The following is a 53,398-nucleotide window of genomic DNA, read 5'->3' as shown; positions in this document are numbered from 1 at the left end:
CATTTAGACGCTTTACCCATTCCACATTTATCCTTCCGCACATATACTGCCTTATCACGTGATAAGGGGGGTGTCGTCATGGGAGGTCCAGTTGCTGGTTACGGATGCGGATGCGGCGGTGGATATGGTGCAGGTGGTGGTTTCGCACTGCTTATTGTCCTGTTCATTCTGCTGATCATCATCGGTGCCGTTATCTGGTAGTCATTTCCCATTCCACCAGGTCCCCCAACTCATTCAGCACCCCATGTCAAGGACACCTCATTTAGGTGTCCCTTTTATTACTCAAACTTTTTCTTCCTCACTTCTTTCCATCCTTCCCGCAGCCGCTCATTCAGGTCGTGTTCCTGAAGCGGTTCATACAGGTGAACTTTCTGCAGGTCTTCCATTCGAAAGAGCAGAATCCATTTTCTATGGCTCATGTCTCTCCCTCCCCCAAAAAGAAATGGGACAGATTATGAAATTGAAGCATTGAAAAAATGGAAAACAATTCAGAAAGAACGCCTGCTCGCTTATGGAATCGCTCAGGAGCGCATTCAATATGTTGTTTCGCGGGTAGATCTTCGACCGCTTCGGCTGGCCGAACCAAACGAAACTCTGGATAAATTTATCAAAGACAATCCGGATTTCACAAAAATAACTGTACATGGATTCCGTCATACTTTTGCGACGGCTCTCTATGAAGCTGGTGTGAGTGTCAAAACAGCACAGAAATTTCTCGACCACCGACGCATGGAAACGACGATGAATATTTACACACATGTCGCAAAACGGGTCAAAATGAATGAGGCAGATAAATACGAAGAACACATGAAAATGTTGAAACAGAACCGCTGATCGTCGAAAAATCGTCAAAATGCAATTTTTAAGCACAAAGAAAGCCCCCAACCGATGTGGTTGAGAGCCTTGAAACGCTGACAGATCAGCGTTTTGAGAACTGCGGAGCGCGGCGTGCGCCCTTGAGTCCGTATTTCTTCCGTTCTTTCATACGCGGATCGCGGGTCAGAAAACCGGCCTTTTTCAGCGCCGGGCGATAGTCAGGATCGGCTTTCAGCAATGCGCGGGCGACGCCGTGGCGAATTGCGCCGGCCTGGCCGGTAAATCCGCCGCCGGCAACGTTGACGAGAACATCATATCTTCCTTCCGTTTCCGTCGTAACGAGCGGCTGCTTCAGAATCGTGCGAAGCGTTTCGAGATTGAAATATTCATCGGCGCTGCGGCCGTTAATCACAATATTTCCATCACCGGGAACGAGCCTGACGCGGGCAATGGAACTCTTGCGTCGGCCGGTGCCGTAATATTGTACTTGTGCCATTTTTACTTGTCCCTCCTCAATTATCCGCGGAGCGTGTAGGCTTCCGGTTTTTGTGCGATGTGCGGATGTTCCGCACCCTCATAGACATGCAGTTTCGTAAACATGCGGCGCCCGAGGCTGTTATGCGGCAGCATGCCCTTGATCGTCAGTTCAAGCATTTCTTTCGCGCGGGTTTCCCGCATCTCCAACGCTGAACGGGATTTAATACCGCCCGGATAGCCGGAATGATGGATATATTTTTTATTCAGAAGCTTCTTCCCTGTCAGTTCGATCTTCTTCGCATTAATAATGATCACATTGTCACCGACATCGACATGCGGTGTAAAAGTCGGTTTGTTCTTGCCGCGGAGAATTGCAGCCACTTCGCTTGCGAGGCGGCCCAGCACCTGACCGTCGGCATCAATAACAAGCCATTTACGTTCAACCGTTTCCGGTTTGGCCATAAAGGTAGTACGCACGATGTTTCCTCCTAGATTTCGATGATTTCTATTTATCTCCGCGGCCCACAGCCGCTTCGATTGCTTTTCGGAAAACGCAGACGACTCCGCCTTCCGCTTTGTCCGTTCATTTATTTGAACCAGTATTGTTTGGGGCTAATAGTGGTCAAATCAAGAATACCGAACTACATCTTATAACATTGGAGACCCTTTGTCAAGCAGGCCGGCAACACCCGGAAGGGGCACCGGTCATCCGATTCAAAACATACAGCCAAGACATCCGCTCTGGAAAAATGACAGGCGCAAGCGATTTCCAGCGGACCGTTTCATAAAGCTTCAACTTAATTAATTCTATAGCAATATGCCCTGAACATCTTCCTGCATCCATTATTTTTGAATCATTCTGCTAGTAAGTGACCCGCCACAGCGTCAGACCGCGGGCGGGGGCCGTTTTGGGCGCAGCCCCGCGGTCTCTGCCCGCAATAATATCGGGGAGCGCCTCCGGCTGAAGCTCATGCATACCGACAGCGATCAAAGTTCCGGTAATAATTCGGACCATCTGATAAAGAAACCCGCTGCCGACGATACGGATGACCGTCTCATCCTCTCCTTCCCGATGAACGTCCAGATGATACACCGTTCTGACCTTATCTTTGACATCTGTATTCGCCGCACAGAAACATGAAAAATCGTGGGTTCCGATTATAAATCCGGCGGCCTCATTCATTTTTTGCAAATCAAGAGAGGATTTTACGTGAAGCGTGTAGAATCGGCGGAACAGATCCGGTTGCGGGCGGGTCAGCAGCCTGTAGCGGTACTCCTTCATTTTTACATCAAAGCGGGCATGGAAATCCGGAGGTACATTTTCCGTCCGGTCTATATAGATGTCATCAGGAAGAAGGCTGTTGAGCGCCTTTGTCCAGTTCACGGACGGAATATTAAGCGGGCTTTCAAAATGAAAAACCTGGCCGACGGCATGAACTCCGCGATCGGTCCGGCCGGAAGCTGTAATTTTTATTGTCCGGCCGTGATGAATTCTTGACAGAGCCGTTTCGATCTCTCTTTGCACGGTACGTTTTCCGGGCTGTACCTGATACCCGAAAAAACGGGAACCGTCATAGGCCGCCGTACATTTCAGTTTTGCCATGCTTTCACCTGCAATCTAGCTTCGTATCATGATCAATAAGGCCGTAAGGAAAGCAAACACGATCAGCAGCAGCGTATCCCGCCAGGTCCAGACCAGCCTGCGAAGCTTTGTACGTCCGATATCGCCGCGATACCCTCTCGCTTCCATCGCCATTGCCAGATCTTCAGCACGTTTGAAAGCACCGACGAACAGCGGGACAAGGAGCGGGACAATAGCTTTCACGCGATTTTTCAGCGAACCGCTTGTAAAATCCGATCCTCTCGCCGCCTGCGCCTTCATGATCTTTTCAGTCTCCTCAAGCAGAGTCGGAATGAATCTCAGTGAGATCGACATCATCAGTGCAAATTCATGAACCGGCAATTTAATTTTTTTCAGAGGTGCGAGCAGCGTTTCCATTCCGTCTGTGATTTCGATCGGGGATGTCGTCAGCGTCAGCAGAGTGGCGACAACAATAATGACCAGAAGACGGATCGAAATAAAAATAGATTGAATGAGTCCATTAAGATAAATGTGCAGCCAGCCCATGCTAAAAAGGAGCGGGCCGCCCGCCGTGAAGAACAGGTTCAGTATAAAGGTCACCAGAACAATGAACAGAATGGATTGCAGCCCCCGGCAAATAAAGCGAAGCGGAACTTTTGAAAAATAAATACCGGCCAGGCAGAAAAGGGTCACCAATCCGTAGGTCTGCCAATTGTCAGCCAGGAAAACAACGACGACAAAGAGTAAGACGCTGACTAGTTTTGAACGCGGATCAAGTTTGTGAACAAAGGATTCCATCGGTACGTACTGACCGATAATCAAGTTAAACATTTTCAGAACCTCCATTCAAAAGCCGCATCACTCTGTCGGCCGTTTCCTGGATGGTAAAAACAGGCGGTATCCGGCCGGCGCCGAATTTCGCAGCTAACTTGTCCAAAAACATCATAGTCTCCGGCACATCGAGCCCTATCTTGCGCAGCTCTTCTTCTCTGGCAAAAACTTTTTCCGGTTTGCCGACCATGACCGGACGGCCGTCAGCCATAACGACGACCTGATCGGAGTAAAGAGCCGCGTCCCCCATGTTGTGGGTGACCATAATCAGCGTCAGGTTGAATTCCTTGTGCAATTTATCAAACAGATGAAGGATTTCCCTTCTCCCCTGCGGATCCAGACCCGCCGTCGGTTCATCCAGAATGATCACCTCAGGATGGATGGCGAGCACGCCGGCGATCGCCACACGCCGCATCTGACCGCCGCTCAAGTCAAACGGGGAACGGTGCCAATACGAAGACGGCAAGCCGACAAGGTTCAGGCTCTCCTCCGCCCGGGTCGTCGCCTCCGCAGCGGATACCCCGAAATTCATCGGTCCGAAGCAAACGTCTTTAATGATCGTTTCTTCGAATAATTGATGCTCCGGATACTGAAAAACAAACCCTACCTTTTCTCTGAGCGCTTTTAAATCCGATTTTTTCCCATCGGCTTCAATCGTCATTTTACCTGCGCTGATCCGGCCTTTGGACGGTTTCAGAAGCCCGTTAATATGCTGGACCAGTGTTGATTTTCCCGAACCCGTCTGTCCGATGATCGAAGTGAAAGATCCTGAAGGGATAAACAGATTCACGTCGTCGATGGCAAGCCGCTCAAAGGGTGTTCTTGGATTATAAACATGTGTCACATGTTCGAGCGTAATGTCCATAGCTCATTCACCAACTCTTCCTGAGATAAAGCGGCATCGGTCAGAGGAATTCCTTTTTCATGCAAAATGTGACCGAGTTTGACGGTAAACGGCAAATCAAGCCCTATTTTTTCCAGAAATTCCGGTGCCTGAAATATGTCGCGCGGGGAGCCTTCACGGACAATTTCTCCCTGATTCATCACGATCATCCGATCGGCATAGACGGCCTCGCTCAGATCATGTGTAATCGACAAAACGGTCAGCCGGCGCTCCCTGTTCAGATAGCGCATCGTCCTGATCATGTCTTTCCGTCCTTCCGGATCAAGCATCGAAGTCGCCTCATCCAGAATGATAATCAGCGGCTGAAGTGCAATAATACCCGCGATGGCAACACGCTGCTTCTGACCGCCGGACAGCCGGTGCGGTTCGCTGTCGGCGAACCGCTCCATTTTAACAAACCGGAGCGCCTCCGAGAGCCGCCTGATCATCTCCTCACGGGGAATGCCGTTATTTTCCATGCCGAAAGCTACATCGTCGCGGACCGTAGCTCCGACAAACTGGTTATCCGGATTTTGGAAGACCATGCCGACCATCCGCCGGATATCCCAGATCGTCTCTTCATTGCTTGTATCAAATCCGCCGATGCGGACTGTACCTTTTTGGGGAACAATCAGGCCGTTCAGACATTTTGCAAGTGTCGATTTACCGGAACCGTTGTGCCCGATGATCGCCAGCCATTCACCCTTATTCACCGAAAAATTAAGATCATGGAGCACCCATGGCTGATCTTCATTGTAGCGATAATACAGTCCGCCGACTTCAATAATTTTCACCATGATTTTCCACCGCTCCTCTCGGCCCGCCTGTCAGCGTTCTCTATGTATCCCGGAAACACCGCTGTTTCAGTGCTCCCGGCGCCGTTTTCTCTGCAATTTCCCGACCACAGAGATTTGTTTTGCGGGCGGCCTTCATCCGCCCCTTTTCCGCGGATAATCAGGATTCAAAAGACTTTTCCCGGCCGGCGAATCCACCGCCCGGTCATGCATGTGCACATGCATGATGATCAATGCCTGCCTGTGTGAAAAAAGGCAGAAAACCGGCTCGCCAGAACCGTGCTTCTGCCCTTCATCAGAGATACTTATTTGACCAGTTCAATGATCGCCATCTCAGAACCGTCGCCGCGGCGCGGGCCGACTTTCAGTACCCGTGTATATCCGCCCTGACGATCTTCATAGCGTTTCGCTATATCGTCGAACAATTTTTGCAGCGCCTTCTGACCGGATTCCTGATCGGCCACTTCATCGCGAATAAATGCAGCGGCCTGACGACGTGCGTGAAGGTCGCCGCGTTTACCCAGGGTGATCATCTTTTCAACGACGGACCGAAGCGCTTTGGCTTTGGAATGCGTCGTCTGAATCCGTTCATTTATAATTAAATCGGTTGCCAGATCGCGGAACAGGGCTTTCCTCGCAGCCGAATCCCGCCCCAGTTTAACATATGCCATCTACCTGTACCTCCTTTGTACTGTCCTGACTCTTTCTTTTTTGCGCAAAAAAGAAAAATGTTCCATGTCCATTGGCTATTCTTCGACTCTCAGCCCAAGGCCGAGATCATTCAGCTTTTCTTCCACTTCCTCAAGCGACTTGCGACCCAGATTTCTGACCTTCATCATGTCTTCTTCACTTTTCTGAGTGAGTTCCTGAACCGTGTTGATTCCGGCACGCTTCAGACAGTTATAGGAGCGAACCGACAGATCCAGCTCCTCAATCGTCATTTCAAGCACTTTTTCTTTCTGGTCTTCTTCTTTTTCGATCATGATCTCCGCTTTTTGCGCCTGATCGGTTAAACCGACAAAAATATTCAGGTGCTCAGTCAAAATCTTGGCACCGAGCGATACAGCTTCTTCCGGACGAATGCTGCCGTCGGTCCAGACATCAAGCGTCAGTTTGTCATAATTGGCAACCTGGCCGACCCGCGTCTTTTCAACCTGATAGTTTACACGGGAGATCGGTGTATAAATTGAGTCAATCGGAATGACACCGATCGGCAGGTCATCGGACTTGTTTCCCTCAGCAGGGACATACCCGCGTCCTTTTTTGGCCAGCATCCGTACATGAAAATGAGCACCCTTGGCCAGGGTAGCAATTTCCAGATCCGGATTCAGAATTTCTACATCGCTATCATGATTTATGTCGGCGGCTGTCACTTTGCCTTCTCTTTGAACATCGATTTCCAGTGTCTTTTCCTCATCTGAATACAATTTCAATGCCAGTTTCTTGATATTCAGAATAATCGCCGTTACATCTTCTACAACGCCTTCGATGGTGGAAAATTCATGAAGCACAGTATCAAACTGAACTGTTGTAACAGCCGCGCCTGGGAGGGAAGAAAGTAAAATTCGACGCAAAGAATTACCCAGAGTCGTGCCGTACCCACGTTCGAGCGGTTCAACAACAAACTTTCCGTAACTTCCGTCGTCTGCCAATTCAACCGTATCGATCCTTGGCTTTTCGATCTCAATCATCAAACAAGAACCCTCCTTCAAAACGTCAAAACTCCGGTCGACGCCGGCCAAAGTTTCCCGATTAATGCTCCTTAGGGCTTACGGCGTGCTTCTTGCATCGGTATCATCACGTTTATTTTAATAGCATTATAAACAGATTGATTGCGAGCTATACACCCGCAGATCAGACACGACGGCGTTTCGGCGGACGGCAGCCATTGTGGGGAACGGGAGTCACGTCACGGATCGTTGTCACTTCAAGCCCGACTGCCTGCAGAGCACGAATAGCGGCTTCCCGGCCGGCACCCGGTCCCTTGACAGAGACCTCGATCGTCTTCATACCGTTATCCAGCGCGCTTTTCCCGGCTGCTTCAGCTGCGGTCTGCGCGGCGAACGGCGTCGATTTTCTCGAGCCCTTGAATCCGAGACCGCCTGCACTCGCCCAGGAAATCGCGTTGCCATGCGGGTCGGTAATCGTCACAATTGTATTATTAAATGTCGAACGAATATGAGCCACTCCGCTTTCGACATTTCTCTTGATACGGCGCTTGCGCGTACGTTGTTGTTTTGCCATAAATGCTTAACCCTCCTTGCTTATTTCTTTTTATTTGCCATCGTGCGCTTTGGACCTTTGCGTGTGCGCGAATTATTTTTCGTATTCTGTCCGCGGACAGGCAACCCGCGGCGATGCCGGATACCTCTATATGAACCGATTTCGATCAGCCTTTTGATATTCAGAGAAACTTCCCGGCGAAGATCCCCTTCCACGCGATAGTGATCGACGACTTCGCGAATACGTGTCTGTTCTTCTTCAGTCAAATCGCGGACACGTGTATCTTCAGAGACTTTTGCTTCCGCCAGGATCTTCTTGGCCGTCGTCAGTCCGATACCGTATATATAGGTCAGCGAAATAACGACTCGTTTCTCTCTTGGAATGTCAATACCTGCAATACGGGCCATCTGTTAAAACACCTCCTTCTTTCATCCTTGTCTTTGTTTGTGTTTCGGATTTTCACAAATAACCATCACAACACCTTTTCGGCGGACGATCTTGCATTTTTCACACATCTTTTTCACGGATGGTCTTACCTTCATTGTTGAACCCTCCTTATATACACTGCAGAGCATCTCCTGCTCATTTATGCCTGAAAGTTATGCGGCCCCGCGATACATCATACGGCGACAGTTCAACCGTTACTTTGTCTCCGGGCAGAATGCGGATGAAATGCATTCGTATTTTTCCGGATACATGAGCTAAAATTTTATGACCATTTTCCAGCTCGACACGAAACATTGCATTCGGCAGTGGTTCGATAACGGTGCCTTCAACTTCAATGACATCTTCCTTAGCCATCGGCTGACTCACCCTTCCTCTTGTTACTGACTTCTTCATCTAAATAATGCGCGATGGCAAAACGCAGTTTTCCATTTGTCACGCGTCCGGTTTCGCGCAGGCTTTTCTGAACTTCGGCGGACACATATGATTGAAGATCAAGATGGCTGATGTTCTTCTTCTTTGCATTGTCGAATCTGCGTCTGTCTCCATCCGCAATTTCAACGAAACGGCGATCGAGAAGTCGCACAACCACAAAATAAGAGCCGGTTTCTTTCCCTTTCAAAACACGAGCAAGCTGACCGGGAACAGGCAGTGGTGCCTGATCACTTCCCATCAATCATCACCTTCACCTATTGCTTTGTCAAGATCTCATTTCCATTTTCAGTAATCACTAAAGTATGTTCGAAATGAGCACACCTTTTTCCATCCTGTGTCAAAATGGTCCAGCCATCATCCTCGACAATATAGATATTGCGGCTTCCCTCATTAATGAGCGGCTCAATGGCAATAACCATTCCGGGCCTAAGCGTCGGCCCGCGCCCCGGCCTGCCGTAGTTAGGTACATCAGGATCTTCGTGAAGCGCTTGGCCGATGCCGTGGCCGGTCAGCTCACGTACAACGGAAAATCCGCCCGATTCGGCGCAGCCTTGAACCGCATGCGAAATGTTCGTCAGGCGGGCGCCCGGTTTTGCTTCGGCGATTCCCTGATATAATGCCTCTTCTGTCACCTGAAGAAGCCTGCTGTCGGATCCGGATACCCGGCCTACAGGATAAGTCCAGGCGGAGTCTGCGTGAAAGCCGTCATAGCGAGCGCCGAGATCAATACTGATAATGTCTCCGTCCTTCAGAACATAGGAACCGGGAATGCCGTGAGCCAGCTGATTGTTAACAGATGTACAAATACTATTTGAAAACCCGTCATAGCCTTTAAAAGACGGCTCCGCTCCCGCATTTCTTATCGAGCGCTCTGCCAGTGCATCAAGTTCAATCGTCGATACGCCCGGCTCAATCATCCGGCGCAAATCTTCAAGCGCCTGAGCAACGATTCTGCCTGCACATCGAATTTTGGCGATCTCACTCTCGGTTTTCAGCCTGATCATTCGGCGAAAGCTCCCAGTATTGCAGAAACATCCCGAAAAACCGTTTCAATCGGCTGATCGCCGTTCACCGTTTTCAGCAAACCTTTTTCCTGATAAAAAGCAACCAGCGGCTGCTGCTGCTTTATATTGACCTGGAGCCGTTCATGCACTGTTTCTTCACTGTCGTCCGCCCGCTGTTTCAGCGGACCGCCGCATCTGTCGCAGATGCCTGCCTGTTTCGGAGGATTGAATGTCAGATGATAGGTAGCGCCGCAATTGGCACATATTCGACGTCCGGTCAGGCGCGTCAGCAATTTTTTCGGATCGACATGAATATAAAGAACAGCGTCGATTTTATTGTTCATTTCCGTCATCATCGCTTCAAGCGCTTCCGCCTGCTGGACGGTTCTCGGAAAACCGTCCAGCAGAAATCCGTTTTTGCAGTCCGCTTTGGCAAGACGCTCACGGACAATGCCGATCGTCACTTCATCCGGTACAAGAGCGCCCTTATCCATGAAAGCTTTCGCTTGTTTCCCGAGCGCCGTGCCATCCTTAATCGCCTGACGGAACATGTCTCCCGTTGAGATATGCGGAAACCCATAATGGTCGACAATGCGCTCCGCCTGTGTCCCCTTTCCGGCTCCCGGAAGTCCCATCAAAATTAAATTCATGCTACCCCCTCCAGATTCTCTTGCCGTAATCAAATTATCTTTTTATAAAACCCTGATAATTTTTTCTCACCAATTGACCTTCAATACGTTTCATCGTATCCAAAGCAACACCGACAACGATCAGAAGACTGGTACCGCCGATTTGAGCACTCGTCGGCAAGTTGCCGAGCTGACCGAAAACAATCGGAAGCAATGAGATCGCCGCCAAAAAAATCGCGCCCAGAAAGGTCAGACGGTACAAAATCTTGGTGATATACTTCTCCGTATTCTTGCCTGGGCGGATTCCCGGAATGTACCCGCCCTGTTCCCCAAGATTTTTCGCCATTTTCTCCGGATTGACCTGCACAAACGTATAAAAATAGGTGAAAGCGATAATCAGAGCCGCATAGATAACCATTCCATAGACCGTTGAGTAATCAAAGATGCGTTCTACCCAAGTTGTGACAGCATTACTATGGAAGAAACGGGCAATAGTCGGCGGTGTAATCATCAGCGAGATGGCAAAGATGACCGGAATGACTCCGGCTGCATTCACCTTGATCGGCAGATGCGTCGGCTCGACGCTGTACGTTTTCGTTCCGATCGTTCTTTTCGCATACTGAATCGGAATTTTCCGTACCCCTTGCTGTACAAAAATCGTTCCAACGACAATAACCAGCACGACCGCAATCATGGCAAGCAAACTAAGAATTTCCATAAATGTATTGGTCGCGGAAGCGAAACGCTGGGCATAAATCTGATTGATTGCCGTCGGGATCCGTGCCACAATTCCTGCAAAAATAATGATCGAAATTCCGTTTCCGACGCCATAAGCCGTAATTTGATCGCCGAGCCACATAAGGAACGCCGTGCCGGCGGTCAGCACCGATGCAATAATGAGGTAGGTCCAGATGTCCGGATTTACGACCAGCCCGGGAAAATTCTGATCAAATCCATAGGAAAGACCTAACGCTTCGATAAATCCAAGTACTATCGTTCCATACCGAGTCAGCTGATTCAGTTTTCTTCTTCCCATTTCTCCCTGTTTCGACCACTCAGTCAATTTAGGGACAACATCCATCTGCAAAAGCTGAACGATAATGGATGCAGTGATATAGGGCATGACACCCATCGAAATGATCGAGAAATTCTGCAACGCCCCGCCGCCAAAGGTGTTGAACAAACCAAAGGCGCTGGAATCGCTAATGTTAATCAGACTGCTGTTGATGCCGGGAACGGGAATGAATGTCCCGATTCGAAACACAATAAGCATCAGCAGCGTAAATATGATCTTTCGACGTATTTCAGCCTCTCGCCACATACTTGAAAGTACTTGAAACATCAAATCACCTCAACGTTTCCGCCGGCAGCTTCAATTGCCTCTTTGGCAGAAGCAGAAAATTTTTGCGCTTTGACGGTCAGTTTCGTTTCCAGTTTGCCCGTACCCAGAATCTTGATGCCGTCATTCAGTTTTCTGACGACGCGCGTTTCAAGCAAGAGTTCCGGTGTGATTTCCGTTCCGTTTTCAAAACGATTCAATTTATCAAGATTGACAATTGAATAAACCTTGCGGGTCGGATTCTTGAATCCCCTTTTCGGCAACGTCTGCAGCAAAGGCAGTTGTCCGCCTTCAAAACCAGGACGGACATTACCGCCTGAACGGGCCTTCTGTCCCTTTTGTCCTCGGCCGGACGTTTTGCCAAGTCCGGAACCATATCCGCGGCCGACTCTTTTTCTGCTGAAACGGGAACCTTCGGCCGGTTTTAATTCATGGAGTTTCATCTTGGCACCTCCTTGTTCTCAATATTTTTCCATTAATCGTCCAGTTCATGAACCGTCAGCAGATGGGAGACTTTCCGGATCATACCGCGAATAGCGGGATTGTCTTCCTGAATGACTGTCTGATAGGTTTTTCTAAGACCAAGCGTTCTTACCGTCACCCGTTGTGATTCAGGACGGCCGATTACACTGTGCTTGAGGGTGATTTCCAATTTTTTCGCCATTTTGCTCCCCCCTTATCCCAACAGTTCTTCAACAGATTTTCCGCGAAGTTTGGCAACATGTTCGGCACGTTTCAGGCTTTTCAGGCCTTCGACGGTTGCACGGACCATATTGATCGGGTTGTTCGACCCGAGCGATTTCGAAAGAATGTCTCCCAGTCCCGAAAGCTCAAGTACGGCACGGACAGGCCCGCCCGCAATGATTCCGGTACCTTCTGAAGCAGGCTTCAAGAGTACGCTTCCGGCCCCGGAATGTCCGACGACCTGATGCGGAATCGTTGTATTGACAATCGGTACGTTAAATACATTCTTCTTCGCGTCTTCAATCGCTTTACGGATCGCTTCCGGCACTTCATGGGCCTTTCCCTGTCCGAAACCGACATTGCCCTTCTTATCGCCGACAACAACCAATGCGGCGAAACGGAAGCGGCGTCCGCCTTTTACTACTTTTGCGACACGGTTGATCGTCACGACGCGTTCTTCAAATTCTGATTTGTTGCGTTCATTGTTAGCCATGGATTCCCCTCCTTGTAATTAGAATTTAAGTCCGGCTTCTCGTGCGCCGTCAGCAAGAGCTTTGACGCGCCCATGATAGAGATAGCCGCTCCGATCAAAAACGACGGTTTCAATGCCCTTCTCCAGAGCACGCTGGCCGATCAGTTCACCGATTTTTTTCGCAGCTTCAACATCGCTGCCTTTTTCGAGATCAAATGCTTTGTCGACCGTTGAAGAAGAAGCAAGCGTCACGCCCTTGCTGTCATCGATTAACTGAGCATATATATTCTTGGATGATCGAAAAACATTTAAACGTGGGCGTTCTGCCGTCCCCACAACACGGCGGCGAACATGCAGATGCCTCTTTTTGCGAATAGCATTTTTATCCTTTTTGGTAATCATGCACTATCGCTCCTTTCTTCTTATCATTTGTGAACCGCAAAACCGGCGGCGCGGCAAGCGAAATCATGCAGCCTCCGCAAAACGGCTGAACTTACTTACCTGTTTTGCCCTCTTTACGGCGAACATGTTCGCCTTCATAGCGGATACCCTTGCCCTTATAAGGTTCAGGTGAGCGAACCGAGCGGATGTTTGCTGCAACTTCGCCGACACGCTGTTTGTCAATGCCGCTTACGATTACTTTGTTGTTGCCTTCCACATTGATTTCGATACCCTGTTCCGGAACAATTTCCACAGGATGGGAATAACCGACATTCAGGATCAGATTTTTACCCTGTTTGTTTGCTCGATAACCGACACCGACAAGCTCAAGGTTCTTTGTATATCCCTTGGTTACCCCTTCAACCATATTGCTGATCAGGCTGCTGGTTGTTCCGTGCAGAGCGCGATGCTGATTAGAATCATCAGGTCTGGCGACTCTGATTTCATTATTTTCATGCTTAATGATCATGTCCGGGTGAAAGCTGTGCGATAATTCACCCTTAGGTCCTTTGACCGTCACTTTCTGACCGTCAATCGTGACCGTCACGCCATCAGGAATGACTGTCGGCCGTAAACCAATACGAGACATGGGAACACCTCCATTCTTGTTTCCAGATTACCAAACGTAGGCAAGTACTTCTCCGCCAACCCGCTGCTGACGGGCTTCCTTATCCGTAATGATTCCCTTTGATGTCGAGACAATAGCAATGCCCAGACCGCCCAGGACCTTCGGAACTTCATCCGCTTTTGCATAAACGCGCAGTCCCGGTTTGCTGATTCTCTTCAGCCCTGAAATCACGCGCTCTTTATTGCCGCCGTATTTCAGGAACAAACGGAGCACGCCCTGCTTGTTGTCTTCCACATATTCAACATCTTTTATAAACCCTTCACGTTTCAGAATTTCGGCGATTTCTCTCTTGACTCTGGAACCGGGCAGCTCAATTTGTTCGTGCCGAACAACGTTTGCGTTACGAATACGGGTCAGCATATCTGCAATAGGATCTGTCATGACCATGCAAATCGACCTCCTTCCCTATTACCTATTATTTTACCAGCTGGATTTCTTGACGCCGGGAATCTGTCCCTTATACGCGAGCTCACGGAAGCAAATTCTGCATAATTTAAATTTCCTGAGAACCGAATGAGGACGTCCGCAGCGTTCGCAGCGTGTGTATTCCTGCACTTTGAATTTTTTCGGTCGATGTGCGGATACAAGCATTGATTTTTTTGCCAAGGTTCATACCTCCTTTTCGATTATTATTTTGCAAACGGCATGCCAAGCAATGTCAGCAAAGCCGATGCCTCTTCGTCGCTTTTTGCCGATGTGACAATGACAATATCCATGCCGCGCACTTTGTCGATTTTATCGTAATCAATTTCCGGGAAAATCAACTGTTCACGAATGCCCAGTGTATAATTCCCGCGGCCGTCGAATGCCTTCTTTGAAATGCCGCGGAAATCGCGAACCCGAGGCAGGGCTACGGCGATCAGTTTATCCAGGAAATCATACATACGATCTTTTCGGAGTGTTACTTTTGCACCGATCGGCACACCTTCGCGCAGCTTAAAAGCGGCGATGGACTTCTTTGCACGAGTGATGACAGGCTTCTGCCCCGACAATGCAGTCAGATCTTCGACCGCGCTGTCCAGAACCTTGGAATTGTGAACAGCTTCGCCCACGCCCATGTTAATAACGACCTTCTTGATTTCTGGGACCTGCATGACTGATGTATAGTTAAATTTATCAGTTAAAGCAGGGACAACTTCTTTTTCGTATTTTTCTTTGAAACGGCCCATGCTTTTACCTCCTTTCAGAGACGTCTTATTTATCTATTTTATCTATAACTTCGCCTGTTTTTTTAGAAACACGTACTTTCTTTCCGTCTACTATTTTGTGGCCTACCCGTGTCGGCTTATTTGTTGTTGGATCAAGCAGCATAACATTTGATACGTGAATCGGTGCCTCGCGTTCCAGAATCCCGCCCTGAGGGCTCGCCTGATTCGGTTTTGAGTGTTTCTTCACGATGTTGACGCCTTCGACAACCACGCGTTCCTTTGCCGGATAAGCCGCGAGAATCACACCCTGCTTGCCCTTGTCTTTGCCGGAAATCACCTGAACCTTATCGCCTTTCTTCACATGCAGTTTCGCCATGTTAAGTGCCACCTCCTTTTCCCTGACCATTCATATTTACAGTACTTCCGGTGCCAGCGATACAATTTTCATAAACTGGTTGTCACGCAGTTCACGGGCAACGGGCCCGAAAATTCGTGTTCCGCGCGGGCTCTTGTCATCGCGGATTAGAACGACTGCATTCTCGTCAAAACGAATGTAGGAACCGTCCGAACGCCTGACACCCTGCTTTGTGCGGACAACGACCGCTCTAACCACTTCGCCCTTCTTAACAACGCCACCTGGTGTGGCTTGTTTGACCGAAGCAACAATCACGTCGCCGATATTCGCTGTCTTGCGACCGGATCCTCCCAGAACCTTAATGGTCAGGACTTCGCGGGCGCCTGAATTATCGGCGACTTTCAAACGGCTTTCCTGTTGAATCATTAAAATGCGACCTCCCTTCGATCTCCGGTATGAAGCCGAAAGATCAGATGATGACGGATTCTTCTACGATTTTCACAAGACGAAAACGTTTATCCTTCGAAAGCGGGCGAGTCTCTATGATTTCAACGATATCGCCGACTTTTGCCTGATTTTTTTCATCATGTGTCTTGAATTTTTTCGAATATTTTACATGCTTGCCGTAGAGCCGGTGATTCTTGGATGTCTCAACAAGAACGGTAATGGTTTTGTCCATTTTATCCGAGACGACGCGTCCGACCAGGACTTTGCGGCCATTTTTGCGTGTTTCTTCTGCCATTCAGATAACCTCCTTCTCAGCCGTTTTGAACATTCAGTTCACGTTCACGCAAAATCGTTTTCGCACGGGCAATGGATTTCCGGACCTCACGGATGCGGGCGGGGTTCTCTAATTGTCCGGTAGCGAGCTGAAAACGCAGATTAAATAATTCTTCTTTCAGAGACTTAACGTTCTCTTCAACCTCAGCAGTGGTCAACTTGCGAATTTCTTCAGCCTTCATTTGCGTCACCACCCACTTCTTCGCGTTTCACGATCTTCGTTTTTATCGGCAGTTTATGGCCCGCAAGTCTCAGTGCCTCATGCGCCACTTCTTCGGGAATGCCGGCGACTTCAAACAGCACACGGCCCGGTTTTACAACAGCCACCCAGCCTTCAGGAGCGCCTTTCCCGGAACCCATGCGGACATCAAGCGGTTTCTTTGTATATGATTTCTGAGGAAAAATCTTGATCCAGACTTTCCCGCCTCGTTTCATAAAACGTGTCATGGCAATACGTGCCGCTTCGATCTGACGGCTGGTAATCCAGGCGGATTCCAGAGCCTGAAGTCCGTATTCGCCAAAAGTCACTGTCGCGCCGGCCTTTGTCTTGCCGCGCATTCTGCCGCGATGCTGTCTGCGATATTTTACACGTTTTGGCATTAACATAATTATCTGCCTCCTTCCTTATTGTTCGTTCCTTTCGTCGGGAGGACCTCTCCGCGGTAAATCCATACTTTAACGCCGATCTTGCCGTAAGTCGTATCTGCTTCCGCAGTTCCGTAATCAATGTCAGCCCGCAAAGTATGCAGCGGAACGGTGCCTTCACTGTAGTCTTCCGTCCGTGCCATATCGGCCCCGCCCAGACGGCCGGCCACCTGCGTCTTGATACCCTTTGCGCCGGCTCTCATCGCTCTTTGCAGCGTCTGCTTTTGAGCGCGTCTCCAGGAAATCCGGCTTTCCAGCTGGCGTGCGATGTTTTCCGCCACCAGTTTGGCATCAAGATCGGCCTGTTTGATCTCGAAAATATTGACATGAACGCGTTTCCCCGTCAGGTTATTGAGGGCTTTTCTCAATTCCTCTACTTCGGATCCGCCCTTTCCGATGACCATACCGGGTTTTGCCGTTTTTATCGTGATGTTGATCCGATTGGCCGCCCGTTCCAGTTCAATGGATGAAACCGCCGCATCTTTCAGTCTGTTCTCGACATATTTTCGGATTCTGATGTCTTCATGAAGATATTCCGCATAGTTTTTATCGGCATACCATTTGGATTCCCAATCGCGAATGATTCCGATTCTGAATCCTATTGGATTGATTTTCTGACCCACGCATTATCCCTCCTTTTTTTCAGATACGATGATCGTTATATGGCTTGTGCGTTTGTTGATCTTGCTCGCCCGTCCCTGAGCGCGCGGACGAAAACGCTTGAGCGTTGCCCCTTCGTCCACAAACGCTTTTTCGACATACAAGTCTTCTCTGTCCATATCATAGTTATGTTCCGCATTGGCAATCGCGGATTTCAACACTTTTTCAATAATCGGCGATGCGGCTCTTTGCGTGTTTTTAAGTACAGCGATCGCGTAACCGACATCTTTGCCCCTGATAAGATCGATAACAAGACGCGCCTTACGAGGAGCAATCCGAATTTGTCTGGCAATAGCTTTGACTTGCATCACAGTTCCTCCTTTCGTTAGCGGGCGCTTGTTTTCTTATCGGAAGACGCATGTCCGCGATACGTTCTGGTCGGGGCGAATTCGCCAAGTTTGTGCCCCACCATGTCTTCCGTAATGTAAACCGGTACATGCTTGCGGCCGTCATAGACAGCAATGGTATGGCCGATAAATTCAGGGAAAATGGTTGAACGGCGCGACCAGGTCTTAATGACTCGTTTTTCGTCTTTTTCATTTAAAGCAACAACTTTTGTCATCAGATGATCATCGACAAAAGGTCCTTTTTTCAGGCTGCGGCTCAATGGTAGGCCTCCTTCCAAAATAATGTATCTATTCACAATTATTTTTTGCGATGTCTGATAATAAACTGTTCAGAAGCGTTCTTCTTCTTGCGTGTTTTGTAACCCATTGTCGGCTTGCCCCATGGCGACATCGGCGACTTACGTCCGACAGGCGCCTTGCCTTCGCCACCGCCGTGCGGGTGATCGTTCGGGTTCATGACGGAACCGCGGACCGTCGGACGGATACCTTGCCAGCGCGTGCGGCCTGCCTTGCCTATGGATACAAGCTCGTGCTCCAGATTTCCGACCTGACCGATCGTAGCCCGGCACGTTTCCAAAATCATCCGCACTTCGCCGGATACCAGACGGACAAGAACGTACTTGCCTTCTTTGCCCAGAATCTGGGCCGAGGTGCCTGCCGAGCGTACAAGCTGGCCGCCTTTGCCCGGTTTCAGCTCAATGTTGTGAACCGTCGTCCCGACCGGAATATTTTTCAGCGGAAGTGCATTGCCGGCCTTGATGTCGGCACCGGCGCCGGACATGATTTCCGTTCCGACCTGAATGCCTTTCGGAGCGATAATGTATCGCTTTTCTCCGTCTGCATAGTGCACGAGTGCAATATTTGCCGTACGGTTAGGGTCATATTCGACCGTTGCGATCCGGCCCGGGATGCCGTCCTTATCGCGTTTGAAATCAATGATGCGGTACTGGCGCTTATGACCGCCGCCCTGATGGCGCACCGTCAGTTTGCCCTGATTGTTGCGGCCGGCTTGCTTGGGCAACGCTTTAAGCAACGACTTTTCCGGCTTGTTTGTTGTAATTTCAGCGAAATCCAGCGAGCTCATGTTTCTGCGGCCGTTGGACGTCGGTTTGTACTTTTTAAGTGGCACGGTTATTGACCTCCTTCTTTAATGATGCTCATTCGCCGTCGAAGAAATTAAGTTCCTTGCTTTCAGGCGTCAAAGTGACGATCGCTTTCTTTCTTCTGGCGGTATAGCCTGAATAGCGGCCGTACCGTTTCGGCTTGCCTTTTACGTTCATCGTATTGACTTTAACGACTTTCACATCGAAAATGGCCTCGACGGCCCGTCTGATTTCAGACTTATTAGCCCGAAGATCAACGTCAAACGTATATTTCTTGTCAGCCATCAGATCGGTTGTCCGCTCAGTCAGTACGGGGCGCTTAATGATATCGCGCGGATCCTTCATTATCCAAGCACCTCCCCAAGCTTTTCGGCAGCTTCCTTTGTGACAATCAGTTTGTTGTAGCCGACAACGTCCAGGACATTGACCTCAGGAACCGTCAGAACCTTTACATCCGGAATATTGCGTGAAGACAGGGCTACCGTTTCATCATAATCACCTGTAACAAACAATGCCTTCTCTGATACTGAAAGATTCTTTAATACGGAAACAAATTCTTTTGTTTTCGGTGCTTCCAAAGAGAGACTGTCCAGCACGATTACATCATTGTCGCCGACTTTGCCGGACAATGCCGAACGGATCGCCAGGCGGCGCACTTTCTTTGGAAGCTTATAGCCGTAGCTGCGCGGCGTCGGGCCGAACACGGTACCGCCGCCGACCCACTGAGGAGAACGTATCGAACCCTGGCGGGCACGGCCGGTTCCCTTCTGCCGCCATGGTTTGCGGCCGCCGCCGCGTACAGCCGAACGATTTTTCACAGCATGTGTCCCTTGACGCTGTGAAGCCTGCTGCATAACAATTGCCTGATACAAAACATGTTCATTAGGTTCAATGCCGAAAACGGCATCGGCCAATTCCACGTCTCCCACTTCGGCACCTTTTTGATTAAATACGGTTAATTTTGGCATGGAAGCGTCCTCCTTTCTTATTTAGCTTCTTCTGCTTTTACAGCAGTTTTTATGGTGATATAGCTTTTCTTTGCACCCGGTACATTGCCCTGGATAAGAATCAGTTTGCGTTCCGTATCCACTTTGGCAACCACAAGGTTCTGGACCGTGACCGTTTCTCCGCCCATGCGGCCGGCCAGGATCTTGCCTTTAAAAGTACGGGCAGGATCGATAACGCCCATTGAACCGGGACGGCGATGATAACGGGAGCCGTGGCTCATCGGACCGCGCGACTGATTGTTGCGCTTAATCGGGCCCTGAAATCCCTTCCCTTTGGATGTCCCGGTAACATCGATGACATCTCCTGCCTTAAATGTGTCAGCTGTGATTTCCTGGCCGGGTTCATACTCGCCAAGATTTACACCACGGATTTCCTTCATGAAGCGCTTAGGTTCCGCCTTTGCTTTGTCCGCGTGGCCTTTAGCCGGCTTCGTTATCAGCGATGCTTTCAAGTTGTCAAAGCCAAGCTGCACGGCTTCGTATCCGTCCGTTTCAACGGTCTTCTTCTGAAGAACGACATTGCCGGACACGTCGACAACCGTTACAGGGATCACATCGCCGTTTTCAGCGAAAATCTGCGTCATGCCGATTTTTTTGCCTAAGATTCCTTTGGTCATCCGTAACACCTCCTAATAATCGTGAATTTTATTTATAGCTTGATCTCAATGTCTACACCCGAAGGAAGATCCAGCCTCATCAGCGAATCAACCGTTTGCGGTGTCGGCTCAACAATATCAACTAAACGTTTGTGTGTGCGCATTTCGAATTGTTCACGTGAATCCTTGTATTTGTGTACCGCACGCAAAATCGTATAGACCGACTTTTCGGTAGGAAGCGGAATCGGCCCCGATACCTTGGCCCCCGAGCGTCTTGCCGTTTCCACGATTTTTTCGGCAGACTGATCCAGAATACGATGATCATATGCTTTCAGACGAATGCGAATCTTTTGCTTTGCCATGTTACATTCCCTCCTTTTTTCGTCCATTTTTTAAAAACAGACTTGCTCCACGGAAATATCCGTCTAACCCGCCTTGGCAAAGGAGCCGGGTGTATCCGCAACCTTCCGCATCATTGCTGCAAACCAACCCCACTATTATACATGATTGAAAGGCACAAGGCAAGGCGCACATCTCTTTTTTTATCTATGACTGTTTCAGTATCGGACGTTTCCGTGCACTAAAAAGAGACCGTTCCGGGAAGAGCCATGAATCGGTGAATCTTTATGCAACAAAAAAAGGCCTCTCATCAGTCGATCCCTCGACCTTGAGACGCCCCTTTAGTGCTCTGTCATTCAACGATTTCTGAAACAGATCCGGCGCCGACGGTACGGCCGCCTTCACGGATTGAGAACTTCGTGCCCTGTTCGATAGCGATCGGGGCAAGCAGTTCAACATCCATTGTAACATTGTCGCCCGGCATAACCATTTCGGTACCTTCCGGCAGTGTAATCGTTCCGGTAACGTCGGTTGTTCTGAAATAGAACTGTGGACGGTAGTTGGAGAAGAACGGAGTATGACGGCCGCCTTCTTCTTTCTTCAGGACATAAACCTGTGCCTTGAATTTCTTATGCGCGGTAACCGTACCCGGTTTGATCAGTACCTGACCGCGTTCAACGCCGTCACGATCGATGCCGCGCAGCAGAGCGCCGATGTTGTCGCCGGCTTCGGCATAGTCCAGAGTCTTGCGGAACATTTCAACGCCCGTAACCGTGCTCTTCTTAGGTGCATCCGTCAAACCCAGGATTTCAACTTCATCGCCGATTTTCACCGTGCCGCGTTCAACGCGTCCGGTTGCAACCGTACCGCGGCCGGTGATTGAGAAGACGTCTTCGACCGGCATCATGAATGGCTTGTCATTTTCACGAACAGGAGTCGGAATGTAATTGTCGACTGCATCCATTAATTCAAGGATGTGTTTTTCCTCTTCAGGATCGCCCTGCAAGGCTTTTAATGCCGAGCCCTTAATAACCGGTACTTCGTCGCCCGGATAGTCATATTCAGTGAGCAGATCGCGCACTTCCATTTCAACCAGTTCAAGGAGCTCCGGATCGTCAACCTGGTCTGTCTTGTTCAGGAAAACGATGATTGCAGGAACGCCGACCTGATGAGCAAGAAGAATGTGTTCGCGTGTCTGAGGCATCGGGCCGTCGACCGCCGATACAACGAGAATCGCACCGTCCATCTGGGCAGCGCCGGTGATCATGTTCTTGACATAGTCGGCGTGACCTGGGCAGTCAACGTGTGCATAGTGGCGGCTGTCCGTTTCATATTCAACGTGGGCCGTCGAAATCGTGATTCCGCGTTCGCGCTCTTCCGGAGCGCCGTCAATGGTATCGTACGCACGGGCCTCCGCTTTGCCCTGCTTTGCCAGAACAGTTGTAATCGCAGCAGTCAAAGTCGTTTTCCCGTGGTCGACGTGACCGATTGTGCCAATGTTAACATGCGGTTTTGTGCGTTCATAATGTGCTTTAGCCATGGAATGTATATCCTCCTTTAATTCAAAGCAAATTTTTTAATTTATATGCAGTAAGGAATCCGGCATGGAATACGCCTTCGTCCTTAGCTTACAATAAAACAAAAGTTGTGACAATCATGTATGCCGATCAATGAATTCCGTTCGTTATTCACCGGTAGCCTTTTTAATAATCGCTTCGCTGACGCTCTTCGGAACTTGTTCGTAATGATCGAATTGCATTGTGAACGTTCCGCGTCCCTGCGTACCCGAACGAAGAGTCGTGGCATAGCCGAACATTTCTGCCAGCGGCACGTGGGCACTGACAACCTGGGCACCGGCACGCGCCTCCATGCCGTCGACACGTCCGCGGCGGCTCGTTATGTCACCCATAATATCGCCTAAGTATTCCTCAGGCATACTGACCTCTACCTTCATAATCGGTTCAAGGATCACCGGAGCACACATATTTTTTGCCGCTTTAAGCGACATGGACGCTGCGATTTTGAAGGCCATTTCACTGGAATCGACATCGTGATAGGAGCCGTCGACAAGGCTCGCTTTAATATCGATCAGCGGATAGCCGGCAAGCAGGCCGTTCGGCAACGCTTCTTTCAGTCCTGTCTCAACCGCCGGGATGTATTCGCGGGGAACGACACCGCCGACGATCTTGTTTTCAAACACAAAACCGCTGCCTTCCTGAAGCGGTTCAAATTCGATCCAGACGTGGCCGTACTGGCCGCGGCCGCCTGACTGGCGGATAAACTTGCCTTCCGCTCTGCCTGCTTTCGTGAGCGTCTCACGATAAGCGACTTGCGGAGCGCCGACATTGGCATCCACTTTGAACTCGCGGCGCAGACGATCGACAATGATATCCAGATGAAGTTCTCCCATGCCGCCGATAATCGTCTGGCCCGTTTCTTCATCCGTTCTTGTCTTAAAGGTAGGATCCTCTTCCGCAAGTTTTGCCAAAGCGATGCCCATCTTATCCTGATCGGCTTTCGATTTCGGTTCAATGGCAACGTGAATAACCGGATCGGGGAATTCCATCGATTCAAGAACAATCAGATGATCCTCATCGCAAAGCGTATCTCCGGTCGTCGTATTTTTCAAACCGACTGCCGCCGCAATGTCGCCGGAGTAAACTTTCTTGATTTCACTGCGGTGATTGGCGTGCATCAGCAAAATACGGCCAAGACGTTCACGCGTATCCTTCGTCGAGTTCTGAACATAAGATCCGGCTTCAGCCGTCCCTGAGTATACACGGAAGAAAGTCAGTTTGCCGACAAAGGGGTCGGTCATGACTTTGAATGCCAGTGCCGCAAACGGAGCGCTGTCATCCGCCGCACGTTCGACCTCTTCTCCGGAATCCGGCAGCGTGCCCTTGATCGGCGGCACGTCAAGCGGAGACGGCAGATAATCGATCACTGCGTCCAGCACGTGCTGCACGCCCTTATTTTTGAACGCCGTTCCGCACAGTACAGGATAGAACTTGACGGCACAGGTTGCTTCGCGGATCGCCGCCTTCAGTTCCTCCACGGTTATTTCATCGCCGTTCAGGTACTTTTCCATGATGTCGTCATCAACATCGGCAACCGCTTCAATTAATTTGTCATGGTACTCTTCCGCCTGCTCCTTGTACTCATCCGGAATCTCTTCGGCATCGACAATCGATCCGAGATCGTCCTCATAAATGAATGCCTGCATGCCGACCAGATCGATCTCGCCTTTGTAATTGTCTTCCGATCCCATCGGAAGCTGGATCGGGTGAGCATTTGCCTGCAGACGTTCATGCAACGTTTTACATGAATACAGGAAATCGGCACCGATTTTGTCCATCTTGTTGACAAACACGATTCTCGGGACACCATAAGTCGTTGCCTGACGCCAGACCGTTTCTGTCTGCGGTTCGACACCGGACTGTGCATCGAGCACCGTTACGGCTCCGTCAAGCACACGGAGCGAGCGTTCGACTTCAACGGTGAAATCCACATGCCCCGGGGTGTCGATGATGTTGATCCGATGATTTTTCCATTGAGCGGTTGTCGCGGCCGATGTGATCGTAATGCCGCGTTCCTTTTCCTGCTCCATCCAGTCCATCTGTGAAGCCCCCTCATGGGTTTCACCGATTTTATGGATACGGCCGGAGTAAAAAAGGATGCGTTCGGTCGTTGTTGTTTTGCCGGCATCAATGTGTGCCATAATTCCGATATTGCGCGTTTTCTCCAAGGAGAAATCCCTCGCCATGGTTTTCGCTCCTTCCTGTTTTTTGCCGATATTACCAGCGATAATGAGCAAAAGCCTTGTTGGCTTCCGCCATTTTATGCATATCTTCGCGCTTCTTTACCGATGCGCCGGTGTTATTGGAAGCATCGATGATTTCATTGGCTAATTTCTCAATCATCGTTTTCTCACCGCGCAATCTCGCATAATTTACAAGATAGCGCAGGCCTAAAGTCGTCCGGCGTTCCGGACGGACTTCAACCGGGACCTGATAGTTGGAACCTCCGACACGGCGTGCCTTGACTTCGAGAACAGGCATGACGTTCTTGAGCGCCTGTTCAAACACTTCCATAGGTTCCTGGTTTGTACGTTCCTTGATTAAATCAAAAGATTGATAAAGGATGGTCTGGGCCTTTCCCCTCTTTCCGTCCTTCATGATACGATTGATCAGACGGGTGACCAGCTTTGAATTATACAGCGGATCAGGCAGAACATCCCGTCTTTCAACTGGGCCTTTTCTAGGCATGAAAATTCCTCCTTCCCGTTTCGGTTTAATGGATTATTCTTTAGGTTTCTTGGCGCCGTACTTTGAACGGCCCTGTTTCCGATCAACAACGCTGGCCGTATCTAGCGCGCCGCGGATGATATGATAACGCACACCAGGAAGATCCTTGACACGTCCGCCGCGAATCAGAACAACACTGTGTTCCTGAAGATTGTGCCCGATTCCGGGGATGTACGCATTCACTTCGATGTTGTTCGACAGACGGACACGCGCGTATTTACGCAGGGCAGAGTTAGGTTTCTTAGGGGTCAGTGTGCCGACACGTGTGCACACGCCTCTTTTCTGCGGAGCAAAATCATTTGTCAGCGATTTTTTGAAACTGTTGTATCCCCTGTTCAGCGCAGGCGATGTTGACTTTTTAATTTTGGACTTTCGTCCCTGACGAATTAATTGATTGATTGTAGGCATTTACCTGTTCCTCCTTTCAAATTTCTAAACCCACTGATCCAGGCGGTTCCTTTTTCGCGCAAAAAAGTGTTTTTGCAAAAGATCTCCCTTTGCAAAAACATTATCTTTTTATTGCAACGGCCGATGCCCCGACCTCAATGCCGCAGGCCTGGCCAAGCTTCTTCATAGAGTCCACCGTAGAAACCGGAACATCTAATTCTTCCGCAAGTGTCAGCACTTTATTGGTTATCCGAAGATCGGCATCTTTAGCAATGACAACCTCTTTGACCCGGTTTTCCTTCATTGCCTTTAACGCCTGCTTCGTACCAATAATGATTCCGTTTTCTGCTTGTGCCACTTTATCATAAGACATCGCAGCATCCTCCCAAGCAACCAGTGTTCACGAACACTCAGCTATAATAGCACCAGGCGTTCACGATTGTCAACACTTTGTTTAGCCTTAACCTTCCTGATTGATCAGTTCTTCGTCCCGCGTGCCGCTTTCGGTATTTGATCCCTCTTTGTCCTCAGTCTCGACAACGATATTCCGGTACTTCGGCATTCCTGTCCCGGCAGGAATCAATTTGCCGATAATGACGTTCTCTTTCAGACCAACCAATTCGTCCACCTTGCCTTTGATCGCCGCATCGGTCAGCACACGCGTCGTTTCCTGGAACGAAGCTGCAGACAGGAACGAATCCGTTTCGAGTGCGGCTTTCGTAATGCCGAGCAGCACCGGATGGCCGGTGGCCGGAATCTTGCGGTGAAGCAGTACGTCACGATTGTCTTCTTTAAATCGATGGATGTCAACAAGTGCTCCCGGAAGAACCGAAGTATCTCCGCCCTCGACGACGCGAATTTTCCGCATCATCTGGCGCACCATCACTTCAACGTGCTTGTCGCCGATTTCCACGCCCTGCATCCGGTATACTTTCTGTACTTCACGCAGCAGATAGTTCTGCACGCCTTGCAATCCGACGACATGAAGCAGCTCTTTCGGATCGATCGAACCTTCTGTCAGCGGTTCTCCGGCTTTAATCTCAGAACCCTCCATTACTTTCATGCGCGCGCCCAGAGAAACCGTATAACGCCTTGTTTCAAGGTCGCCTTTAACGGTTACCTCCCGCTTATCCTTCAATTCACTGATCGCAGTCACGATGCCGTTGATTTCTGATATGACAGCCTGCCCTTTCGGATTCCGTGCTTCAAACAATTCCTGGATACGCGGGAGCCCTTGAGTGATGTCGTCGCCGGCCACGCCGCCTGTATGGAATGTACGCATCGTCAGCTGTGTGCCCGGTTCGCCGATGGACTGTGCGGCAATAATGCCGACGGCTTCGCCGACTTCCACTTCAGAACCGGTGGCCAGATTGCGGCCGTAGCACTTCTTGCAGACACCGTGCCTCGTCTCGCAGGTAAAGACGGTCCGGATTTCAACTTCCTCAATGCCGGCATCAACAATTCGCGTCGCTTTATCTTCGTTGATCAGCTCGTCCTTCTTAACAAGCAATTCGCCGGTTTCCGGATGGTAAACCGACTGATTGGCCGTACGGCCGACCAGGCGATCGTACAGACTCTCAATTTCTTCACTGCCCTCGCGGATAGCACGAACCGTCAGGCCGCGATCTGTCCCGCAATCCTCTTCTCTGACAATAACGTCCTGAGCAACATCGACCAGGCGACGGGTGAGATAACCTGAGTTCGCAGTTTTCAGAGCCGTGTCGGCCAATCCCTTCCGGGCGCCGTGTGTTGAGATAAAGTATTCCAGAACCGTCAGTCCTTCACGGAAGCTCGAAATAATTGGCAGTTCAATAATTCGGCCGGACGGATCCGCCATCAGCCCGCGCATCCCCGCAAGCTGTGTAAAGTTCGACGCATTACCGCGGGCCCCGGAGTCGCTCATCATGAAAATCGGATTGGTTTTTGCAAGAGAATCCATCAGTTTGGACTGAATGGTATCCTTGGCATCGCTCCAGATGCCGACAACCCGTTCATAACGTTCGTCCTCCGTAATCAGGCCCCGGCGGAACTGCTTCGTCACCTTCTGAACGTCCTCTTCCGCCTTATCGAGGATTTCCTTTTTCTCAGGAAGCACGATTACGTCAGAAACGCCGACGGTAATGCCTGCCTTTGTCGAGTACTGGAAGCCCAGGGCCTTCAGCCGGTCGAGAAACTTGGAAGTCTCTGTGACTTTGTAGCGTTTAAAAACTTCGGCAATGATGTGTCCGAGATAGCCCTTCTTGAACGGAGAAATTTCTTCGCGTCCGGCAATCTCTTTCGCTATATCCGTACCCATCGGCACAAAATATTTATCCGGTGTGGCAACCTGAAGATTATGATCCGTCGGCTCGTTAATATACGGAAATGACGGAGGCAGGATGCGATTGAAAATCAGCTTGCCCACGGTCGTCAACAGATACTGTTTATTCTGCTCTTCGGTAAAGGTTTGATTATGAACGGACAAAGCCGGAATGGCAATCCGCGAATGCAAATGAACAAAACCGTTATGATAAGCCAGCATAACTTCGTTCGCATCTTTAAATACTTTCCCTTCGCCGACGGCGCCCTTTCTTTCGAGTGTCAGATAATAGTTGCCGAGCACCATATCCTGGGACGGCGTAACAATCGGTTTGCCGTCTTTCGGATTCAGGATGTTCTGGGCGCCCAGCATCAGCAGGCGCGCCTCAGCCTGAGCCTCAGTCGAAAGCGGAACGTGAACGGCCATCTGGTCGCCGTCGAAGTCGGCGTTGTACGCTGTACACACAAGCGGATGCAGCCGGATGGCGCGCCCTTCGACGATTTTCGGTTCAAAAGCCTGAATGCCCAGCCGGTGCAGCGTCGGCGCCCGGTTCAGAAGAACCGGATGCTCCTTGATCACATCTTCCAGAACACCCCAGACATCCGGATGAACTTTTTCAACTTTCCGTTTTGCACTTTTAATGTTGTTGGCAATCCCGCGGCCGACCAATTCTTTCATGACGAAAGGTTTGAACAGCTCAAGAGCCATTTCCTTCGGGAGCCCGCATTGATACATCTGCAGGCTCGGCCCTACGGCTATAACGGAACGGCCCGAATAATCCACGCGCTTGCCCAGCAGGTTCTGACGGAAACGGCCCTGCTTTCCCTTCAGCATATGGGAAAGAGACTTGAGCGGACGATTGCCGGGGCCCGTGACAGGGCGGCCGCGGCGGCCGTTATCGATCAGAGAATCGACCGCTTCCTGAAGCATGCGTTTTTCATTCTGGACAATAATGCTCGGCGCCCCGAGATCAAGCAGCCTTTTCAGACGGTTGTTCCGGTTGATGACGCGGCGGTAAAGATCGTTCAGGTCGGAAGTAGCAAAGCGGCCGCCGTCCAGCTGAACCATCGGACGCAGTTCGGGAGGGATGACCGGAAGAACGTCGAGCACCATCCAGGACGGCTCGTTCCCCGATTCGCGGAATGCCTCAATGACTTCGAGACGTTTCACGGCCCTTGTCCTGCGCTGCCCCTGAACGTTTTTCAGTTCTTCCTGCAGCGAATTCGATTCTTTGTCCAAATCGACGTCCTGCAGCAGTTTTTTGATGGATTCGGCACCCATTCCCGCCTTAAAAGCATTGCCGTATTTTTCTCTGTAGCTGCGGTATTCTTTTTCGGAAAGAAGCTGCTTCTTCTCCAGCGGCGTATCGCCCGGTTCGGTCACAACATAAGATGCAAAGTAAATCACTTCTTCCAAAGCTCTCGGAGACATGTCGAGCAAAAGTCCCATCCGGCTCGGAATTCCTTTAAAATACCAAATATGAGACACCGGGGCCGCCAGCTCGATATGGCCCATTCTTTCCCGGCGGACTTTTGCCCTTGTTACTTCGACGCCGCAGCGGTCGCAAACAACGCCTTTGTATCTGACTCGTTTATATTTTCCGCAGTGGCATTCCCAGTCTTTGGTCGGTCCGAAAATACGTTCACAGAACAGCCCGTCTTTTTCCGGTTTAAGAGTCCTGTAGTTTATCGTTTCCGGTTTTTTGACTTCGCCGTGTGACCATGACCGGATTTTGTCCGGCGATGCTAAACCAATTTTCATGAATTCAAATTTATTAACATCCAGCAAAGGGGCAACCTCCCTTTATTTTCAGTGTTTTGGCAATCCTGCCACCGAGTTGTTTGACCAAGCTGTTGTTTTGCCGGAAGAGGCTGATTCCGAATTTCAGACCTGCACGTTCAGGTTGTCATCCAGTGTTTCTTCCTCGTCTTCAAGTTCCTTGATGACAATTTCCGAATGGTCGGCCGCCAGAACTTTGACGTCCATGCCGAGACTTTGCAGTTCTTTAATCAAAACTTTAAACGATTCCGGTACACCCGGTTCCGGAACATTTTCACCCTTGACAATGGATTCATAGGTTTTCACACGTCCGACGACATCGTCGGACTTGACCGTCAGAATTTCCTGCAGTGTGTGCGCGGCACCGTAGGCTTCAAGGGCCCACACTTCCATTTCGCCAAAACGCTGGCCGCCGAATTGCGCCTTGCCTCCCAGCGGCTGCTGGGTGACGAGCGAGTACGGTCCGGTGGAACGGGCATGCAGTTTGTCATCCACCATGTGAGCCAGCTTGATCATGTACATCACACCCACAGATACACGATTGTCAAAGGGTTCACCCGTCCGGCCGTCGTAAAGGACGGTTTTTCCGTCTTTTGAAAGACCGGCTTCTTCCAATGTATCCCAGACATCTTCTTCTCTGGCTCCGTCAAAGACCGGCGTCGCCACATGAATGCCCAGTTCGCGTGCGGCCATGCCGAGATGAAGTTCAAGCACCTGGCCGATATTCATTCGGGAAGGCACGCCGAGCGGATTCAGCATGATATCAAGCGGTCGGCCGTTCGGCAAAAACGGCATATCCTCTTCAGGCAGAATTTTGGAAATGACACCTTTATTGCCATGGCGTCCGGCCATTTTGTCGCCTTCATGGATTTTCCTTTTTTGAACAATATAGACACGCACGAGTTCATTGACGCCCGGCGGAAGCTCGTCGCCCGCTTCGCGGGTGAATATTTTAACGTCGTGAACAATTCCGCCGCCGCCATGCGGCACTTTCAGCGAAGTATCACGCACTTCGCGCGCCTTTTCGCCGAAAATTGCGTGAAGAAGGCGTTCCTCTGCCGTCAGCTCCGTGACGCCTTTCGGTGTAACCTTGCCGACAAGAATATCACCGTCGCGGACTTCGGCGCCGATACGGATAATGCCCCGATCGTCAAGATTTTTCAAAGCGTCTTCGCCGACATTCGGAATATCGCGGGTGATATCTTCCGGACCGAGCTTCGTATCGCGTGCGTCCGATTCGTATTCCTCGATATGGATCGACGTATAAACGTCGTCTTTGACAAGTTTTTCACTCATGATCACGGCATCTTCATAGTTATAGCCGTTCCACGTCATGAAGCCGACCAGTACATTGCGTCCGAGTGCGAGTTCGCCGTGGTCCATCGAAGGGCCGTCGGCGATAATTTCTCCCTTCTCGACAATCATTCCCCTTTTGACAATCGGTTTCTGATTGTAGCACATGCCCTGATTGGAACGCTCGAATTTCGACAGTTTATAAGCGACCACATCGCCTTCCGTCTCCCGGCCGTCGACTGTCTCAAGCGTACGGACCTTAATCTGATGTGCAGAAACATATTCAACGCGGCCGTGATACTTTGAACGGATCGCAGCACCCGAATCGCGGGCCGACACATACTCCATACCCGTTCCGACGATCGGCGCCTCAGGCTGCAGAAGCGGAACTGCCTGACGCTGCATGTTCGCACCCATCAGCGCACGGTTGGAGTCGTCATTGGCAAGGAACGGGATACATGCGGAGGCCACCGAAACGACCTGCTTCGGAGAAACATCCATATAATCGACACGGTCCCTGTGGACGACGAGATTTTCACTGCGGAAACGCGCCAGTATATGATCATTTTTAAATGAACCGTCATCATTCAGTTCGGCGTTCGCCTGAGCAACGACGTAATTATCCTCTTCGTCCGCCGTCAGATAATCAATGTGCTCCGTTACTTTGCCCGTTTCGGGATCAACCCGGCGATAAGGGGTTTCAATGAAGCCGTATTTATTAACACGCGCATAGCTGGACAGCGAGTTGATCAGGCCGATGTTCGGGCCTTCAGGGGTCTCAATCGGGCACATACGGCCGTAATGCGAGTAGTGCACGTCACGCACTTCCATGCCGGCGCGTTCTCTCGTCAAGCCGCCGGGTCCAAGTGCGGAAAGGCGCCGCTTGTGTGTCAGCTCCGCCAGGGGATTGGTCTGATCCATAAATTGTGAAAGCTGTGAGCTTCCGAAAAATTCCTTAATTGAAGCAATAACAGGCCGGATATTGATCAAAGCCTGAGGTGTGATGCTGTTGGTGTCCTGAATCGACATCCGTTCGCGGATCACGCGTTCCATCCGCGACAGGCCGATACGGAACTGATTCTGCAGCAGCTCGCCTACCGATCTGAGCCGGCGATTTCCGAGATGATCAATATCATCCGTATCGCCGATGCCGTGAAGCAGATTAAAGAAATAGTTGATCGACGACAGAATATCCGCAGGAGTGATATGTTTGATAGACTTGTCGATACCGCAGTTGCCCATCACCTTAACCACTTTGCCTCTGTCTTCATCAAGCGGCGAATAGACGCTGATTGTCTGTACCCTGACTGTCTGGCCGGCAATGACGCCTTCGTGAGGCGTATATTCCACAAAGCCCAGCTTTTTTTCAATGGTCGGCAGAAGCCGGTCAAGAGTCCGCCGGTCGAGCAGTGTCCCCTCATTGGCGACAATCTCTCCCGTTTCCGGATCCACCAGTTTTTCAGCCAACCGCTGGTTAAAGATTCTATTCTTGATGTTCAGCTTTTTGTTCATTTTATAACGGCCGACGTTGGCCAGATCATAACGTTTCGGGTCGAAAAAGCGGGCCTCAAGCAGACTTTTCGCATTTTCCACGGTCGGCGGCTCGCCGGGACGAAGCCGTTCGTAAATCTCGACAAGCGCCTTATCCGTGCTGTCCGTGTTATCTTTTTCCAGAGTGTTTCTGAGGTATTCATCATCGCCCAGCAGATCAATAATCTCCTGATCCGTGCCGAACCCCAGGGAACGCAAAAGGACCGTCACAGGTACTTTTCTCGTGCGGTCTATTCTTACATAGGCCACGTCTTTCGCGTCGGTCTCATATTCAAGCCAGGCACCTCGGTTTGGAATAACAGTCGCTCCAAAACCTTTTTTGCCGTTTTTATCAAATTTTTCATTGAAGTAAACGCTTGGGGAACGCACCAGTTGTGAAACGATGACCCGTTCCGCACCATTGATAATAAACGTTCCTGCCTCTGTCATCAGAGGAAAATCCCCCATGAATACTTCCTGTTCCTTAACTTCACCCGTCTCTTTATTAATCAGCCGAACTTTGACGCGCAGCGGTGCAGCATAAGTCACATCGCGGGATTTTGCTTCATCGACCGAATATTTGGGCTCTCCCAAACTGTAGTCGACAAATTCCAGAATAAGATTTCCGGTGAAATCTTCCACCGGGGAAATATCCTGAAACATTTCCCGAATGCCTTCATCAAGGAACCATTGATAGGAGGCGGTTTGAATCTCAATGAGATTAGGGAGTTCCAGTACTTCTTTAATCCGAGCGTAGCTCCTGCGTTGGCGGTGGCGTCCGTATTGTACGAGTTGACCTGTCAACTATTTCACCCCTCAAATCAAGCATATTGAAAAAATCGGCAAACCAAACATCTGAGCTAGCTTACCGCAGTTCAAAAATTATTTGATTAGTTTTCCCCCAGTGAGGGAATTTTATACCTAGAACTACACCGATGTTAGCATTAAATCATAATATCATAGTCACATTTCAAAGTCAATCTTTTTTTGCGCAAAAAACAAAATAACCCTTCTTTTTCACGACCACATCAACTGTCCCGAAGATCGACTGAAGTGCCTTAAGTGCCGAAGGAGCCCCCTGCTTCTTTTGAATGACCGTCCATAATTCTCCTTTGCTCTCCAGGAAATCATAACCTTCGGAAAAAATCCGATAAACTATTTTTTTCCCGGCGCGAATCGGCGGATTCGTGACAATCGCAGCAAATCGTCCGTCGATCTGCTCAAATAAATGACTCCGGCACACCCTTGCCCGCACCCGGTTGACCCGGACATTTTCTTCGGCAAGCTCGGCCGCCCGCTCATTTATATCGGCCATCATTACCGGGCGTTCCGGAAATGATTTTGAAAGCGCAATCCCGATCGGCCCGTAGCCGCAGCCCATATCCAGAATTTTTCCGGGTATGACGGGCTCCCTGAAGGCTTCGATTAATAGTTCAGAACCGAAATCGACGCCTTTTTTTGAAAACACCCCGGCATCTGTAACAAAAGTAAACGCCTGACTTCTCAATTGTACCGTCACGGTCCGGCGATGGCTCGCCGCCTGGGGGTGCTGTGAATAGTAGTGTTCGCCCATAGATAACTCACCTTAAAAAGAATAGTAAAAGATACCCGAACGAAGCGGCATGTTCTCTCCGTACAAACGGCTATCTTTTTTAATCATTCACATATTTAAAGTAAAATAAAAAGCCCGCGCAAGCGCGGGCCTGATTTCGAACTTATTTCAGTTCTACCTTTGCGCCAACTTCTTCAAGTTTGCCTTTGATTTCTTCGGCTTCTTCTTTAGCAGCGCCTTCTTTGACAGCCTTAGGTGCACCGTCAACCAGTGCTTTTGCATCTTTCAGGCCGAGGCCCGTGATTTCACGGACAACTTTGATAACTTTGATTTTCTGTTGACCGACTTCGGCCAGAACAACGTCGAATTCCGTTTTTTCTTCTTCTGCCGCAGCACCTGCACCGCCGGCCGGCGCAGCAACCTGGGCGGCAGCAGTCACACCAAATTCGTCTTCAATTGCTTTTACAAGGTCGTTCAGTTCAAGAACGGACATTTCTTTAATCGCGCCGATGATATCTTCTTTAGTCATTGAAAATAATCCTCCTCAAAATTTTTTTATTATCTACGTAAACCCTTATTTTCCGGAACCGGTCAGACCGACGGTTCAGGCTTCCTTCTGTTCGGCAACTGCCTTGACCCCGATCGCCAATTTGCGGATCGGCGCCTGAAGGACATTGGCCAGCATCGACAGAAGGCCTTCCCTTGAAGGAAGCTCCGCAAGTGCTTTGATCTCATCAAGCGACGTCGCTTTGCCTTCAATTACGCCCGCTTTGATTTCCAGTGCTTCGTGATCTTTCGAAAAATTGTAAAGCACCTTTGCCGGAGCAATGACGTCATCTTTGCTGAACGAGATCGCCGTCGGCCCCTTAAGCGCGCTGTCGAGAGAGCTCAGATCTGCCTGCGCGGCCGCCCTGCGTGCGAAGGTATTCTTGTATACCTTGTAATCGACGTTTGCTTCGCGAAGCTGTTTCCGAAGTTCCGTGACTTCTGCGACGGAAAGTCCGCGATAATTCACAACAATCGTCGCAACACTTTCTTTTAATTTCCCGGCGATTTCATCAACAATCTGTTTCTTCGCCTCAAGTATTTTTTCATTGCTCATTATTCCCGTTGCACCTCCCTGTTGCTTTTTTTCCGCATTCAGAAGTTTTGTTTCTCCGCTAAAGAAAGGCCTATCAAAAAACCCTCAAGCCGGGTGACAAGAGGGTACGCATCTATCCAACACAAAATTGTTATCAAGAATTTGCAAACCTCGGCCGGGAAAAATTAAGCATTGAAAATGCCCCTGCTGTCTACGGTAATTAATATTTGATTTAATTTTAACAAACAGTAGTCATTATATTGAGTTTCAGTCCTGCTGTCAAGCTTGTCAAGAACGTCTCACACGCTTATCTGGCAAAAGCAGTCGAAACCTCGACACCGGGTCCCATCGTTGACGAGATCGCAATGTGCTTCAGGTAGGTTCCCTTGGCGGCAGCCGGTTTCGCCTTAATCAGCGTTTCAATCAGGACATTGAAATTTTCAACCAGCCTGCCGGCCTCAAAAGAAACCTTGCCGATCGGAACATGAACGTTCCCGTCTTTTTGGGCACGGTACTCTACTTTACCGGCTTTGATTTCCTTGACCGCCTTTTCAACATCAAAAGTGACTGTACCGGTTTTCGGGTTTGGCATCAAGCCCTTCGGACCGAGCACCCGGCCGAGACGGCCGACCTGAGCCATCATATCGGGAGTCGCAACAACGACATCGAAATCAAACCAGCCGCCGTTGATTTTTTCAACGTATTCCTGTTCGCCGACATAATCCGCTCCTGCCGCTTCCGCTTCTTTGGCTTTTTCGCCCTTGGCAAAGACGAGCACGCGCTGCGTCTTCCCTGTACCGTTCGGCAGCACAACCGCGCCGCGGACCTGCTGATCATTCTTTCTTGTGTCCACGCCGAGCCGGACAGCTACGTCCACCGATTCATCAAAGCCGGCCGAAGCGATTTTTTTCACCAGACCGACGGCTTCTTCAATATCGTAAGCTTTGGAACGATCAACTGCTTTTACGGCTTCAAGATATTTCTTTCCTTTTTTGGCCATTGAAATTCCTCCTTTGTGGTCATAACGGTTTGTATTGGACCTCCCACCGATCTAAAAAACACTTCAGCGGCCTTTATGCCTCTTTGTGCGCGGACAATCAGTCTTCTACGACAATGCCCATGCTGCGCGCCGTTCCTTCAACCATCCGCATCGCCGCTTCAACGTCGGCCGCATTCAGATCAGGCATTTTCAGTTCGGCGATTGCACGGACTTTGTCGCGCTTGATGGTCGCGACCTTTTTCGTATTCGGCGTACCCGAGCCGGACTCAATGCCCGTTTCTTTTTTCAGAAGAACGGCCGCAGGCGGCGTCTTCGTAATAAACGTAAACGAGCGGTCTTCGAAGACGGTAATTTCAACCGGAATGATCAGACCCGCCTGGTCGGATGTACGTGCATTGAACTCCTTGCAAAAGCCCATAATGTTAACGCCCGCCTGGCCCAGTGCCGGACCCACCGGCGGAGCCGGATTTGCTTTGCCTGCCGGAATCTGCAGTTTTACTAATTTAACTACTTTTTTTGCCATGAGAGCACCTCCCTGCAACAATTTGTGGTACGGGACATTCCCTCCCACACTTTCTCATAAGCCTCTATGACACTTTTCAATCTTTCTATCCTGCGATGGTGAGATCGTTTTAAATCATACAAACATCAAGATTATACATTTGTCGGCGCTAAAATGCAAGATCGGAGAAAATATCCAGTCTCCCGGCGGTCGTCAGTCGATTTTTTTCACTTGATCGAAGTCCAGTTCAACCGGCGTTTCCCGTCCGAACATATTGACATGGACCTTCAGCTTGCTTTTTTCGCGGTCAATGCTTTCGACACTGCCGATAAAATCTGCAAATGGTCCTTCCTTAACCTTCACTTGTTCCTTAAGTTCGAAGCTTACATCTGCGACATGTTCTTTAAGACCCATCTGCTTCAGAATCGCATCTACTTCTTCCGGGAGGAGAGGGATCGGCTTAGAGCCCGCACCCGTTGAACCGACAAAGCCCGTTACACCCGGAGTATTGCGGACCACATACCACGAATCATCCGTCATGATCATCTCCGTCAGCACATAACCGGGGAAGACCTTTCTCATGGCCGTTTTTTTCTGCCCGTTTTTTATTTCCGTTTCTTCTTCCACAGGGACAAGAATCCGGAATATTTTATCGGCCATGCCCATCGATTCAACTCTTTTTTCCAGGTTTGTCTTGACTTTGTTTTCGTAGCCCGAGTATGTGTGAATGACATACCAGTTCTTTTCCATAACTTTCTTCCTCCAAATTATTGGTCCGTCAAACAACGATACGGCGAACAGTCATCGATTTGTGATCAGGTGCATCAATTGCGAAATGCCTAAATCTACAAGAACGAAGAAAATAGCTAAAAAAACGACGGTAATAACAACAGTGACTGTATATTTCAAAAGTTCATTGCGTGTCGGCCAGCTTATTTTCCTCGTTTCGGTGATGATGCTGCGAAAAAATTTCCCGATCCCTTTGTTGATGCCTGACATCCTCTGCAATACCTCCGTCTAAAAGTCTACTTCGTTTCCCGGTGCAATGTGTACGCTTTGCAGGTCTTGCAATACTTATTCAGTTCAGCCCGATCCCTGTCATTGTCCGCTTTTTTCGTCATTGTATAGTTTCTTGAATTGCAGACCGAGCAGGCAAGAACGATCTTTTTTCTCAAGACACACACCTGATTCCGCTGCTAAATAAGGCCGGGCAGGTTTCCCGCCCTTTTCGATTATTCTCTCTCTCTATTTATTTACGCATTTGCTTTACATTAAAAAGAAAGGCATCTAACAGCCTTTCTGATCAACGAATCTATACCGTCTCGAGTATAGCGTATAGCCTGGCCTCTGTCAACGAAACATACAAAGCCGCATACTCTGACGCCGGGGATATTATAAGCTCAGCCCCCTTATTTGCATGCAGTGCTCCAGTTTTCTCTTCACCCGTTGAAGCGCATTATCAATCGATTTCACATGGCGTTTCAAATCGGCGGATATTTCCTGATAGGAACGCCCGTCAAGATACTGGCTCAATACTTTGCGTTCCAGATCGCTTAAGATCCGTGAGAGTTTTTCCTCTATATTGTCGTACTCCTCCCGGCTGATCAGCAATTCTTCCGGATCGCTTGACTGAGTTTCACAGACGACATCGAGCAGCGTACGATCCGATTCCTCATCGTAGATCGGTTTATCAAGCGAAACATAAGAATTCAAGGGGATGTGTTTCTGCCGCGTCGCTGTCTTGACCGCCGTAATCATCTGCCGGGTGATGCAAAGCTCCGCAAACGCTTTAAATGAAGCCGGCTTGTCCCCTCTGTAATCACGGATCGCCTTAAAAAGACCGATCATTCCTTCCTGAATAATATCCTCACGTTCGGCACCCACGAGGAAATAGGCCTTCGCCTTTGCGCGCACAAAATTTTTATATTTAAAAATGAGATACTCCAAGGCTTCTCCGCTGCCATCATGAACTACTTTCAGTACTTTTTCATCATCAAGTGAACGAAACACTGCCATATCAGCCCTAACCGGATCGTAACTCATTTTTATCCCTCCGAGCTCATGATGCCTTTAGTAAAAACATTATACAGTAATAAAATTCCAATCGTCAAGAAAATTCAAAAACCTCTTCTCATCTTTTCCAGCTTCGCCCGTGTCTCTTCATCAATTTGGATGACCGATCGCTTGCCCGGCAGCCGTTCATTATTCATCGTCGCCTTTCCGATCTGACGGTCAATTTTTCGGATGTCTTCAATCAGTTCCCTGGACGGTTTTCGGAGAGCGCCCTGGGAAAACACCGCCCATTGTTCCGCCATATCCGAGGTCGCGACATGTATACGCGTCTTTACGTTCTGCAGCTTTTTGATCAGACCTTCTATTTTCTGATCCGCCTTTTCGCTTTTTTTGGTATAGATCACTTCGACCGTCGACTTCTTCGTTTTCGTCTCCTGGCCGGGGATCAGATAGGCATCAAAGATAATGATCACGCGACAGCCTGTAACTGCCTGATATTCTGCCATTTTATTGATCAGCAGATCCCTCGCGCTTTCGAAATCCCTCTCCCGCAATTCCTTCAGTTCGTTCCATGCACCGATCACATTATAGCCGTCGACAATCAGAATCTCGTTCATTGTGCTCACCGTTGCCGGTCGCGCTGTCTGAACACCTCATACATGAGCAGGCCGGCCGCGACCGAAGCATTCAGAGACGTGACTTTTCCTTTCATCGGTATACGGATCAGAAAATCGCACTTTTTTCGTACCAGCTGTGATAGGCCGCTGCCCTCATTACCAATCACCAGGCAAAGCGGCAGAGCATAATCTGCCCTGCGGTAATCCTCGCTGCCGTCCGCGGCCGTTCCGGCAAACCAGACCCCCTGTTTTTTCATGGCGTCCATTGTATTGGCCAGGTTGGACACGCGTACCACCGGAACATACTCAATCGCACCCGTCGAGGCCTTGGCCACGACCGAAGTCAACCCGACCGAGCGGCGCTTCGGAATGATGACGCCGTGACAGCCGGAAGCATCTGCCGTCCTCAATATCGAACCGAGGTTGTGCGGATCCTCAATATTATCCAGCATCAGAAAAAAGGGAGGTTCCCCGCGCTTTTTCGCAAGGTTAAACAAATCCGACAACCCTGAATAGCGATAAGCGGCGACCGAAGCCACGACACCCTGATGCTGGGCGGACGGGGACAGCTGATCAAGCTTTTGCTTTGGAACAAACTGCACGGCGATTCCGTTTTCCTTGATCAGTTCAAGCAGGCCGGAAAATCCCCGTCCCTCTTTATTCAGCCACACTTTATTGATTTCTCTTCCGGATCTGATGGCCTCCGACACGGGATGGCGTCCGACAATCCATTCATCGTTCACGAATCCTTTCCCCTTCCGACCGGATGATTGGCAAACATCTTTTTCATGATTTCTTCAATCCTGTCTTTGCCGCCGGTCAAATAAAGATAACCGATAAGCGCCTCAAATCCCGTACTGAAGTTATATGTCTGTACATCCGTATTTCTTGGAACGGAATGCGATTTGGCGTTCCGGCCGTGCCTGACAATATTCAGCTCATCTTCGGTCAGAAAGCCTTCTTCGGCAAGTTCATGGAGGAACCGCGACTGCGCCTTTGCCGATACATAATCCACCGCAAGAGTATGCAGCAGATGCGGCTTGGCTGCACCGCTGCTAATTACGGCTCTGCGCACATAGACTTCGATGATCGCATCGCCCATATAGGCCAGTGCCAGACTGCTCATCTGATCCGGAGCCTGTTTTTCGGCCATGTTCATTCCTGCCCTCTTTTCCAGCGCACGCCCTGCGGTGTGTCCTCCAGGACGACACCGGCGTTTTTCAGCTGATTTCTTATGTCATCGGCTAAGGCAAATTGTCTCTGCTGCCGCGCCGTCTCCCGTCTTTCAATCATTGCTTCCACGTCGCTGTCCAGCATGCTTTCGGTCTCACCTTCAAGCTTCAGGCCGAGTACGTTCGAAAGTTCAAAGAGCACGCGCCGGTATGAAAACAGCAGCCCCATGTCTGTATCCGTACGCTGCAGAGCAATATTGGCATCCTTGGCAAGATCGAACAGGACGGAAATGGCATTGGCCGTGTTAAAGTCGTCGTCCATCGCTTCGATGAATCGGTCCCGATAATGCTCCATTCTCTCATCCGCGTCCGCCTTCCCGCTAAAATCCTTCAAACGATGATCGAGATTATAATACACGGTCTGCAACCGTCCGAATGCCTGCACCGCGTCATTCAGCAATTCGTCGCTGAAGTTAATCGGGTGGCGGTACTGAACGGTCAAAATAAAGAATCGTACGACAAGCGGATCGTACTTTTTGATCAGATCGTGAACCAGAATCACATTGCCGATCGATTTCGACATTTTTTCGTTATTAATCTGGATATGACCGTTATGCAGCCAGTAATGGGCCATTGCGCAGTGATGCAGCGCTTCCGATTGAGCGATTTCGTTTTCATGATGCGGGAAAATAAGGTCGGTTCCGCCCGCATGAATATCAATCGTTTCCCCCAGATATTTATCAACCATTGCCGAGCATTCAATGTGCCAGCCCGGGCGGCCGTCCCCCCACGGACTCGACCATTTAATTTCACCCGGCTTGGCCGCCTTCCACAGGGCAAAGTCAAGCGGGTCCTCTTTATTTTCGCCGATTTCAATCCTGGCGCCCGATTTCAAATCGTCGACGGACTGATGCGAGAGTTTGCCGTAATCTTTAAATTTTCTTGTTCTGTAATAAACATCCCCATTAACGGGATAGGCAAAACCCATATCGACCAGCCGGCCGATAAACGCAATGATTTCGGGCATGGTTTCCGTCGCCCGCGGATTGATTGTCGCTTTCTTTACATTCAGGGCGCCCACATCGGCGAGAAAAGCCTTAATAAACCGATCGGCAATTTCCGGTACCGGCTGATGCCGTTCCTTAGACGCATGAATCAGCCGGTCATCGACATCTGTAAAGTTGGATACATAGTTTACATCATAGCCGCGATATTCAAAATAACGGCGAACCGTATCGAAAACGATGGCCGGACGCGCGTTGCCGATATGAATATAATTGTAAACGGTAGGTCCGCAGACGTACATCTTGACCTTACCTTCTTCTATGGGAACAAATGCCTCTTTTTTTCTCGTCAACGTGTTATAGACCATGAGCGTCATTCTACCTCAGTCTCCCTCTTATCAAGTTCTTTTAATTCCTCAATTTCCCGGTGCAGCAGCCTTACTTCCCTTTCCAGCTGATTGATTTTGTCGGCAACAGGATCGGGCAGATCCGCATGATCGAGATCATGATGGTGTACTTTTCTGCCGTTCTGCCTGACGACGCGGCCGGGGATGCCTACTACTGTCGAACCCGCCGGGACATTGTGCAGCACGACCGAACCCGCACCAATTTTGGAATGGTCGCCGATCGTGATCGATCCGAGCACCCTGGCTCCCGCAGAGATCAGCACGTCATTGCCGACCGTCGGATGCCTTTTCCCCTTTTCTTTGCCTGTTCCGCCGAGGGTCACCCCCTGAAAAAGGGTCACATCGTCGCCGATCTCGCAGGTCTCGCCGATCACAATCCCCATACCATGGTCCATGAAAAAGCGCCGGCCGATCCTGGCTCCCGGATGAATCTCTATGCCTGTCAGAAAACGGGTTAATTGCGAAAGCGCGCGGGCAAAAAAGAAAAGTTTTTTCTTCCACAGCCAGTGCGCAACCCGATGCGCCCATATGGCATGCAACCCGGAATAGGTCCAGATCACTTCCCATTTGTTTCTCGCCGCAGGATCCTGATCGAACACGTTATTCAAATCTTCTGCAATGATATTCCACACCACGGATTCACCTCCGATTCATGATTATTTCCTTCAAAAAATAAGGCGCCTTTGTATCATCCGACACAAAGACGCCTTCATAGCGCGGTTCCACTTTGTTTGAGAGCTGTACTCTCCACTTAAACCAATAACGGCGGCCGCCGTTTCCGCCTACTCATCCGTTCAGCGGAAAACTCAGAGAGGCAATTCAGTGATTTTCCTGTCTGAACGGTTTTCAGCCGGAGACCGTTCTCTCTGTCCAAGAAGGAAAATCCTTACTTTAATCTCTTCAACGCGTTTTCTATTTTCATTTCCACATTATGCGGAACGGCAAATTCTTGCCATTCCCTGCAGACTGCGCGGAAAACTTTCAGACTTTTTCCTGCATGCTCAAGTAGCTTTCCATTCGTTCAATGACGATGTCCCTGCCGAGCAGTTCCAGCGCCTCCGGCAATTCCGGACCGTGAGCCGAGCCGGTCGCAATTACGCGTATCGGCATGTACAACTTCCAGCCGCGCTGCTTGGTCTCTTTCTGTGTAACCTTGACCTTCAGGGCAATCTCTTCCGCCTTCCATTCCGTCAGGCTTTTCAGTTCCCTGTTGAACACCGTAATCACTTCATTAACCTGCTCGCCTGCAAGAATTTTTTTCTCATCCTTGCTCAGATTGTTCAGCCCTACTTCTTTATTAAAGAACATTCCGGTCAGTTTGACAATCTCCGCACCGTAATGAAGCTGTTCCTGATAAAGGAGGACCACACGTTTTGCCCATTCCTTCTGTTCAGGAGTCATCTGCTGCGGAAGAAGCCCGGCTTCAATCAGATACGGAACCGTGAACTTCACATAATCTTCTGCCGAAATTTTATTAATATACTGTCCGTTCATCCATTCGAGCTTAGACTTGTCAAACATTGCGGGAGACTTGCTCAGCCGGTCGGCATCGAACAGCTTGATAAATTCTTCCCGTGAAAAGATCTCTTCTTCGCCCTTCGGCGACCAGCCCAGCAGCGTGATAAAATTAAACAGCGCTTCAGGCAGAAAGCCCATGTTTTTATACTGTTCAATGAACTGAACGATGCTGTTGTCCCGTTTGCTTAACTTTTTATGATGTTCATTGACAATCAACGTCATATGTCCGTATACGGGCGCCTCCCAGCCGAATGACTGAAAAAGCATGATCTGCTTCGGTGTGTTGGAGATGTGTTCTTCCCCGCGAAGGACATGAGTCATTTTCATTAAATGGTCGTCGATGACAACGGCAAAATTGTAAGTCGGCACACCGTTTTGTTTAACAATGACAAAGTCGCTGACATCGTTCGTGCTGAATGATACATGTCCCTTTACAATATCGTCGAAATCAATTTTCTGATCGGCCGGCACCCGAAAACGGATGGTCGGTTTTCTGCCTTCCGCTTCAAGCTGCGCTCTCTGCTCCTCCGTCAGATGACGGCACTTTCCCGAATACCCCGGTGTCTGGCCGTGGGCCATCTGCGATTCACGTTCAGCCTTAAGCTCCTCTGCCGTACAGTAGCATTTATAGGCCAGGCCTTTATCCAGCAGTTCCTGCCAGTACTTTTTATAAATATCCAGCCGTTCCATCTGCCGATAAGGGCCATATTCACCGCCCACATCAACACTTTCATCCCATTCAAGCCCCAGCCACTTCAGATATTTCAGCTGGCTTTCTTCCCCGCCCTCGACGTTTCGTTTCTGGTCGGTATCCTCGATACGAATGATAAACTTGCCACCCGCATGGCGGGCAAACAGATAGTTAAAAATCGCGGTACGCGCATTGCCGATATGCAGGAATCCGGTCGGACTCGGTGCATAGCGTACCCTCACTTCATTGGCCACTGCTTTCACCACTTTCCGTTATTCTTTTTTATTCTAACACGGATCATGCCTGCCGGCTCAATTTCGTTCAATTTTTTCCAGGAGACAGACGGCTTCGGCGGCAATGCCTTCCCCTCGTCCGGTAAAACCCATTTTTTCGGTCGTCGTCGCCTTAATATTGACCCGATCCCGATCTGTGTGCAAAACGCCGGCAATCGTCCGGCGCATCTCCTGAATATATGGAGCAAATTTAGGCTTTTGCGCAATCACGACACTGTCAATATTTCCGACATCGTACCCTTTATTTCGGACAACGGACATCACTTCTGCCAGAAGTACTTTTGAATCGGCGTTTTTGTAGGCCTCATCCGTATCGGGAAAGTGCCCGCCGATGTCCCCCTCACAGACGGCCCCGAGCAGCGCGTCGCTGATCGCATGAAGCAGAACGTCTGCATCGGAGTGCCCGGCGAGTCCCAACCCGTAGGGAATGACAACGCCGCCCACAATCAGTTTTCTATTCTCCGCAAATCGGTGGACATCAAACCCGTGGCCTATTCGCATCTGCTTTCTCCTCTTCCTGAACGAACTTTTCCGCAATGATCATGTCTTCCGGCGTCGTCAGCTTGATGTTGCGATAACTGCCTTCAACCACTTCCACTGCCCGGCCGAGCTGTTCAACAAGCGAAGCGTCGTCCGTTGCCCTGAAATGCTTCACCCTGCCGGCACGATGCGCCTGCATAATGACGGACATGCGAAAAGCCTGCGGGGTCTGCGCCGCCCACAAGCTCTCGCGTTCCAATGTTTGACTTACTTTGTGATAGGCCACCTGTTTGATCGTGTCTTTTACCCGGACGGCCAGAAGTGCCGCGCCGCAGCGGTCTGCCGCTTCGGCGACCCTCACAATCTGATTTCTCGTAACAAACGGACGGGCGCCGTCATGAATCATCACGATCTGATCCTGATAGTCTCCCAGTCTAATCAGTCCGTTATAAACACTTTCCTGACGTTCTCTTCCGCCTGCCGTCATTTCGGTCACTTTGCTGATGCGATATTTGCGGATCAATTCATGAAAAGTTTTTCTCTCGGATTCTCTGATGACAAGAACAATCCCCGCACAGTCGGGATCCTTCTCAAACACGCGGAGTGTATATATAATGACGGGGATTCCGCGCAAAGTAAGCAGGACCTTATTCATCTCCGCTCCCATACGCGTGCCCTGCCCTGCCGCAACGATCACCACTCGATAATTCATCTGCTAAGCCCCCGGATACAGCCGCCCTGCTTTCGCTTTATGCAAAATCAAAGCGCCTTTTCAAGCAATTTGGGTTTGGCAAAAATCATTCTCCCTGCCGATGTCTGCAGCACACTGGTTATGATCACTTCAATGGTTTTGCCAATATACCTATGTCCTTCTTCTACCACAATCATTGTACCGTCGTCAAGATACCCGACACCCTGATTCTGCTCTTTCCCGTCTTTAATAACCTGTACACGGAGTTCTTCCCCGGGGAGAACAACCGGCTTGACCGCGTTGGCCAGGTCGTTGATGTTCAGCACGTGAACCCCTTGAAACTCGCAGACTTTATTTAAATTAAAATCGTTGGTCACGACCACGCCGCTTACCTCTTTGGCAAGCCGGACAAGTTTGCTGTCCACTTCCGTGATGTCGTCATAGTCGCCCTCATAAAGATCAACGTCAATCAAATGGTCTTTTTGAATTTTATTGAGAATATCCAGTCCCCGCCGGCCGCGATTCCGTTTCAGGACGTCCGAAGAGTCCGCTATATGCTGCAGCTCCTCGAGTACAAAATGCGGAATAACCATCGTTCCTTCCAAAAATCCTGTCTGGCAAATATCCGCAATTCTTCCGTCGATGATCACGCTCGTATCAAAAATTTTGTAAGGACTGATTCCGTTCAGCTTTTGCAATTCCGGGCGGGCATCTTTCTTTCGTTCCTTCGATCGGTTCGGCAAATGAAAAAGGTTCAGCAGTTCATCACGCTTCTTAAAGCCGACCTGGAAAAAGAAATAACCTAAGAAAACATACACAAAGATCGGAAGCACCGTGCTGATTCCCGGAATGTTCAGGCTCTCCAGGGGAAACTGTATCAGGAAAGCAATCACAAGGCCGAAGACAAGACCGATCGTACCGAACACAACATCGATCGCCGGTACCTTTATTATTCTGTCCTCGAAAGTTTTTATCAAATCTGTCAATGAGTCCACAAACCAAAAAGTTAATAAAGCTAAAATCACAGCACCGATGACCATCCCCGTAAACGGGGAAGCAATCCAATCCGGGATACCGCTTCCGAAATTCAACAGAAGAATCACTTTTGGTATATAGACAAAACCTAATGTACCGCCCAATAGAATAAAAAATAGCTGAATCATTCGTTTCAACATATCCAATCACCTCCTCTAAGCAGTATAGACAAAATGACAAAATCAAAACTTGCTTCTGTCATTATGTTCGTTTGAAACATGATCATTTCAAAATTCATCGTTTTCCCGAGAACTTATCCGCCGTATATTTATAAATCGGACGGAAAGAATTCGGATCCGGGTTTAAGATCTTCCGAACCGCCCAGCGCAAGATCGATGGCCTGGTTAAGCGAAGCAACACCGACGAGCTGCATTCCTTTCGGGGGAGACCACCCGCCCTGATTTTTCTCCGGAATATAGGCTCTTGAAAAGCCCAGCTTATAAGCCTCGTTCACCCTCTGCTCAATGCGTGAGACGCGCCTCACTTCGCCGGTCAGGCCGACCTCGCCGATAAAAATGTCCGTAATCTGTGTCGGCTGGTTGCGGAAACTGGAGGCGATGCTGATCGCTGCCGCCAGATCGATGGCCGGTTCATCCAGCTTAATCCCGCCGGCGACATTAATATAGGCATCCTGATTCTGAAGCAGCAGACCGACCCGTTTCTCGAGAACGGCCATCAGCAGCGAAACCCGGTGGCTGTCCATACCGGCTGCCATCCGGCGCGGATAACCGAAGCTGGTCGGTGTCACCAGAGCCTGGACCTCGACCAGGACCGGACGGGTGCCTTCCATTGCAGCAACGATTGCGGAACCGGCCGCCCCCTTCGTCCGTTCCTGCAGAAAGATTTCAGAAGGATTGGCGACTTCGCTCAGTCCGGATTCTTTCATTTCGAAAACACCCATTTCATTCGTTGAACCGAAGCGGTTTTTAACCGCCCTCAGGATACGAAATGTATGATGGCGTTCTCCTTCAAAATATAAAACGGTATCTACCATGTGCTCCAGCGTCCTCGGTCCGGCCAGCGCGCCGTTTTTTGTGACATGGCCGACAATGAAAACTGCGATGCCGCTTGTTTTCGCAAGACGCATGAGCTCTCCGGTGCATTCTTTAATTTGTGAAATGCTTCCGGGAGCCGAAGACATGTCGGAATTATAAATAGTCTGGATTGAATCAATGATCAGGATCTCCGGCCGGACATCCTGAAGATGGGCCTCAATCTGATGAATATCTGTTTCCGCCAGTACATACAGGCAGTCCGAAGTAATGCCGAGCCGACGGGCCCTCATCTTCGTCTGGCGCAGCGACTCTTCTCCCGAAATATAGAGAACCTTCCGCCCATTTCGCGCAAGCTGATCGGAGACCTGCAGAAGAAGCGTCGATTTGCCGATGCCCGGGTCTCCGCCGACAAGGGTAAGCGAAGCAGGCACGACTCCGCCGCCCATCACACGGTTAAATTCTTTCATCCCGGTCAGTATTCTCGGTTCTTCTTCCAATTCTACATCCGTCAGCAGGGAGGGCTTGCTGTCCCGCCGCTGATGCACGCGTCCCGCCGATTCGACAGGGCGTACTGTCTCCTCAACCAGCGTATTCCAGTTCTGGCAGCCCGGGCAGCGCCCCATCCATTTCGGGCTCTCATAGCCGCATTCCTGACAGACAAAAACCGTTTTTGTTTTTGCCATTTAATGAATCACCTTTCAGCACTGTCTCGTAAAATAAGCCCGATTTTTTTTTAAAACACGCAAAGAAGCCAAGGCTTGTCGATCACTTTGGCTTCTTCTCGCGCGGCAGATCATCCCGGAAAAATCGTGTCTCAGGATTTTGCCACGGCTTCTTCTTTCTTAATGACCTCGTATACCCCGTCTTTATAATCAATCACAACATCTGTTCCTTTTGCAATGTTGCCCTTCAGCAGCTCTTCGGACAATTTGTCTTCGACGCGCCGCTGAAGCGCGCGGCGCAGAGGCCTTGCCCCATACTCCGGATCATAGCCTTCCTCGACAATCTGTGTTTTTGCCGCATCGGTCAGCTCGATGACAATCCCCTGGCTCGACAGACGGTTTCTCAGATGTTCCGCCAGCATAGAGACTATCTCCAACAACTGAGGTTTCGTCAGTTCATGGAAAACGATGATCTCATCGATTCGGTTGAGAAACTCCGGTCTGAAAGCACGTTTCAGCGCGCCTGTGACCTTATCTTTCATTTCCTTGTACTCATGGTTTTCCCCGCCGACCGCAAAACCGACATACTTATTTCGTTTCAGTTCACTCGCACCCACATTGGATGTCATAATAATTGCCGTGTTGCGGAAATCAACCGTCCGTCCCTTGGAATCTGTAAGACGTCCGTCATCCAGCACCTGAAGCAGAATATTGAAGACATCGGGATGCGCTTTTTCAATTTCATCGAACAGAATAACCGAATAAGGCTTCTGGCGAACTTTTTCCGTCAGCTGTCCGCCCTCTTCATGGCCGACATATCCCGGCGGAGAGCCGACAAGTCTGGATGTCGTATGTTTTTCCATGTATTCCGACATATCGATACGGATAATGGCCTCTTCATCGCCGAACAGCGTTTCGGCAACCGCCCGCGCCAGCTCGGTTTTGCCGACCCCTGTCGGTCCGAGAAAAATGAATGAACCGATCGGCCGCTTCGGATCCTTCAGACCGGCCCGTGCTCTCCTGATCGCGTGAGAAATCGCCTTAATGGCTTCATCCTGTCCGACGACACGCTTGTGAAGGATGTTTTCCATGTGAAGCAGCCGTTCGCTTTCTTTTTGCTCAAGCCGGACAACCGGAATGCCGGTCCAATTGGCTACGACGAGAGCCACGTCGTCAGGCAGAACCTGGGTATTCTCTTTGCCCTGCTTCTCTTTCCATTCCTTTTCGCTGACCTCCACCTGCTCCTTCAGCTTCTGTTCACTGTCGCGCAATGAGGCAGCCTTCTCAAACTCCTGGCTCTGTACCGCAGCATCTTTTTCTTTTCTGACCGCTTCAAGCCGCTGTTCCAGTTCTTTAAGATTCGGCGGAGCCGTATAAGAGCGGAGACGGACTTTTGACGAAGCCTCATCCATCAAATCGATCGCTTTATCAGGAAGATACCGGTCGGAAATATAGCGATCGGAAAGCCGGACGGCCGCAACAATCGCTTCATCGGTGATCTTGACCCTGTGGTGCGCCTCATAGCGGTCGCGCAATCCCTTCAATATTTGAACCGACTGATCTTTGGTCGGCTCCTTGACTTTAATCGGCTGAAAGCGCCTTTCCAGCGCGGCATCTTTTTCAATATACTTACGGTACTCGTCAAGCGTCGTCGCTCCGATACACTGCAATTCTCCGCGCGACAGCGACGGCTTTAATATGTTCGACGCATCAATGGCACCCTCAGCGCCGCCTGCACCGATCAGCGTATGCAGCTCGTCGATAAATAGAATAATATTTCCTGCCTGACGAATTTCGTCCATCACTTTTTTCAAACGGTCCTCAAATTCGCCCCGATATTTTGTCCCGGCTACGACTGTGCCCATATCCAGCGTCATCACGCGTTTGTCGCGGAGAATTTCCGGCACTTCATTGTTGACAATTTCCTGTGCCAGGCCTTCCGCAACGGCCGTTTTCCCAACGCCCGGCTCGCCGATCAGGACCGGATTGTTTTTCGTCCGGCGGCTCAGCACCTCAATGACACGTTCAATTTCCTTGCTGCGGCCGATGACAGGATCGAGACTGCCTTCGCTGGCCATCGCCGTCAGATCGCGTGCCAGGCTGTCAAGCGTCGGCGTACTGGCATGTGCCGCAGCCCGCCCCTGTGCCCCACCGGACGTCGCCTCGTGGCTTCCGAGCAGCTGCAGCACCTGCTGTCTGGCCTTATTCAGACTGACGCCGAGATTGTTCAGCACCCGGGCAGCCACTCCTTCGCCTTCACGAATGAGCCCCAGCAGGATATGTTCCGTTCCTACATAGGAATGGCCGATTTTTCTCGCCTCATCCATTGACAACTCGATAACCCGTTTCGCTCTCGGTGTATAGTGAGGTGTCTGAACTATTTCGTTCCCGCGGCCGATCAAAGCTTCTACTTCTTTCTGGATCTTCTCGGGACTAAGATTCAAAGCCATAAGAGCTTTAGCAGCAATTCCGTCACCTTCACGGACAAGACCGAGCAGTATGTGCTCAGTACCGATATTGTTGTGCCCCAGCCGCATGGCCTCTTCCTGAGAAAGCGCAAGCACCTTTTGAGCGCGTTCCGTAAATCGTCCAAACATCATAATGGTGGCCTCCTTTAATCGTACTCTCCGTTCACCGACTCATTTAGCAACGATAATAATGACCCGCCGTTTCTTTCAAAATTCTCTCATACCTGTAAAATATTCAATTGAATATTTTTTGATAGTGGCTACAGGCCGGGTCGTACCGCCCAGGAAGCAATCATTGCTCATTGCTCCCGTTTTGTCTATTGTAGAGAACCTCTTATAAATCTTCAACTTTTTTCGCTTAACATCCGCTTATTTAATAAATTTTTACGGGAATGGCCGCTCATCGAAGACGCTCCTCCCGATCACGACAGACTGTTGAAGCACCCTTCCAGTTCTTGACACACTGTTATCCCGCGATCCATTTTATTTGGATGGATGGGTTCGCCGCTTATTACTATTTCGCCGCATCACTCATAAATTCCTCTTTCTTGCGGTGAACCGGAAAAACAAAAAAGCGGTCGGTATCTTCGTCAGCACTCCGGCATTGTACGGAACGATTCATTACGTTTCATTCGTCGTGTCAAACATTTTATTCCATATTAAAAAGCGGCAGAGAATTTATTATTTCCAGTCCGTACGATTTTACTAAACCAGCCCAGCAACTCCGGCGGATCGACGGAAAAAAGCAAGCATTTTCGATTGCCCTTCGACAGCCTCTGCGGCTTTTTAAGCAACGGCCGGCTGCCCTTCAGCGTTTATACGTCAGTGACTGAAGCATGGCCTTTAAAATATTCGCACGCACTTCGTCTCTTAAAGGGACACCCAGGTCAGGAATCGTCTGATCGATGGCGCTCATCATCAGCCTTGCCTCGCGTTCATTGATGACCTGTTCTTCAAGCAAATGAAGAATTATCGATTCACCCATATTTTCTGTCAACCTGTAACCGATCAGACCAATCATTTCGTCAATCAAATCCGCATCCGTAACCGGCCGTACCTTAATAACCTGAATGTATCCCCCTCCTCCGCGTTTGCTTTCAACCACGTAACCTCTTTCAATAGAGAAACGTGTCTTCAGTACATAATTTATCTGTGAGGGAACGCATTGAAATTTTTCCGCCAGTTCGCTTCTTTTCAATTTAATGATATCGCTTGAATCCAGGATTTCTTTTATATATTTTTCAATGATATCAGATATGTTCCTCATCGGAGGCATCTCCTCCCTGACTTTGACTAACTTTGACTATAATTCAATTATGAATGATATTTACCAAATAATCAACCTTCCTTCTGACGGACTCCCCCCACTCCGCCGGGCCGCTCCACTCTGCGTGCTTCTAATCCGCCGATCAGAAAAAACCGTTCCCGCGCCGGGTACTCAGACTGCTGACCCGGATTCATGCCAACGAAAAAGACTGCTCTACTGATGACGGAACAAACATGAACAAAACCCGGCTGTTATATTCAGATTATTCGCATTTATTTTATTCTGTTAATTTGCCGGACAGCATTGTCCATTCCCGGGCGTTCATGATGAGCGACCGTGATCATTAATATTAAACCCATCGGCGATGCCCAAATGACGAACAGCTAAAAAAATTCCCCCATCGATTTTTTACCAAGCGATCAGAAAATGACTTTAACCCGGGCGCTCCTCAAATCGCTCAGCCCTTTTCAAGCGAGGAAACATTCTTCCTCCAAAATATCAGGCAAAATGAAAAAGGCATCTCAAAGCCTGAATAGACTCATGAGATACCTTCTCTTTCCTGAACTCAGCCATCGATTCGTCTGTCAGGAATTCTTGCTTAAGTGGAGCCTAGGGGGATCGAACCCCTGACCTCCTGCGTGCAAAGCAGGCGCTCTCCCAGCTGAGCTAAGGCCCCATCTAAAAAAAGACAAAAAAAGATCGGGAAGACAGGATTTGAACCTGCGACCCCCACGTCCCGAACGTGGTGCTCTACCAAGCTGAGCCACTTCCCGATATGGTGCGCCCTAGAGAACTCGAATCCCCAACCTTCTGATCCGTAGTCAGACGCTCTATCCAATTGAGCTAAGGGCGCAAAACAGAAAGAATGGTGCCGAGAGCCGGACTCGAACCGGCACGGTAGTCACCTACCGCAGGATTTTAAGTCCTGTGCGTCTGCCAATTTCGCCACCCCGGCACAACACAAATTAAAACAAATGGAGCGGAAGACGGGATTCGAACCCGCGACCCCCACCATGGCAAGGTGATGTTCTACCACTGAACTACTTCCGCATAGTAATACAATTGATAAATGGTGAGCCACGAAGGATTTGAACCTTCGACCCTCTGATTAAAAGTCAGATGCTCTACCCCTGAGCTAGTGGCTCATAAATAAAATGCCGGTCAGAGGACTTGAACCCCCAACCTACTGATTACGATTCAGTTGCTCTACCAATTGAGCTAGACCGGCACTAAAATGGAGGATATAGGGCTCGAACCTATGACCCTCTGCTTGTAAGGCAGACGCTCTCCCAGCTGAGCTAATCCTCCATATTGCCTGGCAGCGACCTACTCTCACGGGGGGACAGCCCCCCACTACCATCGGCGCCGAAGAGCTTAACGACCGTGTTCGGGATGGGAACNTCCATATTGCCTGGCAGCGACCTACTCTCACGGGGGGACAGCCCCCCACTACCATCGGCGCCGAAGAGCTTAACGACCGTGTTCGGGATGGGAACGGGTGGATCCTCTTCGCTCTGACCGCCAGACGTGCCCGGTTCCCCGGGCAGCTCCTTCAAAACCGGATGCGTCAGCTGCTTGTCTTCGATTCATTCGTTTCGGGTTAAGCCCTCGGCCGATTAGTATCTGTCCGCTCCACGCGTCGCCGCGCTTCCACTCCAGACCTATCCACCTCATCGTCTCTGAGGGGCCTTACTGA

General features: G+C 49.9%; 68 protein-coding genes, 8 tRNA genes, 2 rRNA genes and 2 other annotated features. Of the genes, 2 read left to right on the top strand and 76 right to left on the bottom strand.

Annotated features, from left to right (window positions below; genetic code table 11):
- Positions 1-78 precede the first annotated feature (78 nt).
- Positions 79-201, top strand: a complete 123-nt coding sequence (locus tag OYT88_RS18705) for a YjcZ family sporulation protein (RefSeq protein WP_274401883.1) — start codon at positions 79-81, stop codon at positions 199-201.
- 77 nt (positions 202-278) lie between these two features.
- Here the strand turns inward: OYT88_RS18705 and OYT88_RS18700 are convergent, their stop codons facing one another.
- Positions 279-419: a hypothetical protein gene (locus tag OYT88_RS18700; RefSeq protein ID WP_274401882.1), complete on the bottom strand. Its 141-nt coding sequence runs from the start codon at positions 417-419 to the stop codon at positions 279-281.
- A 49-nt stretch (positions 420-468) separates the two neighbouring features.
- On the opposite strand from OYT88_RS18700, the gene OYT88_RS18695 reads away from it, so the two are divergent.
- Positions 469-834 carry a tyrosine-type recombinase/integrase gene (locus OYT88_RS18695; RefSeq protein WP_274401881.1) on the top strand — a complete coding sequence of 122 codons (366 nt, stop codon included), beginning with the start codon at positions 469-471 and terminating at the stop codon, positions 832-834.
- 85 nt (positions 835-919) lie between these two features.
- On the opposite strand, the gene rpsI is transcribed toward OYT88_RS18695, so the two are convergent.
- From rpsI to OYT88_RS18320, 75 genes are all read right to left on the bottom strand, one after another.
- Positions 920-1,312 (bottom strand): 30S ribosomal protein S9, encoded by a 393-nt coding sequence (rpsI, locus tag OYT88_RS18690; protein WP_274401880.1) that lies wholly within the window; start codon positions 1,310-1,312, stop codon positions 920-922.
- A 20-nt stretch (positions 1,313-1,332) separates the two neighbouring features.
- Complete coding sequence (gene rplM / locus OYT88_RS18685) at positions 1,333-1,770, bottom strand: 50S ribosomal protein L13 (RefSeq protein WP_274401879.1); 438 nt, start codon at positions 1,768-1,770, stop codon at positions 1,333-1,335.
- 385 nt (positions 1,771-2,155) lie between these two features.
- The gene (gene truA / locus OYT88_RS18680; RefSeq protein ID WP_274401878.1) at positions 2,156-2,896 is read right to left on the bottom strand and encodes a tRNA pseudouridine(38-40) synthase TruA; all 741 of its coding nucleotides are present in this window, start codon (positions 2,894-2,896) and stop codon (positions 2,156-2,158) included.
- 15 nt (positions 2,897-2,911) lie between these two features.
- Positions 2,912-3,706 (bottom strand): energy-coupling factor transporter transmembrane component T family protein, encoded by a 795-nt coding sequence (locus OYT88_RS18675; protein ID WP_274401877.1) that lies wholly within the window; start codon positions 3,704-3,706, stop codon positions 2,912-2,914.
- The gene (locus OYT88_RS18670; RefSeq protein WP_274401876.1) at positions 3,699-4,571 is read right to left on the bottom strand and encodes an energy-coupling factor transporter ATPase; all 873 of its coding nucleotides are present in this window, start codon (positions 4,569-4,571) and stop codon (positions 3,699-3,701) included. The genes OYT88_RS18675 and OYT88_RS18670 overlap by 8 nt, the downstream gene beginning before the upstream one ends.
- Positions 4,547-5,386: an energy-coupling factor ABC transporter ATP-binding protein gene (locus tag OYT88_RS18665; RefSeq protein WP_443029727.1), complete on the bottom strand. Its 840-nt coding sequence runs from the start codon at positions 5,384-5,386 to the stop codon at positions 4,547-4,549. Before OYT88_RS18665 ends, OYT88_RS18670 begins: the two co-directional genes overlap by 25 nt.
- A 302-nt stretch (positions 5,387-5,688) precedes the next feature.
- Complete coding sequence (gene rplQ / locus OYT88_RS18660; protein WP_274401875.1) at positions 5,689-6,054, bottom strand: 50S ribosomal protein L17; 366 nt, start codon at positions 6,052-6,054, stop codon at positions 5,689-5,691.
- Between the two features lie 75 nt (positions 6,055-6,129).
- Positions 6,130-7,074, bottom strand: coding sequence for a DNA-directed RNA polymerase subunit alpha (locus OYT88_RS18655; RefSeq protein WP_274401874.1), 945 nt, complete (start codon positions 7,072-7,074; stop codon positions 6,130-6,132).
- 163 nt (positions 7,075-7,237) lie between these two features.
- Entirely contained in the window at positions 7,238-7,627 is a 390-nt protein-coding gene (gene rpsK / locus OYT88_RS18650) for a 30S ribosomal protein S11 (RefSeq protein ID WP_188804749.1), read from the bottom strand.
- Between the two features lie 20 nt (positions 7,628-7,647).
- A complete protein-coding gene (rpsM, locus tag OYT88_RS18645; RefSeq protein ID WP_135349423.1) occupies positions 7,648-8,013 on the bottom strand; it encodes a 30S ribosomal protein S13 in 366 nt (121 codons plus the stop codon).
- Between the two features lie 21 nt (positions 8,014-8,034).
- On the bottom strand, positions 8,035-8,148 hold the full coding sequence (gene rpmJ / locus OYT88_RS18640) for a 50S ribosomal protein L36 (protein WP_010024581.1): 114 nt from the start codon (positions 8,146-8,148) through the stop codon (positions 8,035-8,037).
- Between the two features lie 40 nt (positions 8,149-8,188).
- A complete protein-coding gene (infA, locus tag OYT88_RS18635; RefSeq protein ID WP_010024579.1) occupies positions 8,189-8,407 on the bottom strand; it encodes a translation initiation factor IF-1 in 219 nt (72 codons plus the stop codon).
- A complete protein-coding gene (locus tag OYT88_RS18630) occupies positions 8,400-8,723 on the bottom strand; it encodes a KOW domain-containing RNA-binding protein (RefSeq protein WP_274401873.1) in 324 nt (107 codons plus the stop codon). The genes infA and OYT88_RS18630 overlap by 8 nt, the downstream gene beginning before the upstream one ends.
- A 16-nt stretch (positions 8,724-8,739) precedes the next feature.
- Positions 8,740-9,489: a type I methionyl aminopeptidase gene (map, locus tag OYT88_RS18625; protein WP_274401872.1), complete on the bottom strand. Its 750-nt coding sequence runs from the start codon at positions 9,487-9,489 to the stop codon at positions 8,740-8,742.
- Complete coding sequence (locus OYT88_RS18620; protein WP_274401871.1) at positions 9,486-10,139, bottom strand: adenylate kinase; 654 nt, start codon at positions 10,137-10,139, stop codon at positions 9,486-9,488. Before OYT88_RS18620 ends, map begins: the two co-directional genes overlap by 4 nt.
- A gap of 34 nt (positions 10,140-10,173) precedes the next feature.
- Positions 10,174-11,460, bottom strand: coding sequence for a preprotein translocase subunit SecY (secY, locus tag OYT88_RS18615; RefSeq protein ID WP_274401870.1), 1,287 nt, complete (start codon positions 11,458-11,460; stop codon positions 10,174-10,176).
- Positions 11,460-11,900: a 50S ribosomal protein L15 gene (gene rplO / locus OYT88_RS18610; RefSeq protein ID WP_274401869.1), complete on the bottom strand. Its 441-nt coding sequence runs from the start codon at positions 11,898-11,900 to the stop codon at positions 11,460-11,462. The genes secY and rplO overlap by 1 nt, the downstream gene beginning before the upstream one ends.
- 32 nt (positions 11,901-11,932) lie before the next feature.
- A complete protein-coding gene (gene rpmD, locus OYT88_RS18605; RefSeq protein ID WP_274401868.1) occupies positions 11,933-12,121 on the bottom strand; it encodes a 50S ribosomal protein L30 in 189 nt (62 codons plus the stop codon).
- Positions 12,122-12,133: 12 nt separating this feature from the next.
- A complete protein-coding gene (gene rpsE, locus OYT88_RS18600; protein ID WP_274401867.1) occupies positions 12,134-12,634 on the bottom strand; it encodes a 30S ribosomal protein S5 in 501 nt (166 codons plus the stop codon).
- A gap of 18 nt (positions 12,635-12,652) precedes the next feature.
- Positions 12,653-13,015: a 50S ribosomal protein L18 gene (rplR, locus tag OYT88_RS18595; protein ID WP_274401866.1), complete on the bottom strand. Its 363-nt coding sequence runs from the start codon at positions 13,013-13,015 to the stop codon at positions 12,653-12,655.
- A 91-nt stretch (positions 13,016-13,106) separates the two neighbouring features.
- Entirely contained in the window at positions 13,107-13,643 is a 537-nt protein-coding gene (gene rplF, locus OYT88_RS18590) for a 50S ribosomal protein L6 (protein ID WP_274401865.1), read from the bottom strand.
- A gap of 27 nt (positions 13,644-13,670) precedes the next feature.
- Complete coding sequence (rpsH, locus tag OYT88_RS18585; RefSeq protein WP_274401864.1) at positions 13,671-14,069, bottom strand: 30S ribosomal protein S8; 399 nt, start codon at positions 14,067-14,069, stop codon at positions 13,671-13,673.
- A gap of 33 nt (positions 14,070-14,102) precedes the next feature.
- Entirely contained in the window at positions 14,103-14,288 is a 186-nt protein-coding gene (locus OYT88_RS18580; protein ID WP_130032512.1) for a type Z 30S ribosomal protein S14, read from the bottom strand.
- A gap of 23 nt (positions 14,289-14,311) precedes the next feature.
- Positions 14,312-14,851 carry a 50S ribosomal protein L5 gene (gene rplE / locus OYT88_RS18575; RefSeq protein ID WP_274401863.1) on the bottom strand — a complete coding sequence of 180 codons (540 nt, stop codon included), beginning with the start codon at positions 14,849-14,851 and terminating at the stop codon, positions 14,312-14,314.
- A 25-nt stretch (positions 14,852-14,876) separates the two neighbouring features.
- Entirely contained in the window at positions 14,877-15,197 is a 321-nt protein-coding gene (rplX, locus tag OYT88_RS18570) for a 50S ribosomal protein L24 (protein ID WP_274401893.1), read from the bottom strand.
- A gap of 45 nt (positions 15,198-15,242) precedes the next feature.
- Positions 15,243-15,611, bottom strand: a complete 369-nt coding sequence (gene rplN / locus OYT88_RS18565; RefSeq protein ID WP_274401862.1) for a 50S ribosomal protein L14 — start codon at positions 15,609-15,611, stop codon at positions 15,243-15,245.
- A 43-nt stretch (positions 15,612-15,654) separates the two neighbouring features.
- Positions 15,655-15,927: a 30S ribosomal protein S17 gene (gene rpsQ, locus OYT88_RS18560; protein WP_274401861.1), complete on the bottom strand. Its 273-nt coding sequence runs from the start codon at positions 15,925-15,927 to the stop codon at positions 15,655-15,657.
- A 16-nt stretch (positions 15,928-15,943) separates the two neighbouring features.
- Positions 15,944-16,147: a 50S ribosomal protein L29 gene (gene rpmC / locus OYT88_RS18555; RefSeq protein ID WP_274401860.1), complete on the bottom strand. Its 204-nt coding sequence runs from the start codon at positions 16,145-16,147 to the stop codon at positions 15,944-15,946.
- Complete coding sequence (gene rplP, locus OYT88_RS18550) at positions 16,137-16,571, bottom strand: 50S ribosomal protein L16 (RefSeq protein ID WP_274401859.1); 435 nt, start codon at positions 16,569-16,571, stop codon at positions 16,137-16,139. Before rplP ends, rpmC begins: the two co-directional genes overlap by 11 nt.
- Positions 16,572-16,573: 2 nt before the next feature.
- A complete protein-coding gene (rpsC, locus tag OYT88_RS18545) occupies positions 16,574-17,233 on the bottom strand; it encodes a 30S ribosomal protein S3 (RefSeq protein WP_274401858.1) in 660 nt (219 codons plus the stop codon).
- 3 nt (positions 17,234-17,236) lie between these two features.
- The gene (gene rplV / locus OYT88_RS18540; RefSeq protein WP_274401857.1) at positions 17,237-17,578 is read right to left on the bottom strand and encodes a 50S ribosomal protein L22; all 342 of its coding nucleotides are present in this window, start codon (positions 17,576-17,578) and stop codon (positions 17,237-17,239) included.
- 17 nt (positions 17,579-17,595) lie between these two features.
- A complete protein-coding gene (rpsS, locus tag OYT88_RS18535) occupies positions 17,596-17,877 on the bottom strand; it encodes a 30S ribosomal protein S19 (RefSeq protein WP_274401856.1) in 282 nt (93 codons plus the stop codon).
- A 38-nt stretch (positions 17,878-17,915) separates the two neighbouring features.
- Positions 17,916-18,746, bottom strand: a complete 831-nt coding sequence (gene rplB, locus OYT88_RS18530) for a 50S ribosomal protein L2 (protein WP_274401855.1) — start codon at positions 18,744-18,746, stop codon at positions 17,916-17,918.
- 28 nt (positions 18,747-18,774) lie between these two features.
- Positions 18,775-19,065: a 50S ribosomal protein L23 gene (gene rplW, locus OYT88_RS18525; RefSeq protein ID WP_274401854.1), complete on the bottom strand. Its 291-nt coding sequence runs from the start codon at positions 19,063-19,065 to the stop codon at positions 18,775-18,777.
- Positions 19,065-19,688, bottom strand: a complete 624-nt coding sequence (gene rplD / locus OYT88_RS18520) for a 50S ribosomal protein L4 (RefSeq protein ID WP_274401853.1) — start codon at positions 19,686-19,688, stop codon at positions 19,065-19,067. The genes rplW and rplD overlap by 1 nt, the downstream gene beginning before the upstream one ends.
- A 17-nt stretch (positions 19,689-19,705) precedes the next feature.
- Positions 19,706-20,344 carry a 50S ribosomal protein L3 gene (gene rplC / locus OYT88_RS18515; protein ID WP_274401852.1) on the bottom strand — a complete coding sequence of 213 codons (639 nt, stop codon included), beginning with the start codon at positions 20,342-20,344 and terminating at the stop codon, positions 19,706-19,708.
- Between the two features lie 32 nt (positions 20,345-20,376).
- Positions 20,377-20,685 (bottom strand): 30S ribosomal protein S10, encoded by a 309-nt coding sequence (gene rpsJ, locus OYT88_RS18510; RefSeq protein WP_274401851.1) that lies wholly within the window; start codon positions 20,683-20,685, stop codon positions 20,377-20,379.
- A gap of 329 nt (positions 20,686-21,014) precedes the next feature.
- Entirely contained in the window at positions 21,015-22,202 is a 1,188-nt protein-coding gene (tuf, locus tag OYT88_RS18505) for an elongation factor Tu (protein ID WP_274401850.1), read from the bottom strand.
- A gap of 144 nt (positions 22,203-22,346) precedes the next feature.
- Positions 22,347-24,425, bottom strand: a complete 2,079-nt coding sequence (fusA, locus tag OYT88_RS18500; protein WP_274401849.1) for an elongation factor G — start codon at positions 24,423-24,425, stop codon at positions 22,347-22,349.
- Between the two features lie 31 nt (positions 24,426-24,456).
- Positions 24,457-24,927 carry a 30S ribosomal protein S7 gene (gene rpsG / locus OYT88_RS18495; protein WP_274401848.1) on the bottom strand — a complete coding sequence of 157 codons (471 nt, stop codon included), beginning with the start codon at positions 24,925-24,927 and terminating at the stop codon, positions 24,457-24,459.
- 33 nt (positions 24,928-24,960) lie between these two features.
- Entirely contained in the window at positions 24,961-25,374 is a 414-nt protein-coding gene (gene rpsL / locus OYT88_RS18490; RefSeq protein WP_274401847.1) for a 30S ribosomal protein S12, read from the bottom strand.
- A 100-nt stretch (positions 25,375-25,474) separates the two neighbouring features.
- Positions 25,475-25,726, bottom strand: coding sequence for a 50S ribosomal protein L7ae-like protein (locus OYT88_RS18485; protein WP_274401846.1), 252 nt, complete (start codon positions 25,724-25,726; stop codon positions 25,475-25,477).
- An 87-nt stretch (positions 25,727-25,813) separates the two neighbouring features.
- Positions 25,814-29,440, bottom strand: a complete 3,627-nt coding sequence (gene rpoC, locus OYT88_RS18480; RefSeq protein WP_274401845.1) for a DNA-directed RNA polymerase subunit beta' — start codon at positions 29,438-29,440, stop codon at positions 25,814-25,816.
- Between the two features lie 96 nt (positions 29,441-29,536).
- Complete coding sequence (gene rpoB / locus OYT88_RS18475; protein ID WP_274401843.1) at positions 29,537-33,058, bottom strand: DNA-directed RNA polymerase subunit beta; 3,522 nt, start codon at positions 33,056-33,058, stop codon at positions 29,537-29,539.
- 172 nt (positions 33,059-33,230) lie between these two features.
- The gene (locus OYT88_RS18470) at positions 33,231-33,827 is read right to left on the bottom strand and encodes a class I SAM-dependent methyltransferase (protein ID WP_274401841.1); all 597 of its coding nucleotides are present in this window, start codon (positions 33,825-33,827) and stop codon (positions 33,231-33,233) included.
- 142 nt (positions 33,828-33,969) lie between these two features.
- Positions 33,970-34,335: a 50S ribosomal protein L7/L12 gene (gene rplL, locus OYT88_RS18465; RefSeq protein WP_274401840.1), complete on the bottom strand. Its 366-nt coding sequence runs from the start codon at positions 34,333-34,335 to the stop codon at positions 33,970-33,972.
- Positions 34,336-34,410: 75 nt separating this feature from the next.
- The gene (gene rplJ, locus OYT88_RS18460) at positions 34,411-34,908 is read right to left on the bottom strand and encodes a 50S ribosomal protein L10 (RefSeq protein WP_274401839.1); all 498 of its coding nucleotides are present in this window, start codon (positions 34,906-34,908) and stop codon (positions 34,411-34,413) included.
- A 66-nt stretch (positions 34,909-34,974) separates the two neighbouring features.
- Positions 34,975-35,122: a sequence feature (ribosomal protein L10 leader region), on the bottom strand.
- Between the two features lie 72 nt (positions 35,123-35,194).
- Positions 35,195-35,887 (bottom strand): 50S ribosomal protein L1, encoded by a 693-nt coding sequence (gene rplA / locus OYT88_RS18455; protein WP_274401838.1) that lies wholly within the window; start codon positions 35,885-35,887, stop codon positions 35,195-35,197.
- A 97-nt stretch (positions 35,888-35,984) separates the two neighbouring features.
- Positions 35,985-36,410 carry a 50S ribosomal protein L11 gene (rplK, locus tag OYT88_RS18450; RefSeq protein ID WP_188804676.1) on the bottom strand — a complete coding sequence of 142 codons (426 nt, stop codon included), beginning with the start codon at positions 36,408-36,410 and terminating at the stop codon, positions 35,985-35,987.
- Between the two features lie 192 nt (positions 36,411-36,602).
- Entirely contained in the window at positions 36,603-37,139 is a 537-nt protein-coding gene (nusG, locus tag OYT88_RS18445) for a transcription termination/antitermination protein NusG (RefSeq protein ID WP_274401835.1), read from the bottom strand.
- 51 nt (positions 37,140-37,190) lie between these two features.
- Positions 37,191-37,388 (bottom strand): preprotein translocase subunit SecE, encoded by a 198-nt coding sequence (gene secE, locus OYT88_RS18440; RefSeq protein WP_274401834.1) that lies wholly within the window; start codon positions 37,386-37,388, stop codon positions 37,191-37,193.
- Between the two features lie 26 nt (positions 37,389-37,414).
- Positions 37,415-37,564, bottom strand: coding sequence for a 50S ribosomal protein L33 (rpmG, locus tag OYT88_RS18435; RefSeq protein ID WP_274401832.1), 150 nt, complete (start codon positions 37,562-37,564; stop codon positions 37,415-37,417).
- A 217-nt stretch (positions 37,565-37,781) separates the two neighbouring features.
- Positions 37,782-38,432, bottom strand: a complete 651-nt coding sequence (gene sigH / locus OYT88_RS18430) for an RNA polymerase sporulation sigma factor SigH (RefSeq protein WP_274401831.1) — start codon at positions 38,430-38,432, stop codon at positions 37,782-37,784.
- A 74-nt stretch (positions 38,433-38,506) separates the two neighbouring features.
- Positions 38,507-39,019 (bottom strand): NYN domain-containing protein, encoded by a 513-nt coding sequence (locus OYT88_RS18425; protein ID WP_274401829.1) that lies wholly within the window; start codon positions 39,017-39,019, stop codon positions 38,507-38,509.
- Positions 39,020-39,024: 5 nt separating this feature from the next.
- A complete protein-coding gene (gene rlmB, locus OYT88_RS18420) occupies positions 39,025-39,762 on the bottom strand; it encodes a 23S rRNA (guanosine(2251)-2'-O)-methyltransferase RlmB (protein ID WP_274401827.1) in 738 nt (245 codons plus the stop codon).
- Complete coding sequence (locus OYT88_RS18415; protein WP_443029726.1) at positions 39,759-40,172, bottom strand: Mini-ribonuclease 3; 414 nt, start codon at positions 40,170-40,172, stop codon at positions 39,759-39,761. Before OYT88_RS18415 ends, rlmB begins: the two co-directional genes overlap by 4 nt.
- A gap of 2 nt (positions 40,173-40,174) precedes the next feature.
- On the bottom strand, positions 40,175-41,572 hold the full coding sequence (gene cysS / locus OYT88_RS18410) for a cysteine--tRNA ligase (protein WP_274401825.1): 1,398 nt from the start codon (positions 41,570-41,572) through the stop codon (positions 40,175-40,177).
- A complete protein-coding gene (gene epsC / locus OYT88_RS18405) occupies positions 41,569-42,234 on the bottom strand; it encodes a serine O-acetyltransferase EpsC (protein WP_443029728.1) in 666 nt (221 codons plus the stop codon). Before epsC ends, cysS begins: the two co-directional genes overlap by 4 nt.
- 64 nt (positions 42,235-42,298) lie before the next feature.
- Positions 42,299-42,515, bottom strand: a binding site (T-box leader).
- A gap of 68 nt (positions 42,516-42,583) precedes the next feature.
- Complete coding sequence (gltX, locus tag OYT88_RS18400) at positions 42,584-44,065, bottom strand: glutamate--tRNA ligase (protein WP_274401823.1); 1,482 nt, start codon at positions 44,063-44,065, stop codon at positions 42,584-42,586.
- A 57-nt stretch (positions 44,066-44,122) separates the two neighbouring features.
- Positions 44,123-44,605, bottom strand: a complete 483-nt coding sequence (ispF, locus tag OYT88_RS18395) for a 2-C-methyl-D-erythritol 2,4-cyclodiphosphate synthase (protein WP_274401822.1) — start codon at positions 44,603-44,605, stop codon at positions 44,123-44,125.
- Positions 44,583-45,296 (bottom strand): 2-C-methyl-D-erythritol 4-phosphate cytidylyltransferase, encoded by a 714-nt coding sequence (gene ispD / locus OYT88_RS18390; protein WP_274401821.1) that lies wholly within the window; start codon positions 45,294-45,296, stop codon positions 44,583-44,585. The genes ispF and ispD overlap by 23 nt, the downstream gene beginning before the upstream one ends.
- Before the next feature lie 47 nt (positions 45,297-45,343).
- Entirely contained in the window at positions 45,344-46,450 is a 1,107-nt protein-coding gene (locus tag OYT88_RS18385; protein ID WP_274401819.1) for a PIN/TRAM domain-containing protein, read from the bottom strand.
- A 128-nt stretch (positions 46,451-46,578) separates the two neighbouring features.
- Positions 46,579-47,988: a DNA repair protein RadA gene (gene radA, locus OYT88_RS18380; protein WP_274401818.1), complete on the bottom strand. Its 1,410-nt coding sequence runs from the start codon at positions 47,986-47,988 to the stop codon at positions 46,579-46,581.
- Positions 47,989-48,119: 131 nt separating this feature from the next.
- Positions 48,120-50,567 carry an ATP-dependent protease ATP-binding subunit ClpC gene (gene clpC / locus OYT88_RS18375; RefSeq protein WP_274401816.1) on the bottom strand — a complete coding sequence of 816 codons (2,448 nt, stop codon included), beginning with the start codon at positions 50,565-50,567 and terminating at the stop codon, positions 48,120-48,122.
- A gap of 676 nt (positions 50,568-51,243) precedes the next feature.
- Positions 51,244-51,702 carry a CtsR family transcriptional regulator gene (locus tag OYT88_RS18370; protein WP_274401815.1) on the bottom strand — a complete coding sequence of 153 codons (459 nt, stop codon included), beginning with the start codon at positions 51,700-51,702 and terminating at the stop codon, positions 51,244-51,246.
- 603 nt (positions 51,703-52,305) lie between these two features.
- Positions 52,306-52,378, bottom strand: a tRNA-Ala gene (locus OYT88_RS18365).
- 23 nt (positions 52,379-52,401) lie between these two features.
- Positions 52,402-52,475: transfer RNA gene (locus OYT88_RS18360), tRNA-Pro, on the bottom strand.
- A gap of 3 nt (positions 52,476-52,478) precedes the next feature.
- A tRNA-Arg gene (locus tag OYT88_RS18355) sits at positions 52,479-52,555 on the bottom strand.
- 13 nt (positions 52,556-52,568) lie between these two features.
- Positions 52,569-52,657 (bottom strand) — tRNA-Leu (locus OYT88_RS18350).
- Positions 52,658-52,677: 20 nt separating this feature from the next.
- Positions 52,678-52,752: transfer RNA gene (locus tag OYT88_RS18345), tRNA-Gly, on the bottom strand.
- Positions 52,753-52,772: 20 nt separating this feature from the next.
- Positions 52,773-52,847: transfer RNA gene (locus tag OYT88_RS18340), tRNA-Lys, on the bottom strand.
- Positions 52,848-52,857: 10 nt separating this feature from the next.
- A tRNA-Thr gene (locus OYT88_RS18335) sits at positions 52,858-52,930 on the bottom strand.
- A gap of 7 nt (positions 52,931-52,937) precedes the next feature.
- Positions 52,938-53,010 (bottom strand) — tRNA-Val (locus OYT88_RS18330).
- A gap of 101 nt (positions 53,011-53,111) precedes the next feature.
- Positions 53,112-53,228, bottom strand: a 5S ribosomal RNA gene (gene rrf, locus OYT88_RS18325).
- A gap of 70 nt (positions 53,229-53,298) precedes the next feature.
- A 23S ribosomal RNA gene (locus tag OYT88_RS18320) occupies positions 53,299-53,398 on the bottom strand; the annotation flags it as partial.

This window comes from Sporolactobacillus sp. CQH2019 (assembly GCF_028765345.1).
GTDB lineage: Bacteria > Bacillota > Bacilli > Bacillales > Sporolactobacillaceae > Sporolactobacillus.
This window is presented reverse-complemented; position numbering and strand designations above follow the sequence as displayed.

What these genes read in the sequence shown, in the direction of transcription:
- OYT88_RS18705 (WP_274401883.1), top strand. Translation starts at nt 79, where the DNA reads ATGGGAGGTCCAGTTGCTGGTTACGGATGCGGATGCGGCGGTGGATAT.
- OYT88_RS18700 (WP_274401882.1), bottom strand. Translation starts at nt 419, where the DNA reads ATGAGCCATAGAAAATGGATTCTGCTCTTTCGAATGGAAGACCTGCAG.
- rpsI (WP_274401880.1), bottom strand. Translation starts at nt 1,312, where the DNA reads ATGGCACAAGTACAATATTACGGCACCGGCCGACGCAAGAGTTCCATT.
- truA (WP_274401878.1), bottom strand. Translation starts at nt 2,896, where the DNA reads ATGGCAAAACTGAAATGTACGGCGGCCTATGACGGTTCCCGTTTTTTC.
- OYT88_RS18675 (WP_274401877.1), bottom strand. Translation starts at nt 3,706, where the DNA reads ATGTTTAACTTGATTATCGGTCAGTACGTACCGATGGAATCCTTTGTT.
- OYT88_RS18670 (WP_274401876.1), bottom strand. Translation starts at nt 4,571, where the DNA reads ATGGACATTACGCTCGAACATGTGACACATGTTTATAATCCAAGAACA.
- OYT88_RS18665 (WP_443029727.1), bottom strand. Translation starts at nt 5,386, where the DNA reads ATGGTGAAAATTATTGAAGTCGGCGGACTGTATTATCGCTACAATGAA.
- rplQ (WP_274401875.1), bottom strand. Translation starts at nt 6,054, where the DNA reads ATGGCATATGTTAAACTGGGGCGGGATTCGGCTGCGAGGAAAGCCCTG.
- OYT88_RS18655 (WP_274401874.1), bottom strand. Translation starts at nt 7,074, where the DNA reads ATGATTGAGATCGAAAAGCCAAGGATCGATACGGTTGAATTGGCAGAC.
- rpsK (WP_188804749.1), bottom strand. Translation starts at nt 7,627, where the DNA reads ATGGCAAAACAACAACGTACGCGCAAGCGCCGTATCAAGAGAAATGTC.
- rpsM (WP_135349423.1), bottom strand. Translation starts at nt 8,013, where the DNA reads ATGGCCCGTATTGCAGGTATTGACATTCCAAGAGAGAAACGAGTCGTT.
- rpmJ (WP_010024581.1), bottom strand. Translation starts at nt 8,148, where the DNA reads ATGAAGGTAAGACCATCCGTGAAAAAGATGTGTGAAAAATGCAAGATC.
- infA (WP_010024579.1), bottom strand. Translation starts at nt 8,407, where the DNA reads ATGGCTAAGGAAGATGTCATTGAAGTTGAAGGCACCGTTATCGAACCA.
- OYT88_RS18630 (WP_274401873.1), bottom strand. Translation starts at nt 8,723, where the DNA reads ATGGGAAGTGATCAGGCACCACTGCCTGTTCCCGGTCAGCTTGCTCGT.
- map (WP_274401872.1), bottom strand. Translation starts at nt 9,489, where the DNA reads ATGATCAGGCTGAAAACCGAGAGTGAGATCGCCAAAATTCGATGTGCA.
- OYT88_RS18620 (WP_274401871.1), bottom strand. Translation starts at nt 10,139, where the DNA reads ATGAATTTAATTTTGATGGGACTTCCGGGAGCCGGAAAGGGGACACAG.
- secY (WP_274401870.1), bottom strand. Translation starts at nt 11,460, where the DNA reads ATGTTTCAAGTACTTTCAAGTATGTGGCGAGAGGCTGAAATACGTCGA.
- rplO (WP_274401869.1), bottom strand. Translation starts at nt 11,900, where the DNA reads ATGAAACTCCATGAATTAAAACCGGCCGAAGGTTCCCGTTTCAGCAGA.
- rpmD (WP_274401868.1), bottom strand. Translation starts at nt 12,121, where the DNA reads ATGGCGAAAAAATTGGAAATCACCCTCAAGCACAGTGTAATCGGCCGT.
- rpsE (WP_274401867.1), bottom strand. Translation starts at nt 12,634, where the DNA reads ATGGCTAACAATGAACGCAACAAATCAGAATTTGAAGAACGCGTCGTG.
- rplR (WP_274401866.1), bottom strand. Translation starts at nt 13,015, where the DNA reads ATGATTACCAAAAAGGATAAAAATGCTATTCGCAAAAAGAGGCATCTG.
- rplF (WP_274401865.1), bottom strand. Translation starts at nt 13,643, where the DNA reads ATGTCTCGTATTGGTTTACGGCCGACAGTCATTCCTGATGGCGTGACG.
- rpsH (WP_274401864.1), bottom strand. Translation starts at nt 14,069, where the DNA reads ATGGTCATGACAGATCCTATTGCAGATATGCTGACCCGTATTCGTAAC.
- rplE (WP_274401863.1), bottom strand. Translation starts at nt 14,851, where the DNA reads ATGGGCCGTTTCAAAGAAAAATACGAAAAAGAAGTTGTCCCTGCTTTA.
- rplN (WP_274401862.1), bottom strand. Translation starts at nt 15,611, where the DNA reads ATGATTCAACAGGAAAGCCGTTTGAAAGTCGCCGATAATTCAGGCGCC.
- rpsQ (WP_274401861.1), bottom strand. Translation starts at nt 15,927, where the DNA reads ATGGCAGAAGAAACACGCAAAAATGGCCGCAAAGTCCTGGTCGGACGC.
- rpmC (WP_274401860.1), bottom strand. Translation starts at nt 16,147, where the DNA reads ATGAAGGCTGAAGAAATTCGCAAGTTGACCACTGCTGAGGTTGAAGAG.
- rplP (WP_274401859.1), bottom strand. Translation starts at nt 16,571, where the DNA reads ATGTTAATGCCAAAACGTGTAAAATATCGCAGACAGCATCGCGGCAGA.
- rplV (WP_274401857.1), bottom strand. Translation starts at nt 17,578, where the DNA reads ATGCAAGTCAAAGCTATTGCCAGACAAATTCGGATTGCTCCTCGTAAG.
- rplW (WP_274401854.1), bottom strand. Translation starts at nt 19,065, where the DNA reads ATGAAGGATCCGCGCGATATCATTAAGCGCCCCGTACTGACTGAGCGG.
- rplD (WP_274401853.1), bottom strand. Translation starts at nt 19,688, where the DNA reads ATGCCAAAATTAACCGTATTTAATCAAAAAGGTGCCGAAGTGGGAGAC.
- rplC (WP_274401852.1), bottom strand. Translation starts at nt 20,344, where the DNA reads ATGACCAAAGGAATCTTAGGCAAAAAAATCGGCATGACGCAGATTTTC.
- rpsJ (WP_274401851.1), bottom strand. Translation starts at nt 20,685, where the DNA reads ATGGCAAAGCAAAAGATTCGCATTCGTCTGAAAGCATATGATCATCGT.
- tuf (WP_274401850.1), bottom strand. Translation starts at nt 22,202, where the DNA reads ATGGCTAAAGCACATTATGAACGCACAAAACCGCATGTTAACATTGGC.
- fusA (WP_274401849.1), bottom strand. Translation starts at nt 24,425, where the DNA reads ATGGCGAGGGATTTCTCCTTGGAGAAAACGCGCAATATCGGAATTATG.
- rpsG (WP_274401848.1), bottom strand. Translation starts at nt 24,927, where the DNA reads ATGCCTAGAAAAGGCCCAGTTGAAAGACGGGATGTTCTGCCTGATCCG.
- rpsL (WP_274401847.1), bottom strand. Translation starts at nt 25,374, where the DNA reads ATGCCTACAATCAATCAATTAATTCGTCAGGGACGAAAGTCCAAAATT.
- OYT88_RS18485 (WP_274401846.1), bottom strand. Translation starts at nt 25,726, where the DNA reads ATGTCTTATGATAAAGTGGCACAAGCAGAAAACGGAATCATTATTGGT.
- OYT88_RS18470 (WP_274401841.1), bottom strand. Translation starts at nt 33,827, where the DNA reads ATGGGCGAACACTACTATTCACAGCACCCCCAGGCGGCGAGCCATCGC.
- rplL (WP_274401840.1), bottom strand. Translation starts at nt 34,335, where the DNA reads ATGACTAAAGAAGATATCATCGGCGCGATTAAAGAAATGTCCGTTCTT.
- rplJ (WP_274401839.1), bottom strand. Translation starts at nt 34,908, where the DNA reads ATGAGCAATGAAAAAATACTTGAGGCGAAGAAACAGATTGTTGATGAA.
- rplA (WP_274401838.1), bottom strand. Translation starts at nt 35,887, where the DNA reads ATGGCCAAAAAAGGAAAGAAATATCTTGAAGCCGTAAAAGCAGTTGAT.
- rplK (WP_188804676.1), bottom strand. Translation starts at nt 36,410, where the DNA reads ATGGCAAAAAAAGTAGTTAAATTAGTAAAACTGCAGATTCCGGCAGGC.
- nusG (WP_274401835.1), bottom strand. Translation starts at nt 37,139, where the DNA reads ATGGAAAAGAACTGGTATGTCATTCACACATACTCGGGCTACGAAAAC.
- secE (WP_274401834.1), bottom strand. Translation starts at nt 37,388, where the DNA reads ATGTCAGGCATCAACAAAGGGATCGGGAAATTTTTTCGCAGCATCATC.
- sigH (WP_274401831.1), bottom strand. Translation starts at nt 38,432, where the DNA reads ATGAGTTACGATCCGGTTAGGGCTGATATGGCAGTGTTTCGTTCACTT.
- OYT88_RS18425 (WP_274401829.1), bottom strand. Translation starts at nt 39,019, where the DNA reads ATGAACGAGATTCTGATTGTCGACGGCTATAATGTGATCGGTGCATGG.
- OYT88_RS18415 (WP_443029726.1), bottom strand. Translation starts at nt 40,172, where the DNA reads ATGGCCGAAAAACAGGCTCCGGATCAGATGAGCAGTCTGGCACTGGCC.
- cysS (WP_274401825.1), bottom strand. Translation starts at nt 41,572, where the DNA reads ATGACGCTCATGGTCTATAACACGTTGACGAGAAAAAAAGAGGCATTT.
- ispF (WP_274401822.1), bottom strand. Translation starts at nt 44,605, where the DNA reads ATGCGAATAGGCCACGGGTTTGATGTCCACCGATTTGCGGAGAATAGA.
- ispD (WP_274401821.1), bottom strand. Translation starts at nt 45,296, where the DNA reads ATGAATTATCGAGTGGTGATCGTTGCGGCAGGGCAGGGCACGCGTATG.
- OYT88_RS18385 (WP_274401819.1), bottom strand. Translation starts at nt 46,450, where the DNA reads ATGTTGAAACGAATGATTCAGCTATTTTTTATTCTATTGGGCGGTACA.
- radA (WP_274401818.1), bottom strand. Translation starts at nt 47,988, where the DNA reads ATGGCAAAAACAAAAACGGTTTTTGTCTGTCAGGAATGCGGCTATGAG.
- clpC (WP_274401816.1), bottom strand. Translation starts at nt 50,567, where the DNA reads ATGATGTTTGGACGATTTACGGAACGCGCTCAAAAGGTGCTTGCGCTT.
- OYT88_RS18370 (WP_274401815.1), bottom strand. Translation starts at nt 51,702, where the DNA reads ATGAGGAACATATCTGATATCATTGAAAAATATATAAAAGAAATCCTG.